This is a genomic window from Desulfocastanea catecholica (assembly GCF_054657295.1).
On the sequence record NZ_BAAHYZ010000010.1, the window covers coordinates 56,968 to 114,638 of the forward strand.

Sequence of the window (57,671 nt, forward strand, 5' to 3'; positions counted from 1 at the left end):
CTTGTCGAGAAAAATATCGGCAATGCTCACCGCCTGCTGGAGGAGTCCTCCGGGGTTATTGCGCAAATCGACAATGAGCCCGTTCAGCCGGTGGACACGTTGCAATTCCCGCAATCTGGCCTTGAAATCGCCGGTGGTATGGCTTTGGAAATTGGTAATTCTGGCGTAGGCAAAGCCGGGCGAAAGGAATTCCGCCTTAACCGACTGGATTGGAATCATTTCTCGCTTGAAGGTTATTTTCTTGAGATCTTCCCAGCCTTCCCGGTGAATGGCAATCGTCACCTCGGTACCCGGGGGACCACGAAGTTTTTTTATTGCCTCGTAGGGGCCCATGTTCTTTGTACTCACACCATCAATTTCAATAATAATATCATTGGCCTTGAGTCCTGCCTGATCGGCTGGAGTGTCGGCTATCGGACTGACCACGGTCAGCATGTCATTTTTAATGGTCACCTCGATACCAATCCCCGAGAATGATCCCCGTGTTTCTTCCTGCAGATCTTCGAAGCTCTCCGGCGGCATATAGGAAGAGTGCGGATCAAGGGAGAAAAGGAGACCGCGGATTGCACCGTTCAGCACTTCTTTCGTATCGATCTCTTCAACATAGTTCTCCTGGAGGATGCTTAACACATTGGAAAAAATCTCCAGCTGTTTATACGTTGTAATTCTATCCTCTTCCGATATTTCGGCAAAAACCGGAGAACAGGGGAAAAGAAGGAGAAAAAACAGGGTCCAGACCAGCCGGCGCAAGAGATAGGTAGATGAAAACATATAATTCCTCAACTCTATAAGATTATAGTACGTTACAGCTTGTCAGGTTTCAGCCATAGCAAGGGGTCCAGTGAATCATCACCGTGACGAATTTCAAAATAGAGTCCCTCGTCAAAAAGAGTCGCGGTGTCACCCATGATGCCAATGGTATCTTTTTTTCTGACCTTCTGGCCTTTTTTAACCAAAATTTTTTCGATCCTCGACGTTACCGTATAATATTGAAAACCATGATGCACTATAACTGTATTGCCGTAGCCGCGCAAATATCCTGAAAAAATTACTTCTCCATCGCTTACCGAGACGATTTTTGTGCCGTTGGCAGCCTGGATATCAATGCCTGCGGATGGACGTGATATACCGAGCTTGTCGGTTTTTTCCTGCTGAAAAAGGGTGATGATTCGGCCGGCAACCGGCGGAGGCAGGCGACCCTTGTCGATCAAAAACCGCTGTTCGCGTACAACATTTTTATTTTTCACCGAGACGATTGACTGGGCAAGACTCTCCGATGCCTCCTGCATTTCGATTACCGCCTGTTTATGCAGTTTCTCCTGGGTGCGCACCTGGCTGAGGAGGGTTTTCTTGTCGGCTTTGGTCTTTTGCAGCGCTTCTTTTTCCTGGACCGCCTGCTCGATAAAGTCGGCTAATACCGCCTTCTCCAGACCAAGAGCCGTCGTTACCCTGACCAGATCTTCTATGGTGGTCCGGTAGGCTTTGATAACATCCTGATCGTACTTGATCAGCACATCAAATGCATCCTGGAAGGTGAGCAGTTCGGAAAGTGTTCGGGTGGAAAAAGTGACATTGAGCAGACCGATGTCGCCCATGGTATAGTATGCGGTGATTCTTTTTTTCAGGTGCTCTTCCACCGTATTTTTTTCCAGACGGATGGTGTCGAGTGCAATTTGCTTCACGTCGATCATCACCTGCTGCTCGCGCATTTTTTTTTCCAGCGTATCCAGTTTTTCCTGCTGGGCAACAACCTTTTTGTCGAGAATTTCCAGTTCGCTAAAGATATTACGTTCGGTGGTCTGCGCTTCGGTGATCTTGTTTTCCTGCTGGAGAATGCCCTGCTGCAGGCGGTTGATCGACCCCCGGAATTTTGACAGTTTTGTCTCCGGGGTGTCGGTTGTCCGCTTATCCTGCCCAAAAAGCGGGGTGCTCAAGGTGACCATCAGGGCAGTGACCAGGATAAAAATAACGGGCAGAGAGAAGAGGTGCTTTGGTCCGGGTGATGAGATGCTTGCACGTATCCTCATAATCTGTCTTGTGTGGAAAGGAGACAAGGGGCTCAAATGCGCAAAAATTTCTGCATGGTTGAATAACTCCCCATGGTACACAGGAGTATGGAGACGCCGACAATGGTGAGACTGACGCTTGGCGGGAAAAAAGACAGTTCAAAGGCATTGAGAAATCCCGGCCCGGAAAATCGCAGTTTAATCCATTGGTACAGGAGATACAGCTGCGCGATACCAAAAGAGGATCCGAGGAGACCCTGGAGCAGACCTTCCAGTAAAAAAGGCGTTCGTATGTAATTATTGGTGGCTCCGACCAGCTTGAGCAGTTCGAGTTCCGCCTGTCTGCCGAGAATGGTCAGTCGAATGGTATAGGCGACCATGAAAATGGTGGTCATTATGAGCAGGGTGCCGCTGAGCAGGACGATGATCGACAGGAGTTTGGTGAAGTAATAAAATCTCTCAACCCAGTCCTGGCCATACTGTACTTTGATGGTGCCGGGAAGGCGGGCGAGATAGGCGGAAAACAGTTTTACCTGATTGAGGCTTCTCAGGTTTTTCATCGGCAGCACCTCGATGGAGGGCGGCAGAAAGTCCTGCGGCATTTCCTTTAAAACATCCTGATTTTTACCCAGCTGGTCGGCAAACCGCTGAAAGGCCTCGGCGCGAGAGACGAAGCGCACTTCTTCCACCTCATCAAAGGTGTTTATTTTATTGATCAATTGCTGCTGGAGTTCCGGGCCGGGTTCCTCTTCCAGGTAGACAATGAGGCTCAGGTCGTCGCCAAGCTTGTGGCCGAGGTTGAGCATATTGGTGTAAATAAGATAAAAGAAGGCGAAAATCAGTACGGAAAGACTGACAGTCAGCAGGGTCATCAGCTGTGACCCCCAGGTCATACGCAGATTTCTCCCCACCTGGCGGATGACGGTAAACCAGAAGCTCATGTGCTTGGCCCTCGTGTCACGCTGTGCAGTTGACCTTTCCGGAGTTCCATTACCCGGTGGGTGGTATGGCGATATATCGACTGGTCATGGGTGGCAATAACAATTGTTGCCCCGGCCTTGTTGCAATTGGTTAACAGTCGCATCACTCTTTCAGTCGTCGTCGCGTCTAGATTTCCGGTGGGTTCATCGACCAGGATCATTGTCGGGGAATTGGCGATGGCCCGTGCCAGGGTGATTCTTTGCTGTTCGCCGCGGGAAAGTTCCCCGGTGATGCTATCATGTTTGTCGGCAAGGTCGAGTTGCTCCAGCAAATTTCGCACCCGGTTTTTAATGATCTGCGGCTTTTTATAGGAGACCTCCATGGAAATGGCAATATTTTCGGCGGCCGTTCGGTCGGTCAGCAGCTTGAAGTCCTGGTAGGCTACGCCGATTTTTTGACGTAGTCTGGCTAGCTTAAAGCCTTTCAGGGTATGAATGGCCTGGCCGCCTATCTCGATCAGGCCATTGCTCGGCAATTCCATACTGCAGAGGAGTTTCAGTAAGGTGGTCTTACCGGCCCCACTCATGCCGATGATAAAAAACATCTCGCCGGTGTCTATGGAAACGGAGACATCCTTCAAGGCGACCACGTCGGGAGGATAATTTTTTGAAACTTTGATCATTTCGATCATCGTTGCGGTAGTGTCATGCAGAGGCTTGTTCATCGATTAGGCAATCGTAATAGTTGGCAATCTATTGAAAAAACTACATATGTACAGCACGGGGAAAAATTCTTACGGAGTTCCGGTAAACGGTCACGTCAAAGTTTTTCTCCATATCGGCCGGTTGTCAAACAAAGATAAATACTGCAAAAATATATAATATTCCATGGGTAAACGCAATGTCTCTCATGAAATGAGACTGTTTTAAGCACTTTGACGGGTTCCTGCGGTTTCAATTGCCATGCAGAATGTTTTCGATCCGCCTGGTCCGGCCTGAACAGTCAATTTACTCTTGCAACTTCCCCTGCAGTTGTTATTGTTGTCAGTTTCGCTATTGGAAGCGTCATTGGCATTACTGCAAACAAATCGCCTGAACATCGGCTGAACATTCGCCGAAAAGTCGATATCTTGGCGGCATTCGGACCAATTATCAAGGCCATCAGAAATATATGAAGGAGACGAACATGGATTACAGGGATACCCTTAATCTGCCTACCACCGGGTTCAAGATGAAGGCAAATCTCGCCCAGAAGGAACCGCTTATTCTCAAGCAATGGGAAAAAGAACAGCTGTACTTCAGGGTTCAGGAAAATGCCAAAGAGAAGCCGCTGTTTGTGCTCCATGATGGCCCGCCTTATGCCAATGGCAATATTCATCTAGGCACTGCCTTTAATAAAATCCTCAAAGATATCATTCTTCGCTCCAAGAGGATGGCCGGCTATAATGCACCATATATTCCCGGCTGGGACTGTCACGGGCTGCCCATTGAACATAATGTCGATCTGGAGCTCGGGGAAAAGAAAAAGACCATTCCCAAGTTGTCAAAGAGGAGTGCCTGCCGGAAATATGCCAGTAAATGGATTAAAATCCAGAAAGAGCAGTTCAAACGGTTGGGCGTGCTTGGTGACTGGGACAACCCGTACCTGACCATCAATTATGCCTATGAGGCGACCATCGCCAGGGAATTTAATACCTTTCTGCTCTCCGGTGCGGTCATTCGCAATCGTAAGCCGGTGTATTGGTGTTCAACCTGTACCACTGCCCTGGCCGAGGCCGAGGTTGAATACCATGACCACACCTCACCTTCTATCTATGTGAAATTCAAGGCAGGCAGTGCTCTAGGCGATATCGATCCTTCCCTTGCCGGCGACAAGGTGTATTTTGTCATCTGGACGACCACGCCCTGGACGCTGCCGGCGAACCTGGCCGTGGCGCTGCATCCCGAATTTGTCTATGCGGCGGTTGAGGTCGGCGGGGAGACGTGGGTTCTGGCTCGCGAGCTGGTCGATAAAGTAATGGCCGAGGTCGGCATTACTGATTTTACCATCAAGGGAACCTTTGGCGCGAAAGGTTTTGAAAACCGCACCTGCAGGCATCCTTTTATGGATCGCGATTCACTGCTGGTTCTGGCCGACTATGTCACGGCCGAGGCCGGTACCGGCTGCGTCCATACTGCTCCCGGCCATGGCGCCGATGATTTTCAAACCGGCTTGCGATACGGTCTGGACATTCTCTCTCCCGTCGATGGCGACGGCATGTATACAGCGGAAGCGGGTCCATATGCCGGGCAGCAGGTGCCGGCGGTGAACAAGGTGATAAATCGGGATATGGCCGATTCCGGTGCGCTGGTACATGAAGCGGCAATCAGACACAGTTATCCGCACTGCTGGCGATGTAAAAAGCCGGTTATGTACCGCGCCACCCCGCAATGGTTCATCTCCATGGAAAACAATGCGCTGCGTGAAAAGGCGCTCGAAGCTATCAAAACCGTCACCTGGACTCCCGCCTGGGGCATGCAGCGCATCTATTCGATGGTCGAAGGACGTCCGGATTGGTGTCTGTCCCGTCAGCGCAGCTGGGGTGTGCCGCTGACGGTTATCAGCTGTAAATCCTGTGGCGAGATCGTTAAAACCAAAGAACTTGTTGCAAGAATTGACGAACTTTTTCTAAAAGAAGGCGCCGACGCCTGGTTCAGCCACGAGGTGCAGGATTTCCTCGCCAAAGGGACGACCTGTGCGCAGTGCGGTTTAAGCGAATTTGTCAAAGAGGAAGATATTCTTGATGTCTGGTTCGACTCAGGGGTGAGCCACGCGGCGGTCTGTGAACAGCGGGAAGAGCTCACCTCACCCGCCGATCTCTATCTTGAGGGGAGTGATCAGCATCGCGGCTGGTTTCAGAGTTCTCTGCTCACCTCAGTAGGGACCAGGGGACGGGCGCCCTTTAAAGGTGTGTTGACCCATGGCTACGTCGTCGATGGCCAGGGCAAAAAAATGTCCAAATCGGTCGGCAATGTTGTCGTGCCCTCCGAGGTCATTGAAAAATATGGCGCGGAAATCCTTCGCCTCTGGGTCGCCAGTGAAGATTACCGCGATGATGTCAAGGTCTCCGATGAAATTCTGCGGCAGATCTCCGATTCCTATCGTAAAATCCGCAACACCATCCGGTATTTTCTTGGCAATCTGCATGATTTCCAACCGCAGCGGGATAGTGTCCCGGTAGCCGACCTGCCAGAGCTTGATCGCTGGGCCTTGGTTAAATTCGAGGAATTGAAGTCGAAGGTGACCAAGAGCTATGAGAAATATGAATTTCATGCCATTTATCATGGTTTGAATTATTTCTGCGGCACGACCATGAGTTCCTTTTATCTGGATATCTTGAAAGATCGTCTTTACACCGCAGGAACGAATTCCCCGCTCAGGCGCTCCGCACAGACGGTGCTCTATAAAATTCTTGACGGCATGCTTCGATTGATGAGCCCCATTCTTTGTTTTACGGCAGCGGAAGCCTGGGATGAACTGCACGGTATTGCAGAAAAGGACCAGCTGGGCCCTGACACCGTCTATTTTGCCGAATTTCCACCGGAAGAAAAAATAGAATCCGATAATCAGATGATGGATAAATGGGCAAAGCTTATCAGGGTACGCTCAGAAATAACCAAAGCCCTGGAAATAGCCCGCCGGGAAAAAGTTATCGGCCATCCCCTGGAGGCGGAGGTATTGGTCAAAACAGAGGGGGAGCTGACGGATTTTTTGAGGAGTGAATGGGAGACCGTCAAGGAGATCTCGATCATTTCCGAGCTGTCCAGCCTGGGCGATGATACCGCCGAGGCCGGGATACGCTTTGTCAGCGAAGAGATCCCGGGCTTTGTCATCCAGGTGCAGCCGGCACCTGGGGAAAAATGTCTGCGATGCTGGTTGCGATCAACTACAGTCGGTGAAAACAAGGAGCATCCGGAGATCTGCAACAGGTGTTCTGCTGTCCTGACCAGCATGGCCGCACAGGTTTAAGGCAGCTGAGGTGGTTTATTTTGCGGTAATACTCCTGGTCGTTGTCGCTGATCAGGTGACCAAGATGCTGGTTGTCGACTCGCTGCATCTCTATGAATCAAGAGAAGTCATTGCCGGCTTCTTCAATCTGGTCTATGTCACCAACAAGGGTGCAGCATTCAGTATGCTCGCCGATGTAAATGCACCATGGCGGCACTATTTTTTCCTTGGTATCGGCTCGGCAGCGCTGGTGGGACTGACTGTCGCTTATTGGAAACTGCGGAAAATAACCAGCCTGTACAGCTGGGCGCTGGCCTTGATTGCCGGAGGAGCCGTCGGCAATCTGATAGACAGGGTACGGTTCGGTGCCGTGGTAGACTTTCTCGACTTTTATGTGGGCAACTATCACTGGCCGGCATTTAATATCGCCGACTCGGCCATATGTTGTGGCGTCGGCCTGTTTTTACTAATAAACATCTTTGAGACAAGAATTAAAGAATTGAGGAAAAGTTAATGAAAATTGCAGTCCTGTTTCCCGGTCAGGGATCACAGTATCTCGGCATGGGACAAGAATTTATCACCACCGATCCCGCCTGCGCATCACTTATGGCCATGGCCGAAACGGCCTGTGAGCTCAACCTCGGGGCTTTATGTGCCGAGGGACCTATGGAAGAGTTGACCAGAGCGGTTCATCTGCAGCCAGCGCTTACCATTACCGATCTTATCTGCTGGCAGGCGTTTCAGAATGTGCTCGGCGACGAGGTGAAAGTGAGTTGTTTTGCCGGGCACAGTCTGGGCGAATATCCGGCCCTTTGTGCCGCCGGGGTGATCAGCGCCGAAGACACCATGCGGCTTGTCAGCAAGAGAGGGGCGCTGATGGAACGGGAGGGCAAGATATATCCCGGCGGGATGCGTGCGGTTCTTGGGCTGGACATAAAGGCAATCGAAAAGTTTATCGGCAACTACAACGGCCCAGGTCATATCACTGCCGCCAATCATAATACGCCCGAGCAGATCGTTATCTCCGGCTCCCTGCCTGCGCTGGACGCGGTTGGTAAGGCCGCTGAGGCACTTGGCGGCAAAGTCATTCCCTTAAATGTCAGTGTGGCCAATCACAGCCCGCTGGTGGCCAATGCCGTTCCGGATTTCGCTGCTTTTATGGCGGACATTGAATTCAGACCACCTCAGGTACCGGTCTATTTTAATGTTACGGCGGCGAAGGAGACCGACACCGGGAAAATAAAAGACATAATGGCCGGACAGATAGCCTCGCGGGTACGCTGGTGCGAGATAATTCAAGCTATGCTGGCCGAAGGGGTCGATACATTTATTGAAGCCGGACCGAAAGCCGTATTGCGAGGGATGATACGAAAAATTGCCCCTAAAGGAACGGACGTGCTCTCGCTGCAATTTGACACCCCGGCCTCTCTGGCAGAATGTGCGGAGAAGATCAGGGTAGGCTGATTAAAGGCAAAATATATGAACGACGTGAAGAAAATTTGTTTGACCTGTAAATATTTCCGCCTGGAAAATATCGCTGCCGGCGTCTGTCGTGTCGATAAGGACACCGGAAAAAATTATCCGCCGAAAGAAACGAACGACACTTGTGGCAAGTGGCAGAATTGCGGCCAGCAATATTTCATTCGACTGGGCTGGATTAAGGCGAAGACGACGCAAGCAGATTCCTGAAGCTGCTTGTGCTTTTCGGTCCGGCTATTCCCTTACTTCACGGTGCAAAAGTGTTGCAAATACGCTCATGGCAGAAGTACCTGCAAAAAAGATTTTGTCCTCAGTTCCTGCTTCTCCTGGTTATCTGCATTCCCGTTACTGCATTTTCTTCCACCGGGGGGCCTGCCGCGTCCTGTTTTGCCACGGCCTGGCCTGCCGATGTCAGTGATCTTGCTCCAGATCCATCATTACATCGTGGAACATTGAAGAATGGCTTTCGATATGTCCTGAAGCGAAATAATGAGCCGGCGGAACGGGTGGCCGTCTACCTCGACGTGCAGGCCGGGTCTCTGCATGAAAAGGACAATCAGCGGGGGGTGGCCCATTTCCTCGAACATATGCTGTTCAACGGGTCGACACATTTTCCGCCGGGCAGTCTGGTTGAATATTTCCAGTCTCTTGGTATGAGTTTTGGCGGTGATACCAACGCCTTTACCTCGCATACCGAGACGGTCTACAATATTATTCTGCCGAGCGGGACCGAAAAAGATCTTGATTCCGCCCTGCTCGTCATGGCGGATTATGCCCGGGGCGCTTTACTCCTTGATTCTGAAATAGACAAGGAGCGGGGAGTGATCCTCGCTGAAAAACGGGCACGGGATTCCGCGGAATATCGATCTCAGGTCGCCACCAGTCGCTTTGCCTTTCGCGGAACGAGGTACCCTGAGAGGATGCCTATAGGTACCGAAGAAACAATCAAGAGTGCCGACCACGAACTGCTCAAGTCCTACTATGATGCATGGTACCGGCCGGAAAATATGATTCTGATCCTCGTCGGTGACATCGACCTGGAGTTGACAACCGGCCTTATCAAAAAACATTTTGCCGCGCTCACCGCCGCAGGTCCCAAACCGCCATGTCCAGATTTTGGTAAGCTGGAACTCAAAGGAGTAGAGACCTTTTACCACTATGAGCCGGAGCTCGGTAAAACCAATATCGCCATTCAGAACTTTTCCGATCTACCGCTGGAAAATGATTCGCTGTTGCTGGAAAAAAGCGAACTGCTTAAAATGATCGGCTCCATGGCCTTTAACTACCGGCTGCAACGGCTGCAGGAAGAAGCGAAGGTACCATTTGCAGAGGCAGGCTATTCTTCCGGAGATATTGCCCGGCGCATAGGTTACAGCTCTCTTTCCGCCCAGGTGGATGCACCTAACTGGAAGCAGACCTTGACCTCACTCGAACAGATTTTGCGCCAGGTGATAGAGTATGGGTTTACCGAAAGCGAACTCGAACGGGCCAAAAAAGAGCTTCTTGCCCAACTCGAGGCCAGAGTCCTGAAGGCGCCTTCGGAAGATTCCCGAACCATTGGTCGCAGGATTATCGATCATCTGAATCGAAATCGCGTTTACCAGTCGGCGACAGAGGAAAAGGACCTCTATGGACCTCTGGTCAACGCCGTCTCCCTGGCTGATGTGCAGGAGGATTTCAGAAAGAGATGGAGTCATGACAACCGCTTGATCTCTGTCACAGGAGATGTGCAGCTGGGTGAAAAAGGCACCGCGGACATTGCTGCAATATACCACAGCTCGACCCAGGTGGCGGTGGAAGCATCGGTCAGTGGCAGCGCACATGTCTTTCCCTATCTTCACCCACCTTCTGCCGCGAATACTCTTGTGCAACAGACCACTTTACCAGATATCGATGTGGAACAACTGGTCTTTGCCAACGGCCTGATCGTCAACCTGAAAAAAACACAATTTGAAGAGAGTACAATACGGCTCCGCGCCGATTTCGGTGGTGGCAAACAGCAGGAAAATATGCCGGGAATGGCCATGCTGGCCGAAGAGGTCGTCAACGAATCCGGCAGTGGCACGCTGCCGCAATCGGCGATCAATGCCTTGGTTGCCGGGAGCTCTATCACCCTGTCTTTTAGGATAGGGGAGTCGGCTTTCACCTGGGCGGGGACGACACTGAGCAAAGATTTTGAGCTGTTCAGCCAGCTTTTGTACACCCTGCTTGCCGATCCTGGGCTTCGGGAAAACGCTTATAATAAAGGAAAAGAAAACCTTGAGCTGATGTACCAGAAAATGAACCGACAGATAGAGGGTGCCGTACCGCTGCAGGTTCAGCCGTTTTTAGCGAACTATAACGCCCATATCGGATTACCGGCCTGGGAAGATGTGACCAAGGTCAACTTTGATGCCCTGGCGCGGTGGTCAAAGTCCTTTATCAGGCCAAAAGATCTGGAAATATCCGTGGTCGGGGATTTTAACAGGGACGAAGTGGTTGCCGTGCTGACGAAATATTTTTCAGGCATTGAGCTTACGCCTCCACCCATCCCGGTTTCGCCGGCAGTGCATTTTCCTGTTGGTGAAAAACTGGCCGTAACTGTCAATACCTCCGATGATAAATCGCTTATAACAGTTGCCTGGCCAACAGACGATTTCTGGGATATTCACAAAACAAGACGCCTGCAGCTGCTGTCCAGTATCTTCGGTGATCGGTTAAGGAAGATCATCAGAGAAAAATTGGCTGCCAGCTATTCTCCGCGGGTTTCAAGTTTTAACAGTAGAATCCATCAGGGCTTTGGCTATATAATTTCACAAATGGTGGTGGAACCGGGTGCGGAAGATATGGTCATCAAGGAAATATTCAAAATCAGTGATCAGTTAGCCAGAAAAGGCATAACCACGGAGGAACTCAATCGAGCTCGAGGGCCGCTGGTCACCTCGCTCATGGAACATACCCGGAGCAATCAGTACTGGTTGAATACCGTGCTCGCACTTGCGGCCAGATATCCTCAGCAACTGGACTGGGCGAGGACAATTATCAGCGACTATTCCACTATCAGTGAAGCTGAAATAAACGAACTGGCGAAAGAATACCTCAAGAACGACAAAGCTGCCGTGGCCAGGGTTGCCTCGGAAATTACCAGGTCACCCTGAGCAGACACTGCGCATAAACGCCGCGAGGATCATGGAGCAGCGGCAGCTCCTCCAGGTGGTTGCGAAAGGTCTTCTGGACGCGGATGACCATTGGATTGTGCGCAACCGAGGTGTCGGCTAAAAAAGCCAGACCCGTGGTGAAAAAGTTTAAGAAATGGGCTTTCATTGACACCGGCGGCTGTATATATTCCGTTGTGAACTCCTTCAGACCGGCATGTTCGGCGGCAGCGCCGATGGCATCCTCCAGGGATCCCAGTTTATCAACCAGACCGAGGGTCTGGGCGGTCTGGCCGTCATACACTCGCCCCTGGGCGAGTTCGGCAACCCTCGATTTTTCAAGATTTCTACCGCTAGCGACAATGTGCAGAAACTGCTCGTAATTGTAGACAATTGTCTGCTGGATGGCGCTTTTCAGCTGTTCCGGCAGCGGCTGGGTGACATCCAGGCCGGCGGCCAGAGGGGTGGTGCCGATGCCATCGCGATAGATCCCGAGCGAGGCCAGGGTCTTCTCAAAAGTGGGTATGGCCCCAAAGATGCCGATCGACCCGGTGATAGTCGCAGGGGATGCCCATATTTCGTCGGCGTCGGCGGCAATCCAGTAGCCACCGGATGCAGTGACACTGCCCATGGACACGACAATCGGTTTGCCGCTTTTTTTCAGTTCAAGGATTTCCTGGCGTATCACTTCGGAGGCAAAGGCCGAGCCGCCTCCTGAATTAATACGCAATACCAGTGCCTTCACCGCGCTGTCTTCACGCGCTTTTTTGATCAGATTTGCCAGCGAGTCGCCACCTATCATGCCGGGGGGCTGTTTGCCCGGCAGAATGATTCCTTCGGCAATGATCAGCCCGACTTTTGATGCCGGCGAGGTTTCTGGTGTATAGGAGGGGGTGATGGAATGCAGATACTCCGTGGAGGAGAGTAATTCCCGCGCCCCGGTCAGGGTCGGGGAGAGTGACGCGAGATAGGTGGTGATTTCCTGCCTGGTGGCAATCTGGTCCACCAGACCCGTCTCAAGCGCTAATTGCGCGGTGTTTCCTTGTGTGGCATACAGAGCTTTGTCGATATTGTCCGTGTAGTTCTGCACCGCCTGTACGGGAATATTGCGCTGTTTGGCTATTTCGTCGGTATAGACCTGCCAGAGCGCCGAGAGCCACAGTTCATTCTGCTGTTTATCGGCCGGGGACATGGAGTTGCGGGTAAACGGCTCAAGGGCTGATTTATAGGAGCCGATTTTAAAGACATTGTAATTAATTTTCAGCTTTTCAACAGCGTCGTTAAAGTAGAGTCGATAGGCGCCGATACCGTGAATATCCACTCCGCCCATTGGATTGACCAGGACCTTATCGGCATATGATGCGAGAAAGTACTGGGACTGGGTATAGTAGTCTTCCGCGGCAACCACTGTCTTGCCGGTCTTTTTGAAAGCATCGAGAGCTTGCCCAATGGTCTGCAGCTGATTCATGCCGCCACGGCCCATATCCTTGACATTAAGGACCAGTGCCACGATACGGGGGTCGCCAGTCGCCCCGTGTATGATATCCAGAATGTCCTGCAGTGCGGTCTCGGGCGCAGGGGCATCAATGGTCAAGGACTCTTGCAGGAGTTTTTCAAAGGTGCTCAACAGCTTTTTTTCTTCAACGATATCCCCGGCGATATCCAGCCTGAGGACGGTGCCGGAGGGGATTTTTGTTTCTCTATCCGGTAGAAGAGCAATAACTAAAATTATACCGACGAGCAACAACAAGAGATTGAAAATGAAATTTCTGATAAAGGTAAAAAATCTGCCGGCATATTTGAATATGTTCCAGACGGAGTGAAGGAGATCTTTCATGGTGTTTGGGATTTTTCGACGGTTAGAGGGAAAGGAGAAACACGAATTTCGCATAAGGATAACCATAACAGCGGCGAAGTACAACCGGTTATCCATGGTCTATTAGGTACCTCGGCTTATTTCCCATTCACCGCGGTTTGCATAAATGGCAGCATCAGCTGTCTGGGAACTTTTTTATCCCCGAGAAGCCTGGAGACGGAAAGACCAAGGAGGCGGACTTTTTGCCTGCCGGCATTGGTTGAGGCCAGCAGACCGGGCAGGAGAGGAAGAATATCATTGCTGGCATAGATTGGTGTGCGGACGGTCTGTGACCGTGTGATGGTGGTAAAATCGTGGTACCTGACTTTCAGGGTGAGGGTGTAGCCGCCGGTCTGTTTTTTCGACAGCGACTGTTCTACCTGTTCTGCCAGGTGGTGTAAAATATCGTTAATCTCTCTGCCGTCATCGGTGTCGAGAGACAGCGTTGTTTCACTGCCGATCGATTTACGCGTTCGAGCCGGTTCGACCGGGCGATCGTCAATACCACGCACAATATTGTAGAGAAAAGAGCCTGTTTTGCCAAAATGGAAGACGAGCTGTTCTTCGGCCTGTTGCCGGAGCTCATGACCGGTTCTGATGCCCAGGCTGAGCATCTTTTTTTCCGTGACTTTACCGACCCCGAAAAATTTTCGAATCGGCAGGGATGCGAGAAAATCGAGTGCTTGGGCCGGAGGAATTGTCGTCAGGCCATTTGGTTTATGGAAATCCGAGGCAACCTTGGCGAGAAATTTATTAAAAGATACCCCGGCGGAGGCAGTGAGCTGCAATTCCTGATAGATCTGCCCGCGAATCCTTTCCGCAAGGATGGTCGCTGAGGGATGATTGTGGCTGTTGGTTGTTACATCAAGAAAGGCCTCATCCAGGGACAACGGTTCGACAAGGTGGGTATAGCGATGAAAAATTGCCATCACCTGTGCGGAAATTTCGCGGTATCGGTCCATGCGCGGCCTCGTGAAAATAGCCTGTGGACAAAGTCGTGCCGCCTGCGAGCAGGGCATGGCGGAATGCACGCCAAAGCGGCGTGCTTCATAGGAGCAGGCCGCAACTACCCCTCTGCTTTGCGGCCTGCCGCCGACGATCACCGGCTTGCCTCTGAAGGCGGGCGTATCCTTTTGCTCAATAGAGGCAAAAAATGCATCCATGTCGATATGGACAATTTTTCTTTTACTGTACATAGTTTAATGATTTGAAAACATTGTCATAACAAAGAAGTATTGGTAGAGTATCGATCGGCGGAACAACGCTTTCTTGACTCGTGACCCTACCGCATTTTTCCAATAATTTACTATGGGCCTGACCACAGATACCATGAATAAAAAAGAGATTATCGCCTCGAGTATACTTTTTGAGGGGCTTCCCGCGCAACAAGTTGACGAGCTTGCCGGCATCGCCGTTGAGAAAACCTTTCAAAAGGGTGAAAATATCTTTTTTGAAGGGGATAAATGTGTCGGCTTTTATATGGTTGGCGAAGGCCGGGTAAAGATTTTCAAGGTCGCTTTTTCCGGGAAAGAACACATTTTGCACATTTTTGGCAAGGGAGAACCTTTCGGAGAGGTGCCTGTTTTTCATGGACAGCCTTTTCCGGCGACCGCGGAAGCCTTGGAAAAAACCACAACCATTTTTTTCCCGCGCGATAAATTTGTCCTGCTGGTGGAGGCGAATCCATCCATTGCCTTGAACATGCTCGCCGTTTTATCTATGAGATTGCGGATATTTGCCAGACAGATTGAAAATCTTTCCCTGAAAGAGGTGCCGGCGCGACTCGCCGGTTACCTGGATTATCTCAGTCACGAACAGGGCGACAGCGACGTGGTTGAGCTCGATATTTCTAAAGGGCAGCTCGCCAGTCTGCTTGGCACCATTCCAGAAACCTTGTCGAGGATTTTTGCCAAGATGAGTGAGGAAGGTCTTATTCAGGTAAACGGCAAAAAAATAAGCTTACTCGATAGAGAACGGCTGATAATGGCCAAGGAGTAGGCGGTCTTTCATGGTCCCGGCAAAGAGAGACTCACCATCCTCTGAGAAGTGGGCATAGTCATCGACTGCAAGGGGCGCCTTTGGTCGAGGATTATTGTCGCAACGGAGGAAACTGGGCGAGTATTGCGCTTACCATTTCGTTTACTCTGCGGGTAAGCTGCTCCGGGCTGCTGTGGGTGAACACCTCCCGGGTACCGATGCCTTTCCAGAAAAGGTGTCCGGTCCTGCTGTCATGGACATTGATCACCAGTTTACCCTGGTCATATTGCTGGATAAAACTTCCGGTATCAAAGCCTACTGCGCCATACCTGCCGTATCGACCGTAGCCGTAGCCAAAGTGCGTATGCAGATCATCGACCTGGATTCGGCTGGATACTTCATACATGTAGGACACCAGGAAATCCGGCTGGGCAGCCTGTCGAAATCCTTGTCTGGTAAAGACATCCTCGATAGCTGTCTTGAAACGTGACGCCAGCAGCTCATCGATATGGAAGCGCTCATCGTTTTGCTGCTGCAGTTCTTCATTCCAGTTGAAGGTGGTTGCTGCAGCAAAAGGATAGTTCCTGTCAAAATCCTGGCTGACCTGCACAGGTGCGCAGGCCATGAACAGGGGAAGCAGTCCCAGCAGGATGAACAATCGCCTCACCCCGGCAAACGTCAAGCAGGTCGGGATTCTTTTCAGTCCTCTTTTAAGAAGGAGATATCCCGGCAACGCAGGGTGTATGAAGCTTTTTGTATTCATAGGCCCCCCAGGCAACGGAAAATAAGATTGGCCTCTACTGTTCGGATTTCAGCACCGCCAAGAAAGCAGTCTGTGGAATATCGACGTTGCCAATGGTTTTCATTCGCTTCTTGCCTGCCTTCTGTTTTTCGAGCAGTTTTCTCTTCCGAGAGATATCGCCGCCGTAACATTTGGCGGTGACATCCTTTCTCAGCGCGGATATGGTTGTCCTGGCGATAATCGTTCCGCCTATCGCCGCCTGTATAGCAATTTTAAACATTTGTCTGGGAATTTCCAGTTTCAGCATTTCGCAGGCATGGAGGCCTCTGGCTCGGGCACTGCTTTTATGGACCAGCTGTGACAAGGCATCGACAATTTCCCCATTGACGAGAATGTCGAGTTTGACAAGATCGCTTTTCCGGTAGTCAAGCATGGCATAATCAAAAGAGCCATATCCCTGTGTCACCGATTTCAGCCGGTCGTAAAAGTCATAAATGACCTCTGCCAGCGGCAGCTCACATTGTAATTCTATTCGCCCGGGGGTGGGATAATGAAAGGTGGTCTTTTCCCCCCGTCGTTCCATACACAGGGTCATCACCGTGCCCATATATTTTTCGGGCATTAAAATGCTCGCCTTGATAAACGGTTCTTCGATTTTCTGAATGTGCGCCGGATTTGGGAAATGTGCCGGGTTGTCGACATGTTTGATAGTGCCGTCAGTGAGGTAGAATATATACTGTACCGAGGGAACCGTCAGGATAAGGGATATATCGAATTCACGTTCGAGGCGCTCCTGGATCACCTCAAGATGGAGGAGCCCGAGAAAGCCGCAGCGAAAACCAAAGCCGAGCGCGGCGGACGAGTCTTTTTCGAAGGTGAGTGCCGCGTCGTTGAGTTTCAGTTTTTCAAGTGCCGCCGCCAGATCTTCGTAGTCGTCGGTGCTGATCGGGTAGATCGATGAAAAAACAACCTGCTGCACTTCTCTAAAGCCGGGCAGGGGGGCAGCTGCCGGGCGATCGCACAGAGTGATGGTGTCACCCGGCCTGGTATCCTCAACGGTCTTGATGCCGGCCAGGATATAGCCGACCTGACCAGCCGAAAGCTGCTTTTGCGCTTCGCGTTTGAGCTTGAACAGGCCGACCTCATCGACCTTATACTCCTTGCCGCTGGACATAAAGCGCATGATGTCGCCCGGTTTAATAGTCCCATTGATAATTCTGACGGAGATAAGCGTCCCGCGGAAGGGGTCATAGTTGGCGTCAAAGATCAGGGCCTGCAGGGGACTCGTTGGATCGCCTTGAGGTGGCGGCAATTTCGTGACGATAGTTTCAAAGATCTCCTCGATACCGATACCATTTTTGGCGGAACAGAACTGTATCAGGTCAACGTCGAGGCCGAGATCCTCTTCTATCTGCAAAGCAACGCGTTCCGGTTCCGCGGAGGGCAGGTCAATTTTGTTGATAACCGGGATAATTTCCAGATCATTTTCCATGGCCAGGTAAAGATTCGCCAGTGTCTGCGCTTCGACGCCCTGGGCGGCATCAATAAGAAGCAGTGCTCCTTCGCAGGAACTGAGCGCGCGTGAAACCTCGTAGCTGAAATCGACATGTCCCGGGGTGTCGACGAGATTAAGATAATACTGCTTGCCGTCTTTGGCGGTATAGGGCAGACAGATCGTCTGGCTTTTGATAGTGATGCCTCTTTCCCGCTCAATGTCCATGTTATCGAGGAGCTGATCCTTGAATTCCCTGTCGGTGACCAGACCGCAAAATTGAATCATACGGTCGGCGAGGGTTGATTTGCCGTGATCTATGTGTGCGATTATGCTGAAATTTCTAATGTTATCCATGTTTTTGTATTGAGGTGGGCCGTGAAGAAGATTGCTTCCAGTGACAGGGGCTTTGTGCCCGAGGATATGTTATTTAGCATATCCCGCTGACTAATAAAATAGAATTTTCTACTTGTTACATTCAACTTAAGGTAAAGTGATAGGCAGCTGTCGCAAGGTTTCACTTGCGGTTCGCCAATATATGATTGCACTTTAATCCTGGTAGAGTAATATCATAGTCTTTCCAAATTTTCTGGGTATATCTTTCCGGAGAGAAAAATAAATGAACAAAAAGACAAGAATAGACTCCGATACTACAATAGATTCCATGGATGATGACCTTGACTCTGACCTTGATCCAAAAGGCAGGGGCATCGATGAAGCCTACGAAAACCCTCTGGTTTCGGTATCAGACGAGGAACACCTGCCGGCCCTCAGTAATCCGGCCCTGCATCGCTATCTGCAGGAAATCAGCCAGTATGAACTCTTGACTAGAGAGGAGACCGATGAACTGGCTGTGCGTTTTCGCGAGGAAGGTGACCAGGATGCGGCATACCGCCTGGTCAGTTCCAATCTTCGTCTGGTCGTCAAGGTAGCCATGGATTTTCAGAAATACTGGATGCAGAATTTTATGGACCTTATCCAGGAAGGTAATGTCGGCCTGGTCCAGGCCACGAAAAAATTTGATCCCTATCGCGGCGTCAAGTTTTCCTATTATGCCGCCTACTGGATCAGGGCCTACGTTCTGAAATTCATCATGGATAACTGGCGCCTGGTAAAAATAGGTACGACCCAGGCACAGCGCAAACTGTTTTTCAGTCTCAACAAGGAACGAAAGCTCCTCGAAGGACAGGGCTTTCAGGCTGAACCGAAATTGCTGGCAGAGCGTCTCAATGTCAAGGAACGTGAAGTCATTGAAATGGGCCAGCGTATGGATAACTGGGATGTCTCACTGGAGAGCCCGGTCCGTTCCGATTCCGAAGATGAACAGAAAAATTTCCTGCCCAGTAATGGGCCCGGCATTGAGTCGACAGTTGCCGGCAAGGAGATCAAGCTGAAGCTCAATGAGCTCCTGGATACCCTGAAGGTCAAGCTCAACGACAAGGAAAAAATGATCCTTGAAAAGCGTCTGCTGACCGATGAGCCACTGACTCTGCAGAACATTGCCGACCGGTTTGATATTTCCAGAGAACGTGTGCGGCAGATAGAAGTCAATCTTTTAAAGAAAATGAAGAAATATCTCGAGGCCGAAATGCCGGATATCGTCGATTATTTCGATGGAGAGAAGATCGTTATCAATTCTTCCTCCTGATAGATCACCACGCCCCCTCCGCGGGGTGTTTGTCCCATCTCCTTTTATAAAAAATTCAATATAACTCACCAATATGAAAGTACCTTTGCTTGATCTCCAGGCACAACTGGAGTACCTCGAAGATGATCTTATCGCCGCTGTTACCCGTGTCGTCAAATCTACCCGCTATATTCAGGGGCCCGAGGTTGAGGAATTTGAAAGAGAAATAGCCGCATACAGCGGAACCGGCTATGGCGTCGGCGTTACCAGCGGTACCGATGCCTTGTTGATATCCCTGATGAGTCTTGGCATAGGACCGGGAGATCTCGTCCTGACCACACCATATTCATTTTTTGCGACCATGGGGGTCATTCTCCGGCTTGGTGCAATACCTGTTTTTGCCGATATCGATCCAGACAGCTTTAATATCGATCCGGCCCGGATGGAAGAGCTGCTTGTCGCGGATACCGAACGGAAGATAAAGGCGGTCATTCCTGTGCATCTGTACGGTCAATGCGCGGAGATGTCGGCTATTATGGCGTTGGCAAAGCGTTATGAGCTTCCCGTCGTAGAAGATGCAGCCCAGGCCATTGGGGCTGAATATCCCATGGCGACAGCAGAAGCCGGCGGCTACCACAAGGCTGGATCAATTGGTATTGCCGGGTGTTTTTCCTTTTTCCCCAGCAAAAATCTGGGGGGAATCGGCGATGCCGGGATGGTCGTCACTCAGGATAAAGATTTTGCTGAAAAGCTTATCCTGATGCGAAATCACGGTGCCCACCCGAAATATTATCACAAGGTCGTCGGCGGCAATTTCCGTCTCGATCCGATTCAGGCAGCGGCTCTGCGCGTAAAATTGCCGTATTTGGAGCGATGGCATGGTCAGCGAGCGGAAAATGCCGGCCGATATGATCATTTTCTTTCGGAAGCAGGGCTTGTTGATGCCGGACGGGTTGTTTTGCCGAAAGCAGTCTATGCAGATACCTCCGGGGCAAAAGATGCAAGTGCCAATGTGCACATTTATAACCAGTACGTGTTGCGTGTTGAACGTAGAAATGAGTTGCGAGAGTGGCTGGGCAAAAATGATATCGGCTGCGAAGTGTATTACCCCGTTCCGCTGCATAAGCAGGAATGTCTTGGCGCACTGGGAGCCGGGGTGCATTGCCCGGAAGCGGAAAAGGCCGCTGATACAACCATAGCTTTACCAATCTATCCGGAACTGACCGAAGCGATGCAGGCCTATGTCGTGGAGAAAATCGTGCAGTTTTATGACCGACAGGGTAGCATGAGGATATAACTTTTTTCGCATTTTTCTTCATTGCAGCTCCTGCCTTAAGGACGATTTTCGACAGACTCCTGGTATCGTAGAGGAGGCTGGGAGCTGCGCTACGACCCTTTGAAAAATGCCCTGTAGCAATCCGGGGTGGTTTTGATAAAAAAGCAGCCATCTCTTTGCATGGTACCTCATCTGCCAATGACGTTAGCCAGGTTGAAGACAGTCATTTCCCGCCAAATCTTCTTTTTTATCCTTTTTCTCGGCTTGTCTGCCTGCTGGTGTACAGCTGGAGACGGAATCGCTCCGGATAGAAATATCCCGCTGATTCAGAGCGAACCCGGAGCTCCTGAATGGAAGATTCTTTGGGACAGGGCAAGAAATTTTACCCGGGAGGAAGATTACCCAGGCGCAGTTCAGGCCTATGCTGATTTGTTCAGAATAAAACCGAATATTGAGGAAGCCAATTGGGAATACTGTAAGGTTCTTTTGCAGGTCGAGGATTTTGCAACAGCCGCAAAGATCACCGGCTGGTTGCTGGATCAGGATCCTGACAAGAGCGAATATCTCCTGGCCGGAGGCGCTATTGCCGCGCACGCGAGAAATCATGCAACCGCCGTTCGTTATTATGGACGGGTTTTCGAAAAGGACCCACTCGGGGAAAATTCCGATACCGCTCTTCTCGGACTGGCAACCAGTCTGCGGAATCAGGGTAAGAAAGAACTCTCCTTTGCCCTTCTTGAGCAATTCAGCTTACGCCATCCGCAAAATACGACCATAGTCCATTACCTGGCCTTGGATGCGGTTGATCTTGGCAAGGATGAAAAAGCCAGGAAGCTCTATGCCAGACTGCTCGAAACCGGCGAGATAGACGATCGGATACTCTTCCAGGCTGCCCAGGTTTTTGCTGTGCCGGGCTTCGAAGAAAAGAGAAAGACTCTTCTGGTGCAATATCTGCAGCACCATCCAGACTATATGCCGTTTCGTCAGGAATTGGCACAATTTTACCTGCAGCGTGATGCCTTTGAAGCCGCGCTGGCAGAGCTTAGTTATCTGGCTGATAACAATGCAGATAATGAGAATTTTCTGCTCCAGGCGGCGACCATCTGTCAGCGGGACCTGAACAGACCGGACAAGGCACTGTTTTTTTACGAGAGGTACAGACAAAAGCATCCTGGAGACCTGAGGATTGAGCAGGAAATACGTGCGCTCCAATCGACCTTGGCGCATGATTTTCTGGCGATTGTGGAAAATGACGGGGCGGAACAACTGTGGAAGGATCTTGCTGCAATCACCCCCAATCGTTCGGCAATTTATCTTGAAATGGCTGACCTTCTCGAAAACAATGGGCAGACCAGGGAGCTGATCGAGGTCCTGACGATTATTCATGAAAATACATCCTCAGCAGATGATGTAGCGTTACGACTTGCCGATCAGTATTTCCAGAGAGAGGAATATGCAGAGACCCTGAAATATCTGAACACAGTGCGTCGTGCGGAAAATAAAACAAAATCATTCTATCGGCAGAAAGGTGAGGCAGAACGTCACACAGGCATGGAACTGGCGGCCCTTGCTTCCTATCAACAGTGCCTATTGCGTGATCCGCTCGATATGCACCTCAGAACAAGCGTCCTTGACCTGGCTGGGAAGATCGGTAATGTGCAGGTGATGAACGCCCTGTTTACTGGAGGCCTGCACCAAAGCGATGCGGCTCCACCCGTTGATTTTGTCTTCACTTATCTGGATCTGCTTGCCTATAATTATCTGTTTCAGGAATATGAGAAGATCATTTCCTGGGCGAATTTTCATTTCGAAGGTAAGCGGGATATCCTCGCCGGACTAGCTCTGCGTCAGGCATCAGTCCTGCGAAAAGAAGGAAAAAAAAGGCGAGCGGAACAACAGCTCCGGCAACTTTTCCACCAGGACGTTCTCGTCGAAGAGGTACTCTTTCAGCTGGCTGAAAATGCTGTGATTGATAAAAATACCGCAGCTGCGGCGAGCTGGTATCTGGCACTGCAGGAGCGTACCGGCCAGGTGGGCCCCGATTTTTCCCTGGATCCATCCGGAGGCCGAATGCTTCTGCTGAAAACAGAGATATTGCAGGCCGAAGGAAAATATGAAGCTGCCCAGGAACTCCTTGACCGGTACCTGCGTGGAGTGGAAAAAAGTATCGTTTCCAGAGAATTGCAGCCTGTACTGCATCGTCTGGAGAAGCAAAGTTGCCGGCTCAGTTTCTCTAGGGGGAAATTACCGCAGGCATGTACGCAGTGTGGAAGGTTGTTCGCTACAGAAAAATTTGACCCTGAAGTGTTGACACTGCAGGGCATTCTTCATCGAAAAGGGCAAGAATGCGAGGAAGGTAGAGATTCTGACAGCATGGTCAATATTGCCGGAAACCCGGTAGTCAGCAGACTGCTCGCTCTGGCAGGCAAAGAAATCGAGTATCTGGAATATGGTGCGGCCAAAAAACACCTGCGAACAGTGCTGAACGAATATCCATCCTCGGTCGCCGGCAGGGTACTTTGGGCGGAGCTGATGTTGACTGACGGGCAAGGGGATACAGCTGCGGCATCTTTTGCGCAGCTGGTCGAACAATTTCCCGAGGAAGCGTATTTTCATCAAAAACGTATTGAGGTGGAAGCACGCAGAGGAATGTACGGGCAGGGACTCGCCCTGATGATGCACAGATCAGATGAGACGAAAAATGTCGAAGAATTGGCGGCTGAACTCTCAGCGGGTGATAATACCGAAGAACTTCTTACTCTTGCCAGACTCCTGTGGGGGGACAAGCAGCAGGAAAAGGCCCTGCAGATTTACAGACAGTTGTTGGCTGAACCTGTTCTCGACCAGTTGAATGACACTTTCAGGCAAAAAGAGATAGATTATCCTCATGTCAGCCGCGAAAGCACCTTCTGGAACAAAATGGTGCATATGCTGCAATCTGAGCCAAAGGTTCTTGCCGAGCTGATGGAGCCACCGTTTTTGCTGGAAAACCGAGGCAAGGAAGTTGGCAGGATTGTCTCTGAATTCTACGAAGATTATAGTTGGCAGAAACTGATCACCACTGAATATATGGCTCGAAAAGCAACCTTCGATCGTAATTATTATTATGCCGAACAAAGTTATAAGCGGCTTTTAAAAGAAGATTCCTCGGAGGGAATGAGTGATCTTGCGACGATTTATGGTAAAATCGGTAAGTATCGTAAAGAAGCACAGGTGTATGAAACCATGAAAGACCGGGGAACCACTGCTCCGGGCCTGGAGGAGTCGATTGAAAGGACGAGCCTGCAGATCAGTCCGCAGAATATTTTTGATGCGGCATATGAGGAAAAAACCGGCAGAGACGGCAATATAGACCTGGCGAAAACGAGTTTTGGCACATCTTTCTGGGTAACACCCGATCTTGATAAAGATATCCGCTTTCTCTATGCCAACAATCAATTTGCCTCTGTGGATACCGACGCATCGACCCGGAGTAATTTACTCTACGCCCTCGCAACCTACGAATTCACCAAGGCATATGAATTGGTACTTGGTGCCGGAGTAGAAGAATTCAATGACCTGGACGATACAGGAATTCAGTATGAAGTCGCGCTGAAAGGGCAGCTCGATGATTTTGTCAGTGCCTATGTGCTTTTTGAAAAAAGACAGGTCTACGATACCATTGCCGCCATAAATGAGCAGATAACCTTCCAGGCAATCGAAACGGGGCTGAGTATCGAGACCCCCCTGGGATTGTCTTTCGGTGGGGATGTGCATCATCGTTACTACAGTGACAGTAACTCGCAGAACAGGTTTCATGGCTTTTCGTCGTATAGTCTTTTCGGTGAATCTGTCCAGCTGGCATTGCGCTATGACTATCAGTATCTGGATAACGAGGACCGGATCGGTTCCGCAACGGAGAATGGTGCGTACGCGGCTTCCGATGAAGTGCAGTACTGGAGCCCTTCGTCGTTCACCGAGCACCGCATGAGTCTGCATTTTCAGCACGATTTTCTGGGGTATGAACTCGGGTCGAAGAAAAGTATGAGTTACTATGCAATCGACAATGCTGTTGGTCTGGAAGATAACGAAAATGTCTCCTTTACCACCAAAATCGATATTTTCCTTGAAATGAGCCCGCATTTTCTATTAAAAGGCAACTTTACATTATCAAAAAGCGATGACTATGAAGAGACAGGAATGTCAATGTCTCTGCATTATCGCTGGTGATATATCCACGTTATCTGTATCTCCTGTAGAGAACTCGCGCGGTTGAGTGTCCTACAGGATTTTTTTATGGAGGTTTACATGATTGTAAGAATACCAATGTCCAAAACCGGCAACAAGAAATTACGCGAAGAATTGCAGCATCTGGAAAGAGTTGAACGGGGTGTGGTGGTGAAGGCCATTGAGGTCGCCAGGGAGCATGGTGATCTGAAGGAGAATGCGGAATATCATGCGGCAAAAGACCGGCAAGGCCACATTGAAGGGCGCATCCTTGAGCTTAAAGACAAATTATCCCGTGCGGAAGTAATCGATTGCCTGCAGGTCAGCACGAAAAGTATAGTTTTCGGAACCGTCGTGCAGCTGCTTGATCTTGATACGGACGAGGAAATTATCTATCAGCTGTTGGGACCGGAGGAGGCCGATGTGAAAAAAGGTTCAATTTCCGTTCTCTCGCCGCTCGGGCGAAGTATGCTCGGCAAGGAAGTGGGCGATGAGGTCCTGGCCGTTACCCCAGGTGGAACAAGAGAATTTGAAGTGATGGCCATCAACCCTTCTTCTTTTCCATAAGGGTGGAGGCATTGCCTGCCTGCGTCGTGTCTTTATGGCGTGTTCTCGACAGCTTTCTGCAGAATACCTGTCAAAAACATGGTCAGCAGCTGATCGGCAATTTCTTCTACGGTGTAATGCGTTTCCAGAGATGCATTCCAGACCCGTGAGACCTCGTCCAATGCCCCAAAATATGCCCTTTTGGCAATATCCGGTTTAATATCGGCTTTATATATGCCGGTTTCTTGACCTTTTTTGATAATATTTGCTATGATTCCGGTATATTCGCTAAATTTATTGTTTCGGTAATCTTTGATGACCTTGTTTGTTTGTCGAAGCTCGATCTGAATCACTTCAGCAAGATTCCTGTTTTTTTTCATGGCCATGAGGTGCTGGATGGTGAAAATTTCCAGCATTTTCTTGGGATCGTCTTCATTGCTGAGGAGCTTATCGGTTTTTTCGACAATTTTGCTTACTTCTTCTTCAAATACGGAAAGCAGAATATCGTATTTGTTGTTGAAATAGAGATAAATTGTTCCGTCAGCAACCTTGGCTTCTTTGGCAATATCGGATATCCTGGCAGTGAAAAATCCTTTTTTTGCAAAGACTTTCGTTGCCGCCGAAATGATTTTTGTATGTTTATTTTCTGCTTTCATTGCAAAAATGAAAAGATCGAAAGTAACAAAATAATGAAAAGAATTTATGAATGACTATTCATTCATGTAATATTTAGCTTCCCTTTTGTCAACGATCAATCCAAAAGACAGGGATGAACGAACTATTTTCTCGTTGTACAAAGACGTGTTACAAGAGATTACAATACAAAACTGACTGGAGTAGCCTATGAAAATTCTTGTTGTTGGTTCAGGCGGGCGGGAACATGCGCTTGTGTGGAAAATCAAGCAAAGTAAAAAAACAGAAAAAATTTACTGCGCCCCAGGCAATGCAGGTATAAGCCGAATAGCTGATTGTGTGGATATTGCAGTGACCGATGTTAAAAAATTAGTCAAATTTGCCAAGAAAGAAAACATCGATTTAACGGTGGTTGGCCCGGAGTCCTCACTGGTAGCCGGTATTGTCGATGCCTTTGAAAACGAGGGACTGAGAATCTTCGGCCCTTCCATGAAGGCTGCGGAACTCGAAGGCAGCAAGGTCTTTTCCAAAGAGTTTTTGAAAAAATATAACATTCCCACCGCTTCGTTTGAGGTGTTTGATAACAGCGAGAAAGCAAAAAAATACATCGACTCCCAGGGGGCACCGATTGTTGTCAAAGCAGACGGTCTTGCGGCGGGAAAGGGAGTGATAGTTGCGAAAACCGTTGACGAAGCAAAACAGGCCGTCGATCTCATTATGGCCGACAAGGCTTTCGGCAGTGCCGGCGACAAGATCATCATTGAATTTTGCCTGAAAGGTGAAGAGGCCTCGTTTATTGCCTTTACCGATGGCAAGACCGTATTGCCTCTGCCTACATCACAGGATCACAAAGCGATATTTGACAAGGATGAGGGGCCGAATACCGGGGGAATGGGCGCATATTCTCCGGCCCCGGTGGTCACCGATGACATCGCCGATTTTGTCATGAACAAGGTCATGCTGCCGACTGTCAGAGGGCTGGAGGCCGAGGGGCGACCGTATAAGGGAATGCTCTATGCCGGGTTGATGATTGATGGAGAAACCATTAACGTACTGGAATTTAATTGCCGTTTTGGTGATCCTGAAGCGCAGCCGCTGCTGATGCGGCTCAAAAGCGATATCATCGATATCTTTGAAGCGGCGATCGACGGGAAATTGGATCGGGTTGAGATGAAAATTGATCCACGACCGACTGTCTGCGTTGTTATGGCCTCGGGCGGATATCCGGGACCATATGAAAATGGCAAGGTTATCAAAGGATTGACCAAGGCCTCAGAATGTCAAGATGTTGAGGTGTTTCATGCCGGCACCGCCAGGAAAGGCGGTCGGATAGTCACCAATGGTGGCCGTGTCCTGGGTGTCACTGCCGTGGGCAAGACCTTGAAGGATGCGATCGCCCGGGCCTACAGCGCCGTCGATGAAATCAGATGGACCGACTGTTATTATCGAAAGGATATCGGCGAGAAGGCCTTGCGACGCCATTCGATTAGCGCAAAGGAACCAGTCGTCGGCATTGTCATGGGCAGCGATTCTGATCTGCCGGTGATGAAAGCCGCTGCTGATTTTTTGAAAGCGATGGACATCTGCTGCGAAATCAGTGTTGCTTCCGCCCATCGCACTCCGGAGAAAGCGGTTGCCTATGCAAAAAATGCCCAGCAGAGAGGGCTAAAGGTCATTATTGCCGGGGCCGGCATGGCCGCCCACCTGGCAGGAGTCCTGGCCTCCCATACGGATCTGCCGGTTATCGGCGTACCTTTGGAGGCCTCTTCTCTTGGTGGCCTGGATGCCCTGCTGTCGACAGTACAGATGCCGCCGGGGATTCCGGTGGCGACCATGGGAATCGGCAAGGCGGGGGCCAAAAATGGTGCCGTGCTGGCGGTAAGAATTCTCGCCCTGTCGCAGCCGGATATTGGCAAAAAACTTATGAAATTTCGCCAGGATATGGTTATGGAAGTTGAAGATAAAAACAAAAAAATAAATGTCTGAACAAAACAGTCGTGTCTTGGTGGGAACCTCCCTGGATGTTGCGGTTAGCTTTCTGCGCCGGGGAGGAATTGTCGCTTTTCCGACCGAAACCACTTACGGCCTGGCCGTTGATCCCGACTGTGCCTTGGCTGTAGAAAGATTATTTGCCCTGAAAAGAAGGGCGGCAGATAAACCTTTGCTGCTGCTGATTGAAAAAAAGGAGCAGCTTGATGCGGTCGTGCAAAATGTTCCCCAGTTGTATTGGCCTTTGATAGAAAAATATTGGCCGGGACCTCTGACACTGATTTTTCCGGCCCTGGCTTCTCTTAGCCGGCGGATTACCGGAAATACCGGTACCGTAGGTATTCGAATCTCACCTCACCCGATAGCGCAGGAACTGGTCAAGCGAATGGGCAAGCCGATTACCGCGACCAGCGCCAACATATCCGGTTTTCCTCCAGCTCGGTCTGCACCGGAAATAGTAAGAATGTTTGGAGAATCGATTGATTACATTATCGATGGCGGTGTAGCTGAAGCGGAATTATGTTCGACGATACTCGGTCTACACAAGGGGCTACTGAGCATTATTCGCCATGGGCAGATAGATTTGTCGAAAGAAATCGGCGGGGGAAAATAAAATAGACAGGATTGCCCTATGAATGCACTGAAATGGGATAAAGACTTTGCCCTGGAGCAGGTTGCTGATGATGCCGAATTATTGAGGGAGCTGCTGGCAATTTTCAAGGATTCCCTACATTTGGATGTGCAGCGTATTCAGCAGGGTTTGGTAGAAAATTCCGCGGCGAAAGTCAGTGCGGCGGCACATGCAATAAAAGGTGCCGCCGCCAGTCTCGGCATAGGCGGCATCCATGAAATTGCTCTGCAGATTGAGCAGGACAGCCGTGCCGGCCGGCTCGATGTTGCCCGTGCAAAAATTGAGGAGTTGCAGTCTTTACTCGTTGAGCTCCAGGCCTTGTGATGTAACAGCTCAGCCACTTTTCAGCAATATCACTGCTGAAAAGTGGCCTCCGGATGCGGCGCGCTGTTACACTCTGGTCAAACTGCGGTATTTTAACCGGTGCGGTTGATCCGCTGCTGCACCGAGGCGGCTTTTGCGATCCTTTTCATAATCCGAATAGTTCCCTTCAAACCAGACAGTCTGTGAATTGCCTTCAAAGGCCAGGATATGGGTGGCAATCCTGTCTAAAAACCATCGGTCATGGCTTATTACCACCGCACAGCCGCCAAAGTTCTCCAGGGCTTCTTCCAGTGCCCGCAGGGTGTTCACGTCCAGATCGTTGGTCGGTTCATCGAGCAGCAGGACATTGCCGCCTTCTTTAAGGGTTCTGGCCAGGTGCACACGATTTCGTTGACCGCCGGAGAGCAGGCCGACCTTTTTCTGCTGGTCGGTGCCCGAAAAATTGAATTTGCCGACATAGGCGCGGCTGTTCACCTCTTTCGTGCCGAGCCAGACGGTGTCCTGCCCGCCGGAAATCGCCTGCCAGATAGTCTGCTCCGGATCGAGTTGATCACGACTTTGGTCGACATAGGCCAGCTTTACCGTATCCCCAACGCGGATGGTGCCGGAGTCCGGGTTCTCCTGGCCGATGATCATTTTGAACAGGGTACTTTTCCCTGCACCGTTTGGACCGATAACCCCGACGATCCCACCGGGCGGCAGGCTGAAATTCATGTTTTCCACGAGCAGGCGATCGTTAAAGCCCTTGCTGACATTTTCCGCTTCAATAACCACCTTGCCTAAACGTGGTCCGGGCGGAATGAAAATCTCCAGCTCTCTTGCCAATTTTTCCGTTTCCGTAGACAGCAGTTGCTCATAGGAGCTGATGCGCGCCTTGGACTTACTGCGCCGTCCCTTCGGACTCATCTTTATCCATTCAAGTTCCCGGCGCAGGGTCCGTTGTCGTTCGCTCTCCTTTTTCTCTTCCATGGCCAGCCGTTTCTCTTTCTGTTCCAGCCAGGATGAATAGTTGCCCTTCCAGGGGATGCCCAGGCCCCGGTCAAGTTCGAGGATCCAGCCGGCGACATTGTCGAGGAAATACCGGTCATGGGTTACGGCGATAACCGTGCCGGCATATGCCTGCAGATGCTGTTCGAGCCAGGCGACGGATTCGGCGTCAAGATGGTTGGTCGGTTCGTCGAGAAGCAAAATTTCCGGTTGCTTGAGGAGGATTCTGCATAAGGCGACCCGGCGTTTTTCACCTCCGGAAAGTATGCCGCATTTAGAGTCCGATGGCGGGCAGCGTAGGGCATCCATGGCCATTTCCAGGCGACTGTCGAGGTCCCAGGCCGAGAGAGCATCGAGTTTATCCTGGACGCCGGCCTGCCTGTCGATGAGGGCCTGCATTGCATCATCGGACATCGGTTCGGCAAATTTCTCATTGATTTCGTTGAATTCGTTGAGCAGATCGACTGTTTCCTGCACCCCTTCTTCGACAATCTGTTTCACGGTTTTTTCCGGATCAAGTTCCGGTTCCTGTGGCAGATAATCAACCCGGTGTCCTGGGGCGAGATGGGTTTCGCCGTTAAAATCCTTATCGATACCGGCAAGGATTCTTAACAGGGTACTCTTGCCTGAGCCGTTCAGCCCAAGGACGCCAATTTTGGCGCCGTAGAAATAAGACAGGGAAATATCTTTTAAGATCGGTTTATTATCATAATATTTGCTTACTTTAATCATCGAATAGATGATCTTCTTATCGTCTGTACTCATTGAGAAATCCTTTTGTCGAGATTGGCCGAATAAAAAAGCAGGAAACTTCTGCCGGGATGGGCGGATGTCGTGCAGGAAAAACAGTGTGTGTCGATGATAATACAAAAAAAAGCGCGATAATCAAACAGGAGATTATCGCGCTCAGCAGGATCTGATCTAAAAAAAGAGATCAGCTTGATGGCTCTGCTTTATTTTTATCTCCTTGTTCGAGGAGTTCTTTGGCCATAAGGCCGCCGACCACGCCAAGAAGGCCGAGGTTTCTCATCTTTTTCATGGCCGGTTTGACCATCGAAGCAAGCATGGCCCTTCTTCTGACTTGCTCGACATCGGCGAGTTCCGGGGTATGACTGTTAAAGAGCAAGGTCATATCCTTTTTCTTGCCATAGTACCTGCTGTTCGGACCAAGTTTTCCGCCCTTGGGTTCGATGCCCCTGGCGCCGTTCTTGACGTATTTGGCGACCTCCGAGTTCGGGTCATCCAGGTCGCCGAATATTCTCGCCCCGGTAATACAGGTCTGCACACAGGCTGGATCGAAACCAGCTTCAACCCGTGGTTTGCAGTAGGTACATTTATCCGCTTTGCCGTCTTCCGAGGTGTCATCGACCAGAGCAGGGTTGATGTACCTGGCGTTGTAGGGGCAGGCATCGGCACAGGCACCGCAACCGATACAGCGGTTCTTGTCGATCTGTACCGTCCCGTCAAACGGATCTTTCCAGGTGGCGGCAACCTCCATCGTGGTGGTTTTACCGGTTTTAAAATTGGTGAAGGTCATGTCCACCGGATCCGCCGGGCACTCGGGGACACAGACCGGTTCGCTGCAGTGGTTGCACAGCCCGGGGTAATAGGTTGACGCCATTTCATCGCCGACGAGGCTGGGACCCATGCGAAATACCCAGTTGCGATAAAATTCTACCGGGACCTCCCATTCTGCTTTGCAGGCGATGGTGCAGGCGTGGCAGCCGACACATCGTTCAAGGTCGATAATCATTCCGTATTGCATTGTATTCTCCTGAAATAATACCTTTAAAGCCGAATTTAGACGGTGGCCGGAATATCAATTATTTTGCCATCTCTGGTCAACTTGACAAAGTTGTTGCGCATTCCATGGGCGCCGGTCTCAGGGTCGACGGTAATTTTGGTTATAAGACTCGTATCATCAACACCGGCATCAACCCCGACACTCATGAGCGGATTGGAGGAACCGTAGCCATGGGCCATATAGACGGCATCATGGCGAATGCCCGGAGTGGTCTTGACCACCGTGGTGGTACGGGATTTTATGCCGTCCTGATTGATAAAACCGACCACGTCACCGTCCTTCAAGCCCATTTTTGCCGCAGCCTGATCGTTGAGCCACACGGGATTGTCGGGCATAGCCTTGTTCAGCCAGATATTATTCTGGGTTCTGTTGAAGGTGTGGACTGGCACCCGGCCATAGAGCAGTCTCGCGTAGCCGACGGGGGCCTGTTCTACCGGGATATAGGTTGGCACGCCGGGAAAGCCTGCATCGGCAATATCCTCATTGAAAAACAAAATTTCAAAATCTTCCGGCATCTGATAGGGGTTTTTCCCGTCTCGGAGGTGGATGCCACCTTCCTGCTTTAATTGCGCCAGGGTCAGATTGGCGACACTAAGGTCTTTTTCCACCAGTTCCTCAACACTCTGGACGGGAATATCTTTCTCATAACCCATCCGCCGGGCAATCTCATTGGTGATATAAACCTGGTCTTTGCGCTCAAACATCGGGGCTACCAGGGGCATTCTGGCGGTGATGTATTGCTGGTGTCTGTCGGCAAAATCCCACTGTGTTCCGGTCTTGACCAGGTCGTGGCGTTCCAGGTAGCTCACTTCCGGCAGGAGTATGTCAGCCCACATGGTTGCGTCGGTCGGCATGACGTCAACACACATGACAAAATCCATCTGCTGCAAGACCTCTTTCATTTTTTCCTGGCCGGGAATGGTCTGGATAGGGTTTTGGCCCCAGATAACGCAGCCCTTGATGGGGTACGGTTTTCCGGTTAAGGCCGCATCTCTGATCAGTTCCGTGGGGGTGCCGGGAGGAGAGTAGGGATGGATACTATCCTCATCGGCATTGAGATTGAGATTATGCTGGCCATCATGGTCCTTTTTGGCCCAGCTGGTTTTCCCGACCTTCGGTCCTTTGCCGGGGACCCAGCCGCCTTTGACAAAATAGGCGCCAAGGAGTCCGGTGAGGCAGGCCAGGGAACGCTGCCGCTGGAAATCGTTGCCGTACCAGGACACATGACGACCAGGGTGGATGGAAACATTCGGCGCATTGGCTGCGAGCATTTCCGCGACTTCCTTGATTTGAGCAGCAGGGATGTCGCACTCCTTGGCGGCTTTTTCCAGGCTCCACTCCTTAATACCCGCTTTGAACTCATCGAAACCTTGGCCGTATTCCTCGATAAATTCGGCATCATATTTATTCTTGCTGACAAGATAGTTCATGATGGCGAGCAGAAAAGCGGTATCGGTGCCCGGCTTGATTTTTACCCAGATATCGGATTTGGCCGCAGAGGCGGAGTAGCGTGGGTCGACGACGATCAGCTTGGCGCCGTTCTGCAGACCCTGTATATACTGTTTAATATGGCTGACATGAATGTTCTCGCCGAAATGGCCGCCAAGCAGGAAGATAACCTTGGCATTCGGCATATCGACAAATTCCCCCGGGGGCATGCCCATGGTGGCCATGTAGGCCATGTCACGAATGCCCCGGCACTGGAAAAATGAGGCCTCGCTGACATTATGCGTACCGAGTGTGCGCTCCATGAAATGCATGGGATATTTAGCCGTTGAACCATGGGGGAACATGCACAGACCCTGCGGGCCATATTTGTCCTGCACGGCTTTCAGTTTGCTGCCGCACTCATCGAGGGCCTCTTCCCAGCTGATTCTTTTCCATTTGGGCTTGCCGCGTTCGCCAACGTTTTTAAGCGGGTATTTCAGACGGTCCGGATCGTAGAGAAGTTGAATGCCGGCGTTACCACGGGCACATATTGCGCTGCCATTGTCGATCGATTTGGGATTCCCTTCCAGTTTGACCAGTCGGTCACCACGTGTTTTTCCGACGAGCTGACATCGCCAAAAACACATCTCACAGACCCCGCCGACCACAGTCTCATCCTGCAGTGATCCTTTGGCCTCCAGGGGGGAACGTGTGACACCGCTCTCTGATGCAATGGCACTGGAGAGTGGGAGTGCGACCGCTGCCAATGAGGCAGACTGCAAAAATTTACGCCTCGTGATGTTGAACGCCATATTCCATGTCCTCCTTTGTAAAAAAGTCAATAAAGCTTACGATAGTCCGATAAAAAGGATGCTGCGCCTCCTCTTTAACTTTTGATGCAAAAATTGAAAACCACGGCAGAAAAAAACGAGCGAGAAATTCCTCTTCACTTGCCTGGTTATTATCTTCCGCGAGAAAAGACAGAAACTCAAGCTGATGTATCAAGCTGTCGGGAAGGTCGGCATTTTCGGTAAGGGTGTAGCCGAGAGAGCGGTAATAGGTCAAGATCTGATCGGAATATTTGCCTCGCAGTGTTTTTTCCAGATAGACCGAGGCATATGGCGGGGCGGTAACATGGGGCACCCCGTTTATGAAGAGTCGGGTGTATTCAACCTGAAGATCCTCGAGCATATCTTTACTCCGGCTGAATTCGACCTGCAGAATGGTTTTTTCTTCCCTGCCGCCAAGTGCGTCAAGGAGGCTATAGAGGCAGGTCAGATAATTGTCGGTAAACCAATGACTATCGGGATATTGCATACTTTGGGCACAAAACCGATACAGCGTGGCAATGTGAGCGGTCGGGGAGCTCTTCTGCATGGGGTATTGAGTATAAATTGAGTGAGAGTTAGCGAGAAAATATAAAAATCTGTGAATGATTAGAGGTGGTAGCCGGATATACTACAATGTAATCCGCCGGACACTGTACCTTCCAGAAATGATTTTGTAAATACCTCAAAGGTGCTTTTTAGTAGAGGGTTGCCTTTGGGTAGATAAGTAGAGAGGCGCAAAGAGCGTCGGCGAAGGTGCGGTACGATATGACCGGAAAGGTGTATGTTAGAACACAGGCCGTCAGGTGACGCGGCGGTTGTCGCTGGGGCTCCTGCATCAACCTCGGTCCTGTTTATTGCGGCAGTTGTCTGTGCCGGTCACTGCTCAAAAAATGTCCAATCGACCGGGAAAGAAGAAAAGGATCACTGCTGCCGGTGAGTTCACGAATAGAATGCATTGCCAGACTCGGCGCGCCGACATCGATGGTTTTCACCCCGAGGCGAGCCGCAGTAATGGGACCTATTGTGCTGCCGCAGGGCATGTCGCTGCGCATGACAAATTCCTGGCAAGAAATGCCGGCCTCTCTGCACAGCAGTTTATAGATGGCTGCACTGAGACTGTTTGTCGCGTAGCGTTGATTGGCATTCAGTTTGATGACTGGACCTTTATTGAGGTGGATTTCATGGGTGGCATCAATCTTGTCCATAAAATTGGGATGGGCGGCATGGGCATTATCCATGGAAATGAGCAAAGAATTGCTCAGTGCGATACTTCTCGCCTCGGGGTTGGGGAGGATGCGTTCGATGACCGAATCAATAAAAGAACCGTGGGCACCTGTGGCTGAAGTGGATCCGTTTTCCTCGTGGTTGGCGCAGAAAAGTAAGCAGTTTCTTGCCCGGTCCGCTTGAGCAAGTGCAGTCATTCCGGCATGACAGCTGAGTAGGTTATCAAGCCGGGCCGAGCTGATGAACTCGTTATTCATGCCAAGATAGGTCGGTCCATGGAAATCGTAGCAAAAGAGATCGAATGCCAGAATTTCCTCAATCATCGCCTTGGGGTGCTCGAGCAGAATTTGCTTGAGAAGAAGTGATTTGAATTCGGGTAATTGGTTATCGATAGCCTGGGCGATAATCGGAGGAAGGTGTTTCTGCCGGTCGATGGTATTGTTCGTATTCGCCTCCCGGTTGAAATGGATGGCGATGCTGGGAATGGTGAGCAGGGGCCGGTGAAAATCAACCAGTCGTACCGCCAGAGTGCCGTCAGCCATTGCACCAGCTACCCGTCCCGCCAGGGAAAGATCGCGGTCAAACCACGTACCGAGCAGACCGCCGCCATATATCTCAACGCCAAGTTGCTGATACGTCGCTGTCTTTATATCGGGGCGGGGCTTGATCTGCAGGCAAGGACTGTCGGTGTGGGCAGCGAGCATCCTGAAACCATGTTCAGGCTCCTCCTTGCTGCCTAAGGTAAAGGCAATCGTCGCGCTTTTTTCCCTGGTAACAAAATAGGAAAAGCCTTTTTCAAGGTGCCATGGCACATTTTCCTGCAGCGCTATAAATCCATGGCCGCGCAGGAAGTCCTCCATAGCTGCAACTGCATGATAAGGGGTGGGCGAAGAGGAGAGAAAAGAGAACAGATCCGTATTATAATTCGATTGGTTCATAATTAATTATATTTCTCCTGAAGATCATATAGTACATCAAGGTACTGGTCCTTCTGCTGCAGCCGGTTCCCACCATTTTCTATCTCTTCGATGAGGGAAAGTATTGCCGGATTGAGATCAATGCCATGACCGCCGTTTCCCTGCTTGTTGGCACGGTCAATGGTGATGATGGCATAGTAGCTCACCAGCATTCTCAAGGCGGAGTCACGGCGAAAAAGATAGAGCCGCCCGCCCATGGTGTTGAGAAAAAATGCAGCGTAATCGGTGAGAGCTTGAGGAGGAATGGACAGGGCGTATTCTTGCTTAAGGTACGTCGGTTGATAGGTAAGTCCATAGAACGCCTTGACGACCTGTTCAAAAGAATTTTTTTCTTTGTCCAGTATCGATTTAATAACATGCATGTTCTCCTTGCCGAGAATGCGAAAGAAATGCGCGGTATTTTGCAGAAGGGTGAACATGTCGTCGGTTTCCCGGTGAATTACCGGAGGATTATCGACAAGTTTTTGTACAAGTTTTGAAAAATAGACGCCGCTTGCCTCCTGCAGAGCAAAGCTTTTCATGTACGGCTGCTGATCGAGGTGCGCATAAAATGCATTCACTTCGGCAACGAGACGCTGGTGATCGCCACCTGCGGACAGCTGTTGCTCGATCCGGTCAGATACATCCGTTACCGCAGGAAGACCGGCAAGATCTGCCGGAGTTTCCTCTGTTGCTCCAGGGAGTTCGCCATCTAAATACGGTGTTCCTGCTTCAGGTCGCAGCGTTTTTTGATCAGCCTGTCCAGACCCGGTCTCCCCATGCGAAGTTCCTGCAGTCGTTTTTTCGGCAAATGGTGCCTCGCCATCCACGGCTGTACTTCCCACCGGGGCGACGGAGGATGTAGGGGAGGTGGAGGAATCCTTGTACACGTAAAGATAAAAGCTGACGAAAAATAATACCACGATCGCAATGGCAATATAGGTAAAAGTGCTCGCGCCTCTTTTTACTCGGGACCGAGGAAGCTCCCTGTCGTTTTGTCCATCCATCGGTTATTCACATTATGAAAAGGTAGGGAAAATGATCCGCATCCAGGATGCAGCATTAACGGAAAAGATACCGCATACCACCAGCAAAGTCACGCAGGAAGAGGGAGTTTTAAGAGGAATCAGGGGAACAGAATCAGGGTATACACTGCTCTGGAAAGGGGTGGAGCCGACTATTGACCAGTCAATCTATGCAAGTTGTTTTTAATCCTTGACTGATACCGTTGAAAACACTATTTTGGGGAGTCTCATTTATACATGCAAAGTCATTTAAGTAAATAATATAATACAGTAAGAAGAAAAGATTTCGATTACTACTATTAATTTAAAATTGGAGGAACGTTAATGGCTATTTCTGTTGTTGGACATGCAAATCCTGATACTGATTCAGTAACATCTGCAATTGCCTATGCAGCTCTGCTCAACGCTCAAGGTATGGAAGCAAAGGCATGTATGCAAATTGCCGCTGCAGATCTCAATCCAGAGTCGACTACTGTGTTGAAACGCTTTGGTCTTGCTGCTCCCGAACTGCTCACTGATGCCGCCGGCAAACAAATCGCGCTCGTCGACTTTAGCGATCTCGCCCAGGGCCCTGCCAACCTGGCTTCTGCCGAATTGGTTGCAGTTGTCGATCACCACAAAATAGGTGATGTAACCACCAACACCCCGATCCTGTTCAGAGCAGAGCCTGTTGGATGTACCGGAACTGTCTTGAATAAGATGTTCAAGGATGCCGGAGTTGCCATACCTAAAGACATCGCCGGTGGAATGCTCGCCGCAATTTTGAGTGATACCGTTAATTTCAAATCCCCCACCTGTACCGAAGATGACAAGCTTGCTGTCAATGATCTGAAAGTTATTGCCGGGGTGACCGATACGGAAGAGCTTTTCATGGAAATGTTGAAAGCCAAGTCCGCGGTTGACGGGGTTCCCGCAAAAGACCTGCTGTTCCGCGATTATAAAGATTTTGACATGAAGGGCAATAAAGTTGGGGTTGGCCAACTTGAGCTTGCGACCCTTGATCAGGTTGCCAATGTTCGCGAAGAACTCGTCAAGGCAATGGAAGTCGTCAAAGCCGACGGTCGTCACTCCGTTCTGCTCATGCTCACCGATGTGGTAAAAGAAGGAACCGACCTGGTTGTTCTCTCCGACGATCCCGCTCTCATTGAAAAGGCCTTTGATACCAAGCTTACCGGCAATTCCATGTGGATTCCCGGCATGATGAGCCGTAAAAAGCAGACCGTTCCTAATCTGCAAAAAGTTTTTGGCTGTTAACAACAACTGATTGAAAGGGCGGTTTTCTCTCCGCCGTGGAAAATCCGCAGGGCAGTTACAGATTTTGTAACTGCCCTCTTTTTTTGCCCTCTTGGTTCAACTGGCTGGACAGGCAATTGCCGCGAGTTTTGCGGGGTAGTTGAAACCGCTGTCTCGCTCTGCAGTGTGGCATTGCAGACAGGTCTCTTCAGGAGGTAATCGTAGCGGAGCTGTTGTTTCCGGGGAAAGAAGATGATTGTTCCCGGGACCGTGGCACACCTCGCAACCAATCGTTTGACGATCACTATCGAGCGAAAGGAGAAACAGCAGTTCTGCGTCGACAGAGGACGCCACGACTCTCCCAGCCGTGACATGACAAGGGAGACATTGCAGATTAAAAGTCTGGCCCTGCTCGGCAAGGGTAGAAAAAGCGCCGGCATGCCTGGTCGTTTGCCAAAAATCAGTTTGTTTGTCGTGGCAATGCCGACAGGCGCTGCCACCGGCTATCTCATTTTTCTGCAGCGCGTAGAGAAGAGCGGGATCGTCTGCTTGAATGCCGGCATGGCGATATCTGTTCAAGGCAGTAATGCTCTTTTTGATGTCCTGGACAATGGCCTGGGTGCTCGCATTGGAAGATGTCGGCTTGACCGCCAGAGTAGAATATTTGAAGCTTTTCGCCGCTGCTATTGCACTGTCACTGTTTTCTGCCTTGTCCTGGGCGATTTGATCGGAAAGTCGTTGCCGGTACGATTGCAGCCGGGCAATTTTCTGGGTGAAATCCCTGTTTGTTTCACGCTGTTCTTTCTCGAGCTGGCCCAGTTGCCGGTCGATGGCGGTAAGTCTGGTTTGTCTTTCTCCCGGTGAAGGGGAGGGAACAGTGTACCAGTTCCCGGGACCATGCCTGGTGATATCCAGCTTGCCTATATATTTTCCTCGACTGCCGCTTTGCACAAGAAGGCTGTTGTGAAACACCTGCGGTTGAATATTTGCCCCTTTGTTATCTGCTGAAACAATGATGTCTATCTGTTGGTAATTTTGCTGTATTTCGTGGTTTTCAGCCGGCGTCAGGGTGGAGAGAACCAGTAATATGTCACAGCGTTTTTCAAGTGAGGTGATCTCTGTCTTGAGGGCGGTGCGCCAGTCATTGATAATAAAACCGTCAACATTATTTCCCGTTCCTCCCGTCAGGCCAATGATACCGATAGTCAGTCCACCAATTTGTTTAATGCTGTGTGCGGGAAAAACCGCCGTGGCGTTTTGGTCACTAATATTGGCGGCCACCCAGGGAAAAGATTGGTCAGTTGAATGTCGAAAAAAATCAGCTCCGGCGGAGAGGTCATTTACGCTGATGGCCACGGCATCATAGGCCATCGCCTGATACGCCCTGACGAGACCGTGAGCGATGATCAAAGAATTGGCATTGTTATCTTTTCCTGCAGCTATACCCTTGAGCGCTGTCTGGAAAAGAAGATTGCCGGCATCGACCACAAGCAGCGGCTGCCCTATTTCCGCCCTCAATTTTTCTAATAAACGCGCCTTGCCGGACAGTCCGCCCAGCTGATTTGAGCTTCAACCGCACGGTTCGTATTCCCCCCAAACATTGCCTGAGTAGAGAAGCGTAAAGGAGGCTGCTGTGCTCTGCCCGGCTGTTTGAGTGAAACCGACAGAAGCAAAAAAAAGAACGATAAAGAAAGTAAAACAGAGGGTTCTTGTGGCATTCATGGTGGCTTTCTTTGACCGGATTTATCCGCGATGCATAGAGCCGGCGACGGTATGCGGCGATTTATCTTCGTTATCTTCGTGAAGAGGCTGTTAAGGAGGTAATGTGGATGAGAAACTCGCGATTCCCTTTTGGGCCGAGTATCGGTGAGGCAACGGTCCCTCTGCTCATTAAACCGGCTAGCTCGACAAAGACCTTGATTTTGTCAATGGCCTTTTGGTGCAGGGACGACTCGCTCACTACGCCCCCCGGGCCGATATCCTCCCGAGGAAGCTCAAATTGCGGTTTTATGAGGGCGAGAATCGACACTTCTTCGGCAAAAAGTTTTGAAATCGGCGGCAATAGAGTGGTCAGGGAAATAAAGGAGACATCCATAACCGCTAGATCGATCGGTTCATTATTGACATCTTTTGCCGTGATATTTCTGGCGTTGAAACGTTCCAGTACCGTAACCCTTGGATCCTGCCTGATTTTCCAGGCAAGTTGTCCATAGGCTACATCCACCGCATGCACTTTCCGCGCATTGTTCTGCAGGAGGCAGTCGGTGAAACCACCGGAAGATGCACCAATATCCAGACAGATCCGACCTACCGGAGAGACGCGAAAATAGGCCAGAGCTTTTTCAAGCTTCAGGCCGCCCCTTGATACATAGGGGCATTTTTCCTTGACGCGGATGGGTGAATCAGTTGAACATAATCGCCCGGGTTTATCTGAAATCTGTTCCCCGAGGTAGACTTCTCCGGCGTAGATCATTGCCCTTGCCGTGTCTATGGTCGGGGCGATTTTTCTATCTAGTAAGATTTTGTCCAGGCGATCCTTCAAAACACTGTGTTCCGTTTACTAGATCTTACTGATTCTATCCTGAGCTGTTGCCGCCTCTGGAGATGAACCGTGCTTTTTCAGTAATTTTTTGTAGATAACCTTGGCCGTATCCTTATCGGACAGTTTTTCAAAGGCCATTCCCTGCTTCAGCATTGCAGCGGGAGATTTGGCGTGGTCGGCATGCTGGGAAATAATATTCTGATACTGCATGATGGCCTTATCGTATTCCTTCTGCTCAAAGAGGCACTCGCCAATCATAAATCGAGCGTCCACGCTTTTGCTCTCGGATGTATTACCGGCTACCTGTTCGAATAACTGTTGCGCCTCCTTATACTTCTCGCTTTGATAAAGCCGCTGTGCTTTGTCAAAATTGTCCGGCGACGGCCCGGAAGCGATCGGATCTGCAACGGGCACGGGAGAAGCTGGTTTTACCTGTGCAGCAGGCTGGACCTTTTGCTCAGCTTTTGGGGCTGTCGGCGGGTATGGTGCGGCAGCCGCAGCCTGCACTGCCGGGGTCAATTTGACCTTTTTCTGCTCCAAACGGATGTGACTGGGCGACGCTGTTGACTGCACATCAGTGTTGGCCGATTTTGAGCGGGTCTTTGCGAGTTCTGCGGCAATTGATGCCTCTTTGGCCCGGCGCTCTGCCTCCTTGATACGCGCTTGCTGAATAGCCTTGACACTTTCTTCCTGCATGCGCAATTTTTCGTTCAGAGCCTCTGTCAGTCTGAGCTCTTTTTCGCGTTGAGCCTCTTCGAATTGCTTTAACGCTTCCTCACGTTTGCTTGCTTCAGTCTGGACAACGTTGGTAATGGTCGCCTCAAGTTCTTTATTTTGCTCCTTGAGCTGTTGATTGAGGTGGTTAGTTTCCTCAAGCTGATTTTTCAGTTGAAGAATATCCTGTTCGACCTGGTCGACTTGACCGCTGGCCACAGCTTGACGTTTTTGCAGTTGGCCGACAGTGGTCGAGCGCATATCCTCAATTTTTTTATTAACGACAAGGAGTTGATATCGCAATTGATTAACATCAGCCTGCGTAGCACATTGCACAAGAAAAGGCGTTGCTGCCGCAAGAAGAAGAAAATTTAATACTGTTTTTTTCATGATAGAGTTATTTTGCTAAAATTATTCTCTGAATACCTTACCTTGACCATTGGGGATAATTCTGGCTGCCGGGAAGAGTGAAAAGCTTTCGTTGAAAGGAACCGTTTTTCATTATACCGTATATCTGGTTATTTTTGCCATCACGTTTTGCAAATATGATCTGGTTGCCGTCTGGTGACCAGGAGGGTGTTTCGTGATGACTAAAGTCATCGGTCACCTGCACCGGGGCGATGTTTTTGTATGGATTGAGGGTAAATAACTGATATACGCCATCCCGGAGGCTGGAATAGACAATGAGGTCCTCAGTCGGCGACCAGCAGGGTTCGGCATTCTCCGATCCTTCAAAGGTCAGTCTCTTAACTTTTCTTGTGCGCATCTCCATCAGGTAAAGTTGCGGCTTTCCGCTTCGATCAGAAACAAAAACCAGATGGCTGCCGTCGGGAGACCAGGCAGGAGAGACATTGATTCCTGCCCGATCAGTGAGTTGTTCGATTATTTCACCTTTGGCGTTTAACAGATAAAGGTCTGGATTACCGTTTGTGGAAAGGGTGAGCACCATCGATCGGCCATCGGCTGCCCAGGCTGGCGCAAGATTCAAACCCTTTCTTCTTGACAGTACCCGGGTGATTTTATTTTGCCGCAAATCGGTAATATACAAATTCTGATTACCGCTGTGATAGGAGGTGTAGGTCAGAAGATTTCCTCCCGGCACAAACCTTGGGCTGACGGTGAGATGTTGATGTCGAGTTATTTGTCTGTAGCTTTTCCCCAGGATGTCTGTCAGATAGACCTCTTTGGTATTTTTTTGTCCGTTGACAAAGGCGATCCGCGACATGGCAATTCCAGGTTTTCCTGTCAGGGTTTCGATAACGCTGTCGCAGAATTTAAAGAGCATTTGGTCTTTCTGAGTCATTGAACCTGAGTAGCTTTTGCCCATAATAATTTCGTTACCGGCGACATCCATCAGTTTCATTTCAAGCTTGATGGCGTCGGAGGTCATGGCATATTGCCCTAACACGGCAAAATCAAAGCCCAGCTTTTTCCACTCCCCAGGTTCATTGCCACCATAGCCGGAGCTTTCGATAATGGCAATAATTCCATGAAATTTTAATGCATTACTGAGAGTGTTCGCCAGTTCTTTGCCAGAAGTAGTTTGTTGACCGGAGAAATTACTGTTCTGAAATGACGGCACCGCAATGTTGATTTTTCTGGTCTCTGAAGCGGTAATATCCAGGTAGACGCGTTCTGCTCCAATTGCCTTCTGTGCAAAAATAAACAGCAGGATAAAAAAGAATACATTCCTGAAAGTAGTTGTTCTCATGGGTGATAGACCTTTTGCAACTCTGGGTTATGTTGTGTTATTGTATACTTCCCGGCCTGAAACGCAACCCTACTTCAAAACGTTGCTTTCTCAAGGCAGGTGGGATTGGCGGCATAGGGTTGGCAGCTTCTATGGTGCTGTTGACAAACTGATCAAACACCCTGTCTCCGGATTTGCTTTCAAAGACCATGTTGGCTATGTTACCGTCAAGGTTGATGGTAATCACCACGACAGCAGTTAAGTTTGGATCTTGCTGCAAGTATTCGGGCGGCGCCCAGAACTGATGCAATCTATTGAAGACCGATGCCAGATATTGGCTTTCAAGGAGATTGGTGCTGCCGCCGCTGGCAGCCGCTGCGGTTGAAGTCTGATTGTCCAAACTTGCTGACGACCTGGCAGACGAACTTGCCCGTGCCTTATTGACAGCACTGGCCGACTGTGACGTTTGGAGCAGATTACGTTCATCCTCAAGAGCCTCCTGAGCCAATTGGGCCTTTGCCGCCAAAAGCTCTTCTTCCCTGATTGCTTTTGCCAGTGTTTCTCTCCTGTTTCGTTCTATCTCTTGATTGCGAACCTGATTTTCTCTGGGCTTGATATTTTCCGGTGGTTTACTCTCTTCTGTCGGCTTGATATTTTGGATTTTTTTCTTTTTTATCGGTTTCAGGGAAATAGCCTTTTGTGGCGCGGGTACCGGATCTGCCTTTGCCTCGGGTTCAGCAATCGGAACGGGAGCCGGAGCGGGCTTTTCCGGGGTTTTGGCAATCGGAACGGCTGCTTTAACCACCTTTTCCTGGGGTTTAATAATCGGAGCAGGTTTTTCAGCCTTCTTCGGCGGACTGCTCACCGGAGGCGAACTCGCTTTCGGGCCAGCAGCAGGCGGCGTACTTGCCGCAGGTTCGGCAATATTGATAATACTTACCGTGTAAATGTCGGCAAATTTCGGCTTGGTCTTAAACATAGCCGGTAAATATAAAGCTCCTAAAAGGACCAGTACGTGAATGCCGATGGCCACATTCAGTGGCAGTTTCCATTCCTTGGACATCATCGCAGTAGATTGAAACACGCGAAACACGCTGTTACTCTTTCTCAGGTGGCACGGTAATCATACCAACCTTATTGAACCCAACCGATTTTATATCTTCCATAACCGTCATCACATGTCCATAGGTAACGTTCTTGTCGGCGTGAATATAGATAGGCTGGTCTTTATTTGCACTATAATTTTTTTCCAGCTCCTGAATCATCAGGGCACGGCTGGTTTGAATCTTGTTGATCCAGAGATCCCCTTCCTTGTTAATAGTAACGGTAACCGGGTGTTCTTCCTGACGAAGAGATTTTGACGTTGTTTCAGGGAGATCCACATCGATACCCTGCGTCATCATCGGCGCCGTTACCATGAATATTATCAGCAGTACCAACATGACATCGACGAGCGGTGTCACGTTGATATCGGAAACCAGTCTTTTTCTACCGTTACTTCTTGTTGGGCCCATTGTTCTATACTCTACTCAGCAGGTCGCGTTCCACGAGATTGAGAAAATCGGTGGAAAAGTTGGCTATTTCTGCGTCGATTTCGTCGAGTCTATTGGAATAGTAGTTGTAAAAGATGACCGCTGGAATAGCGACGGCAAGTCCTGCCGCGGTGGCGACCAATGCTTCTGATATACCCGGGGCGACAACCGCAAGAGACGCCGAGCCTCTTTGTCCGATATCGTGAAAAGAAGCCATGATACCCCAGACTGTGCCGAAGAGGCCGATAAAAGGGGTCGCGCTTCCGGTCGTGGCGAGAAAGGGAAGACTGCTTCCGAGTTGATTGATTTTCTGTGATTCCGCTTTTCTGATCGCCCGTTTAAGATTGTCCATGGTGGCCAGCTGCATGTCCAGGGTGTCCGTTCCTCTGCTTGCATCTTTTTTATTGCGGATTTTATTGATTTTTTCGAGTTCTCTGAATCCGGCGACAAAAACTGCCGCCTGGGGCGAATAGGCATATTCGGCAGCGGCAGTGAATGCCTCATTCAGGTTCGACGACCCCCAGAAGGTTTCAATAAAGTCTTCCGAGTCAAGACGGACTTTTTTGTATAAACGGGCCTTCATTACCACTATGGTCCAGGATACAATCGAAAAAATAAGCAGAGTGAACATCACCAGCTGGCCCATGGGGCCAGCATGTAAAATCATATCGGAAATGGATAGCTGCACGAAAAGATACCTGATAGAGAGAAAACACGAGCAATGATTTTTTTGTTTCGTGTCCCGGTTGCGGCGGTAATTTTTAAGAGATGGATTGTTGACGATGTATTGTGGTTTGAAGAGCGTACATATTACCTTTTTTTAATAAAATTTCAACAGGTCAATTGCGTGACAAGACTTTATACTGCAGGGGTGATGTTTTTTTCTTACAAGAATAAAACTAGGCGATTGAAGCGCTGATGGTACAGGCAAAATCTACCTGAACGGCGGTTTTTCCTCCGACAGTCATCTTGCCCTTGAAAAAGCTGACCGAGGATATGGTTTCCGACATTTTTACCTGCATGCGGACGGTATCCCCAGGGAGGACGCTTCTTTTGAATTTGGCATTGGTGATGCGGGTTAAAACAGGAAGGGCCGACTCATCTTCATTTTTCACCACGCCCATCTTCCCCATGAGCAGGGCGCCACTCTGGAAGATAGCTTCGCAGAGGAGTACTCCCGGCATAATTGGTTTTCCCGGATAATGGCCGGTGAAGATATCAAGGTCGGTCGGGATCGTTTTCTCGGTGACGATGGTGTCGTCGGCAAAGGAAAGGATTGTATCAACCCATAAAAAGGGGGCCCGGTGGGGGATAAGGGAGGTGATTTCCGCGAAAGAGTCCATTTTTACAGCCCGCCACTGACGTCCAGAACGGTGCCGGTTATATACGCCGCCCGGTGGCCCGCCAGAAAAAGAACCGCATCCGCCACCTCTTCGGCGGTGCCAAACCTGTTCATCGGCACCATTTTTTTATAGGCCGTCAGTTGTTCTTTACCCAGGTCGTTGATAAAGTCGGTTGCGATGAAACCGGGAGATACGCAATTCACGGTTATTTTTTTCCTGGCAACTTCTTTCGCCAGTGTCTTGGTCAGGGCGATCTGTCCGGCTTTGGAGGCGGCGTAGTTGGCCTGCCCCGGAAAACCGAGAGAGGCGACGGGCGAGGTAATATTGATGATTCGGCCGTATTTGTTCTGCAGCATAAGCAGCACCGCCTGTCTGGCCATATAGAAAGTACCGGTGAGGTTGGTGTCGATTACCTGCTGCCATTGCTCGCTGTGCATCAATGCGAGGAGAGCATCTTTACGGATGCCGGCGTTATTCACCAGGATATCCAGGCGCTGGTATTTTTCCTCGATCATGGCGAACAGGGCATTCACCTCGGCCTCTTTGGTAATATCACACCGTAAAAGTGACAGTTGCGAGGAATATTCTTTGCGTTCTTCGGCAAACGATGCGGCCGCAGCACTATTTCCGGCATAGATACCGATAACCTCGGCCCCTGCCTGTAGAAATTTCCCGGCGATTGCCCGGCCGATGCCTCTGGTTGCTCCGCTGACCAGCACGGTCTGACCCGCAAATTCTTTCATTTTACTCCTTATGCCCTGAGAAAGCCGTCGACATCGTTTGCAACGATAACGCCGTAGTTGATCGCTCCGAGCCAGCCGGACATAATAATTCCGACCGAGCCGACATGGAACAGCCCGGCTACCTCTTTGAATATTGATCGGGATATGTCCAATCCTTCAAACTTGGTGCCAAAGGAGGTACCCCGGGTGTGCAGGGTATAGCTGTTGAATGTCCGTGGTGTTGCTGCTTCCGCCCAGTCAATTTTTCCCTTTACACCGGGCAGGTATTTCTCTAAATCCGCAATCGTTCTGGAGACAAGGGACTGTTTTTCTCGCTGGTACGTTTCCTCGTCAAGTTCTGCCCAGTCTTCAAAGCGGCTGTTCATCGAGGCGACGACGGTATACTGGTCGGCCCCCGGTCTGGTCTTTGGATAGTATATGGAGAACGTCTTCGACTTGGTATTCATGTCGAGGAGTTCCTCTGAATCAAATTCCGGCGATTTGGAGGTAAAGAGAAGATCCCCAACGTCGTCGATGCTATCGCCCTGCCGTATGCCGAGATACACCTGGCAGCTCGAGGTGTTCACCCGAACTTTATCGGCTTTTTCGAGAAACGCATCGGAGTACACCTCACGATCAGTGAGATTTTGAATGGTATTGGTTATGCCGCTGTTGGAAACCACCGCTTTGGCGCAAATCGTCGTGCCATGCACCGAGACGCCTCTGACCTTGCCTTTCTCGGTGATAATTTTGTCAACCTTCGCCCTGGTGCAGATGGTCACACCGTTTTTTTCCAGTTCATCGGTCATCATCCCGATCAGTTTATCGGTACCGCCCTCAAAGGTAAACACGCCTTTATTCATGAAGTTGGAGAAGACAATGCCGTAAGTGATAGCCGGATCGTCCAGGGTCGATCCGTTGGCGTAGGTGATCGGCTCCATGAGCAATCTGTGCACATCACTTCTGCCGGGGAAAAAACGCTCGAACAGTTCCCTCGTCGTCATTGACTGGTCGTCATAAAAATTCATCCCGGCCACGGTGGCAAAGAAGCTGTTTATTCTCTCTTCGGGAACTTTGAAATGCGACCGCAGGAGCTCGGTAAAATCAGTTTTGTCAAAGGTGGTGCGCAAGGTAAACTGCGGATTGTCAAAAACAATATTCGGCAGTTGGACAATGGATTGCATGATCGCCTTATTCCAGTATTTCTTGCAGGTTTTGACCATGCCGTAGGGGAAGCCATGCAGGGAAATATCGAAAATATGGCCACGACGTTTAAACCAGGTGGACAGGCCGCCCAATCTATGGTGATGCTCGACAAGCAAAATCTTATGTCCGCAGTAGGCCAGGCGGTTGGCTGTCGTCAGGCCACCGAGACCGGAACCTATGACGATGACATCGTATTGATTATCCAATTGGGAAAATGAAACAGGCATAAATAACAACTTGGTGAAAGAGGATCGATTAAAAATTAACTTATAACCTGGGCAGGATATGCTGATTGACGATCGATACCCCGCTGAGCATCGAGCCGATAATGCCAAGAAATCCCTGATCGGTGCCGGCAAGAAAAAGATTGTTGAATCCGATATTTCCGTCTTTTGTCTTAGTCGGGTTACCGTAAATGGCCCCGCCTATTTTTGATGTGTAGCGCTCAATAGTTAGAGGAGTAAAGGAATTTTTATATACAATATTTGTCGTGAAATCGCCAATTATATTCTCCAGACATCGGCCGGAGCGGCGAGAAGCGCGCTCTTTTTCTGCCCTGTATTGTTCCGCATCCGCTGCGAGCGCCTTCCAGAGAGCGTAGTTTGCCAGATGGGTTGAACGAATTTCTCGTAAATCCTTGCGGTCCAGCCCCTGAAAATTTCCTGGAAAGCAGATCACCCCGCTGGCAAAGTCGACCAGCTCCTCGGGATTTTTGTAGAGGAACCGCTCACCGTCATTATAAAAAATAATTGTTTTATCACAAGCGAGATGCGTTGCCGTTTTTTCAGGCACCTGATAGATCGTCTCGACAAAACCGAGACGGCCACAAGCGGACATCGGCGTGGGTGGCGTCTTGTCAAGAAGGCGCATCGTCTCATCCCGGCCAATGGTTGAGAGGAGATAGTCACACTCGATCTCTTCCCCGGAAGCGAGCTGTACGCCGAGAGCCGTGCCCTGGTGATGAACAATCTTTTCTACCCCGCAGCTCGTTCTTATTTTTCCTCCCAGCGTCTGCAGATGGGCAACGAGAAGATCGAGAAAATCCTTTATCGTTCCCTGCGGGCGGAACATCCCCTCTTGATAAATCGCTCGAAACATGATGGCGAACTGGGACAGATCCATGTCATTTTCGTGACTGGAACCATAGTACATCAGCGGACAGAGAATCATGTCGACGAGGAGCTGATCACCGAGGATTTCCAGCAGAAACTTTTTTGCCGAGGTGAACGGCGTAGGGGGGAAGGGATCGTAATCACCAAGAAAGACCAGTAATTTCTGGAGCTTGTCGCCTGTTTCTGGAAACTTGCCGCTGATTTCACTTTGAAACAGGTCGAAATCGTTGGAAAACCTCAGGGAAGTGCACCCTCTGAAAACAACTTCACTTTGGTATTGTTCACAGAAGGTGAGCTCGTTTCTCTGCAGTTTGAGTTGCCGCAGCAGCCTGTTTAAGGGTGCTTTTTTATCTCTTGGCCCGGCATAATTGGTTATGGCATGCAGGCCGGTTTCGTAGAGAGTTTTATTCCGGTAAAAATAAGAATTGAGACCACCAAGTCGGGAGTGTTTTTCTAACAGGAGGACACTGGGGTTGAACCGTGCTACTCGAATGGCGGCAGCCAGACCGGAAAGGCCGCCTCCAATAACCAGAAAGGGAACTTTCACAACATCAGACGTCTTTTAATAGCGGTTCGAGGTAGGTTGCACAGCTGTTCAGCGTGGCGAGGTGGGGATAATCTTCCTCGGGAATCTGCAGTTTATGCCGTTTTCGCAGTTCCATGACGATATCAAGAAAATCCATGGAGTCGAGATCTAATTGGTCCCGCAACGGCTGATCGGCATCGAGACTTGCAAAGTCTGCCTCGTCATCAATATCTTCAATAATTTCCAGTATGAGATCTTTTATTTCTTCACTTGTCATGAAATTCTCCGGCTTCGACGTGGGGTAAAAATGTTTGAAATAGGAACACTCTCGAAAATTTCAGAGAGTATGTATTCGAGTATATATTCTATTGATGGCAAAACACTTCCTATAACACACCTGTGCGTTCTTTTTTATATTTATTTTCACCAAACAATCAAAAAATTAATCGGCAGTATATTTTTTGACGATCACTGTGGAGTTGATGCCGACCATGCCAAAGGAATTATTCAGTATGGTATCGATAGATTTTGCCTGAACCGCCTTGTTGATCACCAGGTTGTTGAGGTGACATTCGGGATCGAGATTTGCTATGTTAATGGTAGGGTGGACAATGCCGTCATCAAAAGACGGCAGGTTGCCGGCAAGCTCCAGTACGCCGGCGGCACCCATGGCATGGCCGATGATACTTTTCGTGTTGTTGATGTAGGTGGTCGGGCTGTCGGGAAATACTTCTCGTATGGCCTTGCATTCCTCAATGTCGCCCTGTTTTGTGCCGGTCGCATGGGTGTTGATGAGATGAATTTCTTCCGGCCGCAGTCCGGCTCTTTCCAGGGCCAGACGCATACATTGCGCCTGCCGCTTGCCATAGGGAAGAACAAAATCCCGGGCATCCGAATTCATTGCATAGCCGGCAATCTCACCGTAGATGTGCGCACCTCTTTCCTGGGCTTTCTCGAGATATTCCAAGGTGTACACACAGGCGCCTTCGGAGATGACGATGCCGTTTCTGTCCATGTCGAATGGCCGCGAGGCCAGCTTCGGGTCGTCCGCCTCAGCCAGTGCGCCCTGTGCCTTAAAACTGGCGAAAATGCCAAAAGAGCCGACAGATTCTGATATTCCGCCGGCAAGGGCCATATCGACCTCGCCGAGCCGCATCATCTGCACCGCCTGGATGAGCGACGCATTTCCTGCGGCACAGGCGGCACCAATAACGTAATGCGGACCGGTAATACCTAGATTCATGGTAATTTCGCCGGCGGGATTATTTAAAACCGTCCGCGGATTGTGGTGGTGGGTCCAGTAGTCGGTATTATAGCCGTATTTACTGATATTATAGACCTCATTTTCCGTCTCCACGGTTCCATGTTCGGTGAGGCCGATATACACGCCTATCCTGGCCGCATCATATAAGGCGATATCCAGATTGCCGTCTTTCAGTGCTTCATTGGCACAGTAGACGCCAAGACACCCGGCGCGGGTGCCTTTTTTGTTTTCTTTCTTTTTGCGATAGAGCGTCTCCGGAAAGGAACATATCCCGGCTGGAGCCTTGCCGAAGTATCTCAGTTCGATTTCCTGTATTTCGCTGATGCCGTTGACCAGCTTTTCTCTGTATTCTTGGAGTGTTACGCCATTTGGTGCGGCGAGTCCGATCCCGGTGATAACTATTCTTCGGTTGAGCATGGGTAATATGTCTTTTATCTACTGAGAGGTTTTGTATGGAATATCTATTAAATAGCTTCTCTTGGCTGACGATGTATCGCTCTTTGCAATCGAAAGTGGTAATGATGGAGCTTTTTACACCATGCGTCAAGATATAAGGCATGGACTCTAGAGTAATTGACTGGAAAATTCAACAATAATAGTCGTTGTGACAATTCAGATAGAGGTATGAGGGGATACCGATTATACAACACCTATGCTATTTTCAGCGTCCTATGTGCCACTGGCAGAATAGCATCCGCTAGATGACATATAAAAATTCAGAGTAGAGTTCTGTGCAAAAACAATTTTTCAACAAAAAACTCGTTGTGCGCGACTTGGAAATTTCCCCTCCCATAGTCCTGGCGCCGATGGTCGGTCTTTCCCATTCGGCCTTGCGCAGCCTGGTGCAGGCTGAGGGAGGAGTGGGACTGTTCTTTACCGAAATGCTCGCCGCGAAACGATTGCCCCACGACAACGCGTTCCGCTCTCCTCTGCTGATCAGAGATGAGTCGGAGAAACCGCTTATATATCAAATCATTACCGGTAATGTTGCAGATATCGAACCGGCGATAAAAAAACTGCACACACTCGGTGCCGATGGGGTGGATCTCAACCTTGGCTGCCCTGCGCCGATGCAAAGACGGCAGGGTGCGGGCGCGATGCTTGGAGAAAACCACCACCAGCTGCGCAAGATCCTTAACACGCTGAGAAAGAGTACCGAGTTACCGCTGAGTGTGAAAATTCGTCTCGGCCGTAGCCTGGACGTCGAGCAATTGCGTTCTTTCTGCCTTTTTCTCGAGACGGAAGGCGTAGACATGATTACTATTCATGCACGATTACATGGCGAGAAATTTTGTCGTAAGCCTCGCTGGGCGGCAATTGGTGCGATAAAAGACGCGGTCTCCGTGCCGGTCCTGGCCAATGGTGGGATCTTTTCTCCAGCCGATGCGAGACAATGTCTTGAACTTTCCCATGCGGACGGCGTGATGATAGGTCGCGGAGCAGTAGAACAGCCGTGGTTAGGTGCAGAAATTGCGAGAGAAATATACGGTGTCGCTACCGAGTGCAGAAAAATAGACAGAGCGCAGATGTACTCGCATTTTATAACTCTGTTGGAGAAGAGGTTTGCCCCGGAACGGCGTCTTGGCCGCCTGAAACAGTTTACGCGCTATTTTGCTGTTTCGTTTCCATTCGGCCATCACCTGGCCGCCGCCATCCAGAACAGCACGAGCATTGAGGAGGCACGCCGACGAGCGGATGATTTTTTCGCTGGGTCCAGGTGCTGATAAACCACCATACTACGGAGGATGAGATGATAGATGTTATAAAAAAAGCTGTTTTGACAGGAATAGGCATTGCTTCACTAACGAAGGATAAAATCGAAGATCTGGCGAAAGATTTGATAGACAAAGGCAAAATGTCTGAGCAGGAAGGAGAAAAACTGGTTCAGGAAATGCTCAGTCGCGCCGAGGAATCGCGGCAAACAATGAAAAATCAGACCGAGACCCTGGTGCAAAACACCATTGACAAAATGCATCTGGCTCGTATCGAGGATGTCGAGCTGTTGAAAAAAGAGATAGAGACATTACGTGCAGAAATTTCGTCTTTGCAGAAAAGCGCCGGGCAGACTGAGGTGCCGCGGCAGTAACAGAGGATTATGTAAAGAATTTCCTTCGAATCATGTCTGTGAGGATGTTCATCTCGGAAAGCTTGCAGGTGTGCAGGATAAAGCCATACAGAAGTGTCGCCGTGAGAATGAGCACAAACAGCGATAAGCCTTGGTGGATAACCGAACTGTGCAGCCAGCCGGTGAAATACGGTAAGGCGATCCACAGTAAACCGGCGAGGGCCACGGTGGCGAAAAGGATTTTCAGCAGGCCTTTGCCGAGGTAGCTAAGGGAAAAACCGTGCAGGTTCTTGTACAGGACAATCATAAGAAAAAGAAAATTGAGCAGCATGGTGCAGGAGGTAGAAAAGGCAATTGCCAGATGCTCAAACCGGTCAATGGTCAGATTGATTATTATGATATTAACAACAATCGCAATAAAACTGGCAATGACCGGATAGCGTGTTTTGTCGAGGGCATAGAATGCCGGCACCAGGACTTTATTTGCCGAATAAGCAAATAAGCCGATAGAGTACAGGGCCAGGGTATTCGCCGTTGCCACCGTATCCCGCGCGGTAAAAGCGCCGTGCTCGAAAATGAGTCGGATAATCGGCTCGGCAAGGACGATAAGACCGGCAGTGGCCGGGAGGGTCAAGGCAAAAACCATTGTCAGAGACGACACCATGGTACTCTTCATTGCCGCAATATCTTTTTTTGCTGCCTGTTTGGCCAATACCGGCAGCATGGCGATCGACAAGGCAACACCGAACACACCAATGGGTAACTGTACCAGTCTGAAGGAATAATAGAGCCAGGAAACAGAGCCTTCGGCGCAGGAAGAAGCAAAGTTGGTATTGACAAAGATATTTATCTGGGTGGCCGACAAGCCGATGGTGGCCGGTATCATCAGCTTGAAAATCCGGCGTAGGCCGGGATCGGTGAGGTCGAAGGTCGGTCTGTAGCGGAATCCGGTCCTGCCCAGGGAGGGGATTTGAATGGCCAGCTGCATCAGGCCGCCGATGAGTGTACCGATGGCCATGCCGACTATTGCCGGCTGGTTAAAATGCGGCAGGATAAACGCCAGACTGGTGCCGCCGATCAGCGAGCCGAGATTGAAAAAGCTGGACGCTATCGCCGGAACGAAAAAATGTCCTTTGGTATTCAAAATCCCCATCACTACCGCTGACAGTGAGATAAAAACCAGGAAGGGCAGCATTATCTGGGTCAGCGTTTTGGTGAGAGCGGTTTTTCCGGCGATTAAACTGAAGTCGGGCGCCAGAAGAGTGACAATTGAGCCGGCAAAAATGATCGCCAGTAAGGTAAGAATACTGAGCAGAATGAGCATAACGGTGAGAACGTTGCTCGCCAGCCGCCAGGTCTCCTCCCGGGTACGGTTTGTGTCGTATGCCGAGAAAACGGTGACGAATGCAGCAGACAGCGCTCCTTCCCCGAAAAGATCTCTCAGGAGGTTAGGTATGCGGAACGCCACGACGAAGGAGTCGTAGGTGTACCCGGCACCGAAAAGACCGGCGAACACCTGCTCCCTGACAAGGCCGAGGATTCGACTGCACATGACGGCAATGCCGACGGTGGCGGCCGATCCGGCCATTGTGCTTTTATTGGCTGTCTGGTTGGTCAACTGAAAATTATCCGGGAAAAATCTGAAAGAGTTATTCGCGTCGGCAGAATACCCCTATTGTAAAAAATATGCCAGAAAATCATGATATTGATTTGAATCAGCTGGTTCCATGGAAATATTTTTTTTGAAACAGTTTGCTGGGGCTGTTCTCTCTTGACTTTGTATTTTGAAATTGAATATATGAGTACTGTCTTTTGCGATGCAGGGAGACAAGCGAACGTGGAGTGTGTTGTCGTGATTTGGATAGAGCATTGATAAATCGTCGTTTTAGAGGAGATACGAATGCAGGAAACAAATATGGTCAGGAACGTTGCGATAATTGGTCATGGGAATTGTGGTAAAACTTCTCTTGCTGAGGCAATGCTTTTTACGGCTGGGAAAATCAACCGACTTGGCAAGGTTGATGACGGCAATGCAGCGATGGACTATGAAGAAGAAGAGATAGCCAGGAAGATATCGATCAATAACAGTTTTCATAATTATACCTGGAAAAAACACAGTGTCTTCCTCATTGATACCCCGGGTGACGACAATTTTCTCAATGAGACTATCTTCGCGTCGCACGTATGTGACAGCGCTCTGTTCACCATAGGCGCCGTACTTGGCGTGAAGGGCCAGACCATCAAATTCTCCAATATTATAAAAGAGAGAAAGCTGCCGACGATCATCGCCATCAACAAAATGGACCGGGAGCGAGCCGATTTTCAGAAAACGGTTGATGAAATAAATGAATCCCTGGCCTTTACTCCGGTTATCGTCCAGCTGCCGATCGGTGCCGAGGATAATTTTAAAGGCTATGTCGATATAATAACCGGGAAGGCATATCTGTTTGAGGGTGACAAGGGTGGGGTTCAGGCAACGGAAATTCCAGCCGATTTAGCTGACGAGGTCGCTTCACTTCGTGAGGCATTGATGGAAAATGTTGCCGAAACCGACGATGAGTTAATAGAAAAATTTCTCGAAGAAGGCGAACTGACCGAGGAAGAATTGTTGAGAGGCCTGCAGCAGGCCGTAGCCTCCGCAACTCTCGCCCCGATATGTGTCTGCGCGGCGACCCTGAATAAGGGAACCGCTCCTCTTCTTGATACTATCAATCTGCTGATGCCCTGTCCATTGGATCGTCAGCCTATTGTCGCCAGAAAAGTTGACAGTGATGAAACGGTAGAAATCAGTCCGACTGACGACAGCCCTTTTACCGCTCTGGTTTTCAAAACCATGGCCGATCCGTATGCCGGACGGCTGACTATTTTACGAATTTTCAGCGGCATCCTCAAAGGCGATACCTTCTACAATTCCACGAAAAAGACGGCAGAGCGTTTTGGACAGCTGTATGTGCTTGAGGGAAAAGAACAGAAACCAGTGGAAAGTGCCGGGCCGGGGGCGATTATTGCGTTGGCAAAACTTAAGGAAACCGCCACGGGAGATACGCTGTGTGATGCGTCCCATCCGGTCATTTTACCGGCACCCGAGCCATTAAAACCAGTTATTTCTTATGCGGTCAGTGCTAAAAAAGGTGACGAAGAAAAGGTCTTTTCCTCTATTACCAGAATGCTCGACGAGGACTTGACCTTAAGTCTTACCCGTCAACCGCAAACCAAACAGGTACTGTTGTCCGGTGTCGGCAAGGTGCATCTTGATGTCGTTGGTTCAAAGATCAAGAAAAAATTCGGCGTGCAGATGGAGCTGAGTACCCCGAAGATTCCTTATATGGAGACAATTCGCTCCACGGCCAGGGTGCAGGGAAAACACAAAAAACAGAGTGGCGGTCGCGGTCAATTTGGTGATTGCTGGATAGAGATTGCCCCGTTCCCGGGTGGCGGCTATGAATTCGTCGATAAAATCGTCGGCGGCGTCATTCCGCAGCAGTATCGTCCCGCAGTCGATAAAGGTATTCAGGAAGCCATGGAAAAAGGCGTTCTTGCCGGTTATCCGGTCATTGACGTGAAAATTGAGCTGGTGGACGGCTCTTTCCATAATGTTGACTCCTCGGAGATGGCCTTCAAAATTGCCGGATCTCTCGCCTTCAAAAAAGGCGCACAGGAAGCCGGTCTGGTTCTACTCGAGCCTTATATGAACATGGAAATCAAGGTGGGCAAAGAGAGTGTCGGTGATGTCATGGGAGATCTCAACTCCCGTCGCGGCAAGGTTATGGGCATGGACTCCGCTGATGGACTGGAGATAATTAATGCCCAGGTTCCTCAATCTGAAATTTTGACCTATGCGACGGACCTTACCTCCATGACCGGTGGGCTTGGCAGTTTCACCGTCTCTTTTTCGCATTATGAAGAAGTGCCGGCGCAAATTGCTGAAAAAATAGTTGCCGAGGCGAACGTAGAAAACAATTAACGGTTGATTTGAACTGACATGCACGAAAAGTATTCTTTTGCGGTCCTGACCATGAGTGACAAGGGTTCACGCGGAGAACGGCAAGATACCAGTGGACAGTATCTGCAGGAAAAACTGGCTGAACAAGGCTACAGCCTCCAGTCCTATAACGTCATTCCTGATAACAAACAGATCATCATCGACAGTCTCATCAGGCTTGTCGATGATGAGAAGATTGCCCTTATCGTTACCACTGGTGGCACTGGTGTCTCTCCATCGGATATTACCCCCGAGGCGATGGCCTCGGTTATTGAGCGGGAAATACCCGGGATGGCTGAGGCCATGCGCAGTGCCAGTCTGTTGAAAACTTCACGAGCCATGCTTTCTCGAGGGAAAGTCGGTATACGCAAAGAAAGTCTGATAATCAACCTGCCGGGCAGTCTCAAGGCGGTGAAGGAAAATCTGGCGGTTGTTTTGCCGGTTATTCCCCATGCTCTGGAAAAAATCAGGGGCGGAGAGAGTGACTGCGGGGTTGTGTAAATCAAATAAAGCCGGATGATGCAGGATGTTCCACATCATCTGGCTTTATCGCTTGGACTTCCGGGGACTATCGTCGTATCTCAACAGAGGCCGTTTCTCCTGCCGCCATTGGGGCGATTTCACCAATGATATAGGCATCTTCGCCAACTGCTTCAAAGTG

The 57,671-nt window shown here is 50.0% G+C and carries 48 protein-coding genes (2 of these 48 only partly in view); 18 read left to right on the top strand and 30 right to left on the bottom strand.

Going from position 1 to position 57,671, the window contains the following annotated elements; genetic code table 11:
* The 4 genes in view from ACYQ8U_RS10895 to ftsE are tightly spaced (at most 32 nt apart) and all read right to left on the bottom strand, a layout consistent with a single transcriptional unit that may run on beyond the window.
* A protein-coding gene (locus ACYQ8U_RS10895; RefSeq protein ID WP_459945572.1) for a S41 family peptidase crosses the window boundary here: on the bottom strand, positions 1 to 771 show its 5' portion. The gene continues 549 nt to the left of window position 1, outside the view; only the first 771 of its 1,320 coding nucleotides appear in the window; the start codon lies at positions 769 to 771; its stop codon lies off the left edge, out of view.
* Between the two features lie 32 nt (positions 772 to 803).
* Entirely contained in the window at positions 804 to 2,027 is a 1,224-nt protein-coding gene (locus ACYQ8U_RS10900; protein WP_459945573.1) for a murein hydrolase activator EnvC family protein, read from the bottom strand.
* A 32-nt stretch (positions 2,028 to 2,059) separates the two neighbouring features.
* Positions 2,060 to 2,947: a cell division protein FtsX gene (locus ACYQ8U_RS10905; protein WP_459945574.1), complete on the bottom strand. Its 888-nt coding sequence runs from the start codon at positions 2,945 to 2,947 to the stop codon at positions 2,060 to 2,062.
* Positions 2,944 to 3,651, bottom strand: coding sequence for a cell division ATP-binding protein FtsE (ftsE, locus tag ACYQ8U_RS10910; RefSeq protein WP_459945575.1), 708 nt, complete (start codon positions 3,649 to 3,651; stop codon positions 2,944 to 2,946). The genes ACYQ8U_RS10905 and ftsE overlap by 4 nt, the downstream gene beginning before the upstream one ends.
* Positions 3,652 to 4,112: 461 nt before the next feature.
* On the opposite strand from ftsE, the gene ileS reads away from it, so the two are divergent.
* The 5 genes from ileS to ACYQ8U_RS10935 are packed head-to-tail and all read left to right on the top strand — an operon-like array spanning position 4,113 to position 11,530.
* Positions 4,113 to 6,935 carry an isoleucine--tRNA ligase gene (gene ileS / locus ACYQ8U_RS10915; protein ID WP_459945576.1) on the top strand — a complete coding sequence of 941 codons (2,823 nt, stop codon included), beginning with the start codon at positions 4,113 to 4,115 and terminating at the stop codon, positions 6,933 to 6,935.
* 10 nt (positions 6,936 to 6,945) lie between these two features.
* Entirely contained in the window at positions 6,946 to 7,428 is a 483-nt protein-coding gene (gene lspA / locus ACYQ8U_RS10920; RefSeq protein WP_459945577.1) for a signal peptidase II, read from the top strand.
* Positions 7,428 to 8,378 carry an ACP S-malonyltransferase gene (locus ACYQ8U_RS10925; protein ID WP_459945578.1) on the top strand — a complete coding sequence of 317 codons (951 nt, stop codon included), beginning with the start codon at positions 7,428 to 7,430 and terminating at the stop codon, positions 8,376 to 8,378. Before lspA ends, ACYQ8U_RS10925 begins: the two co-directional genes overlap by 1 nt.
* A 15-nt stretch (positions 8,379 to 8,393) precedes the next feature.
* Positions 8,394 to 8,603: a hypothetical protein gene (locus ACYQ8U_RS10930; RefSeq protein WP_459945579.1), complete on the top strand. Its 210-nt coding sequence runs from the start codon at positions 8,394 to 8,396 to the stop codon at positions 8,601 to 8,603.
* A gap of 50 nt (positions 8,604 to 8,653) precedes the next feature.
* Entirely contained in the window at positions 8,654 to 11,530 is a 2,877-nt protein-coding gene (locus ACYQ8U_RS10935) for a M16 family metallopeptidase (RefSeq protein ID WP_459945580.1), read from the top strand.
* On the opposite strand, the gene sppA is transcribed toward ACYQ8U_RS10935, so the two are convergent.
* Both sppA and dinB read right to left on the bottom strand, forming a co-directional pair.
* Positions 11,514 to 13,364, bottom strand: a complete 1,851-nt coding sequence (gene sppA, locus ACYQ8U_RS10940; RefSeq protein ID WP_459945581.1) for a signal peptide peptidase SppA — start codon at positions 13,362 to 13,364, stop codon at positions 11,514 to 11,516. The genes ACYQ8U_RS10935 and sppA overlap by 17 nt on opposite strands.
* 116 nt (positions 13,365 to 13,480) lie before the next feature.
* The gene (gene dinB / locus ACYQ8U_RS10945) at positions 13,481 to 14,578 is read right to left on the bottom strand and encodes a DNA polymerase IV (RefSeq protein ID WP_459945582.1); all 1,098 of its coding nucleotides are present in this window, start codon (positions 14,576 to 14,578) and stop codon (positions 13,481 to 13,483) included.
* Positions 14,579 to 14,711: 133 nt separating this feature from the next.
* Between dinB and ACYQ8U_RS10950 the strand changes: the two genes are divergently transcribed.
* Positions 14,712 to 15,380 carry a Crp/Fnr family transcriptional regulator gene (locus ACYQ8U_RS10950; RefSeq protein WP_459945583.1) on the top strand — a complete coding sequence of 223 codons (669 nt, stop codon included), beginning with the start codon at positions 14,712 to 14,714 and terminating at the stop codon, positions 15,378 to 15,380.
* A 91-nt stretch (positions 15,381 to 15,471) separates the two neighbouring features.
* Here the strand turns inward: ACYQ8U_RS10950 and ACYQ8U_RS10955 are convergent, their stop codons facing one another.
* Both ACYQ8U_RS10955 and lepA read right to left on the bottom strand, forming a co-directional pair.
* Positions 15,472 to 16,122 carry a DUF4136 domain-containing protein gene (locus ACYQ8U_RS10955; RefSeq protein WP_459945584.1) on the bottom strand — a complete coding sequence of 217 codons (651 nt, stop codon included), beginning with the start codon at positions 16,120 to 16,122 and terminating at the stop codon, positions 15,472 to 15,474.
* Positions 16,123 to 16,156: 34 nt separating this feature from the next.
* Positions 16,157 to 17,950, bottom strand: coding sequence for a translation elongation factor 4 (lepA, locus tag ACYQ8U_RS10960; protein WP_459945585.1), 1,794 nt, complete (start codon positions 17,948 to 17,950; stop codon positions 16,157 to 16,159).
* A gap of 307 nt (positions 17,951 to 18,257) precedes the next feature.
* Here lepA and ACYQ8U_RS10965 point away from each other — a divergent pair, with 307 nt between their 5' ends.
* The 4 genes from ACYQ8U_RS10965 (at position 18,258) to greA (ending at position 25,269) form a co-directional block, all read left to right on the top strand.
* A complete protein-coding gene (locus tag ACYQ8U_RS10965; protein ID WP_459945669.1) occupies positions 18,258 to 19,241 on the top strand; it encodes a sigma-70 family RNA polymerase sigma factor in 984 nt (327 codons plus the stop codon).
* A 73-nt stretch (positions 19,242 to 19,314) separates the two neighbouring features.
* Entirely contained in the window at positions 19,315 to 20,517 is a 1,203-nt protein-coding gene (locus tag ACYQ8U_RS10970; RefSeq protein WP_459945586.1) for a DegT/DnrJ/EryC1/StrS family aminotransferase, read from the top strand.
* Positions 20,518 to 20,676: 159 nt separating this feature from the next.
* Positions 20,677 to 24,705, top strand: coding sequence for a tetratricopeptide repeat protein (locus tag ACYQ8U_RS10975; RefSeq protein WP_459945587.1), 4,029 nt, complete (start codon positions 20,677 to 20,679; stop codon positions 24,703 to 24,705).
* Between the two features lie 78 nt (positions 24,706 to 24,783).
* Entirely contained in the window at positions 24,784 to 25,269 is a 486-nt protein-coding gene (gene greA / locus ACYQ8U_RS10980; protein ID WP_459945588.1) for a transcription elongation factor GreA, read from the top strand.
* Positions 25,270 to 25,301: 32 nt separating this feature from the next.
* Here greA and ACYQ8U_RS10985 read toward each other — a convergent pair whose 3' ends face one another.
* A complete protein-coding gene (locus ACYQ8U_RS10985) occupies positions 25,302 to 25,904 on the bottom strand; it encodes a TetR/AcrR family transcriptional regulator (RefSeq protein WP_459945589.1) in 603 nt (200 codons plus the stop codon).
* A 187-nt stretch (positions 25,905 to 26,091) separates the two neighbouring features.
* Here ACYQ8U_RS10985 and purD point away from each other — a divergent pair, with 187 nt between their 5' ends.
* The 3 genes from purD to ACYQ8U_RS11000 are packed head-to-tail and all read left to right on the top strand — an operon-like array spanning position 26,092 to position 28,825.
* Positions 26,092 to 27,867 carry a phosphoribosylamine--glycine ligase gene (gene purD, locus ACYQ8U_RS10990; RefSeq protein ID WP_459945590.1) on the top strand — a complete coding sequence of 592 codons (1,776 nt, stop codon included), beginning with the start codon at positions 26,092 to 26,094 and terminating at the stop codon, positions 27,865 to 27,867.
* Complete coding sequence (locus ACYQ8U_RS10995) at positions 27,860 to 28,483, top strand: L-threonylcarbamoyladenylate synthase (protein ID WP_459945591.1); 624 nt, start codon at positions 27,860 to 27,862, stop codon at positions 28,481 to 28,483. Before purD ends, ACYQ8U_RS10995 begins: the two co-directional genes overlap by 8 nt.
* Positions 28,484 to 28,501: 18 nt before the next feature.
* Positions 28,502 to 28,825, top strand: a complete 324-nt coding sequence (locus tag ACYQ8U_RS11000; protein WP_459945592.1) for an Hpt domain-containing protein — start codon at positions 28,502 to 28,504, stop codon at positions 28,823 to 28,825.
* 66 nt (positions 28,826 to 28,891) lie between these two features.
* Here ACYQ8U_RS11000 and ettA read toward each other — a convergent pair whose 3' ends face one another.
* The 6 genes from ettA to ACYQ8U_RS11030 all read right to left on the bottom strand — a co-directional run bounded on the left by ettA (position 28,892) and on the right by ACYQ8U_RS11030 (position 37,061).
* Entirely contained in the window at positions 28,892 to 30,577 is a 1,686-nt protein-coding gene (gene ettA, locus ACYQ8U_RS11005) for an energy-dependent translational throttle protein EttA (RefSeq protein WP_459945593.1), read from the bottom strand.
* Positions 30,578 to 30,746: 169 nt separating this feature from the next.
* Complete coding sequence (locus ACYQ8U_RS11010; RefSeq protein WP_459945594.1) at positions 30,747 to 31,577, bottom strand: 4Fe-4S dicluster domain-containing protein; 831 nt, start codon at positions 31,575 to 31,577, stop codon at positions 30,747 to 30,749.
* A 35-nt stretch (positions 31,578 to 31,612) separates the two neighbouring features.
* Positions 31,613 to 33,856, bottom strand: coding sequence for a molybdopterin-containing oxidoreductase family protein (locus ACYQ8U_RS11015; protein ID WP_459945595.1), 2,244 nt, complete (start codon positions 33,854 to 33,856; stop codon positions 31,613 to 31,615).
* Entirely contained in the window at positions 33,831 to 34,361 is a 531-nt protein-coding gene (locus ACYQ8U_RS11020; RefSeq protein WP_459945596.1) for a TorD/DmsD family molecular chaperone, read from the bottom strand. Before ACYQ8U_RS11020 ends, ACYQ8U_RS11015 begins: the two co-directional genes overlap by 26 nt.
* 364 nt (positions 34,362 to 34,725) lie before the next feature.
* The gene (locus ACYQ8U_RS11025; RefSeq protein ID WP_459945597.1) at positions 34,726 to 36,036 is read right to left on the bottom strand and encodes a M18 family aminopeptidase; all 1,311 of its coding nucleotides are present in this window, start codon (positions 36,034 to 36,036) and stop codon (positions 34,726 to 34,728) included.
* Positions 36,037 to 36,038: 2 nt separating this feature from the next.
* Positions 36,039 to 37,061, bottom strand: a complete 1,023-nt coding sequence (locus tag ACYQ8U_RS11030) for a hypothetical protein (protein ID WP_459945598.1) — start codon at positions 37,059 to 37,061, stop codon at positions 36,039 to 36,041.
* A gap of 342 nt (positions 37,062 to 37,403) precedes the next feature.
* On the opposite strand from ACYQ8U_RS11030, the gene ACYQ8U_RS11035 reads away from it, so the two are divergent.
* On the top strand, positions 37,404 to 38,333 hold the full coding sequence (locus ACYQ8U_RS11035) for a manganese-dependent inorganic pyrophosphatase (protein WP_459945599.1): 930 nt from the start codon (positions 37,404 to 37,406) through the stop codon (positions 38,331 to 38,333).
* 96 nt (positions 38,334 to 38,429) lie between these two features.
* Here ACYQ8U_RS11035 and ACYQ8U_RS11040 read toward each other — a convergent pair whose 3' ends face one another.
* From ACYQ8U_RS11040 to ACYQ8U_RS11100, 13 genes are all read right to left on the bottom strand, one after another.
* Positions 38,430 to 39,869, bottom strand: a complete 1,440-nt coding sequence (locus ACYQ8U_RS11040) for a UshA-like (seleno)protein (protein WP_459945670.1) — start codon at positions 39,867 to 39,869, stop codon at positions 38,430 to 38,432.
* A gap of 235 nt (positions 39,870 to 40,104) precedes the next feature.
* Complete coding sequence (locus tag ACYQ8U_RS11045; protein WP_459945600.1) at positions 40,105 to 40,854, bottom strand: TlyA family RNA methyltransferase; 750 nt, start codon at positions 40,852 to 40,854, stop codon at positions 40,105 to 40,107.
* An 18-nt stretch (positions 40,855 to 40,872) separates the two neighbouring features.
* Positions 40,873 to 41,958 carry a tetratricopeptide repeat protein gene (locus ACYQ8U_RS11050; RefSeq protein ID WP_459945601.1) on the bottom strand — a complete coding sequence of 362 codons (1,086 nt, stop codon included), beginning with the start codon at positions 41,956 to 41,958 and terminating at the stop codon, positions 40,873 to 40,875.
* 37 nt (positions 41,959 to 41,995) lie between these two features.
* Positions 41,996 to 43,279, bottom strand: a complete 1,284-nt coding sequence (locus tag ACYQ8U_RS11055) for a protein TolB (RefSeq protein WP_459945602.1) — start codon at positions 43,277 to 43,279, stop codon at positions 41,996 to 41,998.
* A 37-nt stretch (positions 43,280 to 43,316) separates the two neighbouring features.
* Positions 43,317 to 44,342, bottom strand: coding sequence for a TonB family protein (locus ACYQ8U_RS11060; protein WP_459945603.1), 1,026 nt, complete (start codon positions 44,340 to 44,342; stop codon positions 43,317 to 43,319).
* Between the two features lie 13 nt (positions 44,343 to 44,355).
* Positions 44,356 to 44,772: a protein TolR gene (gene tolR / locus ACYQ8U_RS11065; protein WP_459945604.1), complete on the bottom strand. Its 417-nt coding sequence runs from the start codon at positions 44,770 to 44,772 to the stop codon at positions 44,356 to 44,358.
* Positions 44,773 to 44,776: 4 nt separating this feature from the next.
* Positions 44,777 to 45,457, bottom strand: coding sequence for a protein TolQ (gene tolQ, locus ACYQ8U_RS11070; protein ID WP_459945605.1), 681 nt, complete (start codon positions 45,455 to 45,457; stop codon positions 44,777 to 44,779).
* A 232-nt stretch (positions 45,458 to 45,689) separates the two neighbouring features.
* A complete protein-coding gene (gene fabZ, locus ACYQ8U_RS11075) occupies positions 45,690 to 46,133 on the bottom strand; it encodes a 3-hydroxyacyl-ACP dehydratase FabZ (RefSeq protein ID WP_459945606.1) in 444 nt (147 codons plus the stop codon).
* Between the two features lie 2 nt (positions 46,134 to 46,135).
* Positions 46,136 to 46,876, bottom strand: a complete 741-nt coding sequence (gene fabG, locus ACYQ8U_RS11080) for a 3-oxoacyl-ACP reductase FabG (protein WP_459945607.1) — start codon at positions 46,874 to 46,876, stop codon at positions 46,136 to 46,138.
* Positions 46,877 to 46,884: 8 nt separating this feature from the next.
* The gene (locus tag ACYQ8U_RS11085) at positions 46,885 to 48,288 is read right to left on the bottom strand and encodes a phytoene desaturase family protein (RefSeq protein WP_459945608.1); all 1,404 of its coding nucleotides are present in this window, start codon (positions 48,286 to 48,288) and stop codon (positions 46,885 to 46,887) included.
* 40 nt (positions 48,289 to 48,328) lie between these two features.
* Positions 48,329 to 49,720, bottom strand: coding sequence for a phytoene desaturase family protein (locus tag ACYQ8U_RS11090; protein WP_459945609.1), 1,392 nt, complete (start codon positions 49,718 to 49,720; stop codon positions 48,329 to 48,331).
* A 4-nt stretch (positions 49,721 to 49,724) separates the two neighbouring features.
* On the bottom strand, positions 49,725 to 49,976 hold the full coding sequence (locus ACYQ8U_RS11095; protein WP_459945610.1) for an acyl carrier protein: 252 nt from the start codon (positions 49,974 to 49,976) through the stop codon (positions 49,725 to 49,727).
* 165 nt (positions 49,977 to 50,141) lie between these two features.
* Entirely contained in the window at positions 50,142 to 51,380 is a 1,239-nt protein-coding gene (locus tag ACYQ8U_RS11100; RefSeq protein WP_459945611.1) for a beta-ketoacyl-[acyl-carrier-protein] synthase family protein, read from the bottom strand.
* Between the two features lie 314 nt (positions 51,381 to 51,694).
* Here ACYQ8U_RS11100 and ACYQ8U_RS11105 point away from each other — a divergent pair, with 314 nt between their 5' ends.
* Positions 51,695 to 52,687 carry a tRNA-dihydrouridine synthase family protein gene (locus ACYQ8U_RS11105; RefSeq protein ID WP_459945612.1) on the top strand — a complete coding sequence of 331 codons (993 nt, stop codon included), beginning with the start codon at positions 51,695 to 51,697 and terminating at the stop codon, positions 52,685 to 52,687.
* Positions 52,688 to 52,713: 26 nt separating this feature from the next.
* Positions 52,714 to 53,049 (top strand): phasin family protein, encoded by a 336-nt coding sequence (locus ACYQ8U_RS11110; protein WP_459945613.1) that lies wholly within the window; start codon positions 52,714 to 52,716, stop codon positions 53,047 to 53,049.
* A 7-nt stretch (positions 53,050 to 53,056) separates the two neighbouring features.
* Here ACYQ8U_RS11110 and murJ read toward each other — a convergent pair whose 3' ends face one another.
* Positions 53,057 to 54,646 carry a murein biosynthesis integral membrane protein MurJ gene (murJ, locus tag ACYQ8U_RS11115; RefSeq protein ID WP_459945614.1) on the bottom strand — a complete coding sequence of 530 codons (1,590 nt, stop codon included), beginning with the start codon at positions 54,644 to 54,646 and terminating at the stop codon, positions 53,057 to 53,059.
* Positions 54,647 to 54,928: 282 nt separating this feature from the next.
* Here murJ and fusA point away from each other — a divergent pair, with 282 nt between their 5' ends.
* Both fusA and ACYQ8U_RS11125 read left to right on the top strand, forming a co-directional pair.
* Positions 54,929 to 56,992 carry an elongation factor G gene (gene fusA / locus ACYQ8U_RS11120; RefSeq protein WP_459945615.1) on the top strand — a complete coding sequence of 688 codons (2,064 nt, stop codon included), beginning with the start codon at positions 54,929 to 54,931 and terminating at the stop codon, positions 56,990 to 56,992.
* 18 nt (positions 56,993 to 57,010) lie between these two features.
* Positions 57,011 to 57,511 carry a MogA/MoaB family molybdenum cofactor biosynthesis protein gene (locus ACYQ8U_RS11125; protein WP_459945616.1) on the top strand — a complete coding sequence of 167 codons (501 nt, stop codon included), beginning with the start codon at positions 57,011 to 57,013 and terminating at the stop codon, positions 57,509 to 57,511.
* Positions 57,512 to 57,578: 67 nt separating this feature from the next.
* Here ACYQ8U_RS11125 and purM read toward each other — a convergent pair whose 3' ends face one another.
* On the bottom strand, positions 57,579 to 57,671 hold the 3' end of the coding sequence (gene purM, locus ACYQ8U_RS11130; RefSeq protein WP_459945617.1) for a phosphoribosylformylglycinamidine cyclo-ligase. 963 nt of this gene lie beyond the right edge of the window; the window shows 93 of its 1,056 coding nt (coding positions 964-1,056); its start codon lies beyond the right edge, outside the window — the gene reads right to left on this strand; it ends in the stop codon at positions 57,579 to 57,581.

Coding starts and splice junctions, on each gene's coding strand:
- ACYQ8U_RS10925 (WP_459945578.1), top strand. CDS start 7,428: ATGAAAATTGCAGTCCTGTTTCCCGGTCAGGGATCACAGTATCTCGGC.
- tolR (WP_459945604.1), bottom strand. CDS start 44,772: ATGGGCCCAACAAGAAGTAACGGTAGAAAAAGACTGGTTTCCGATATC.
- ettA (WP_459945593.1), bottom strand. CDS start 30,577: ATGAGTACAGACGATAAGAAGATCATCTATTCGATGATTAAAGTAAGC.
- ACYQ8U_RS11110 (WP_459945613.1), top strand. CDS start 52,714: ATGATAGATGTTATAAAAAAAGCTGTTTTGACAGGAATAGGCATTGCT.
- ACYQ8U_RS10905 (WP_459945574.1), bottom strand. CDS start 2,947: ATGAGCTTCTGGTTTACCGTCATCCGCCAGGTGGGGAGAAATCTGCGT.
- ACYQ8U_RS11025 (WP_459945597.1), bottom strand. CDS start 36,036: ATGAACCAATCGAATTATAATACGGATCTGTTCTCTTTTCTCTCCTCT.
- ACYQ8U_RS11000 (WP_459945592.1), top strand. CDS start 28,502: ATGAATGCACTGAAATGGGATAAAGACTTTGCCCTGGAGCAGGTTGCT.
- ACYQ8U_RS10965 (WP_459945669.1), top strand. CDS start 18,258: ATGGATGATGACCTTGACTCTGACCTTGATCCAAAAGGCAGGGGCATC.
- ACYQ8U_RS10950 (WP_459945583.1), top strand. CDS start 14,712: ATGAATAAAAAAGAGATTATCGCCTCGAGTATACTTTTTGAGGGGCTT.
- purD (WP_459945590.1), top strand. CDS start 26,092: ATGAAAATTCTTGTTGTTGGTTCAGGCGGGCGGGAACATGCGCTTGTG.
- ACYQ8U_RS11030 (WP_459945598.1), bottom strand. CDS start 37,061: ATGGATGGACAAAACGACAGGGAGCTTCCTCGGTCCCGAGTAAAAAGA.
- ACYQ8U_RS10900 (WP_459945573.1), bottom strand. CDS start 2,027: ATGAGGATACGTGCAAGCATCTCATCACCCGGACCAAAGCACCTCTTC.
- ACYQ8U_RS11100 (WP_459945611.1), bottom strand. CDS start 51,380: ATGCTCAACCGAAGAATAGTTATCACCGGGATCGGACTCGCCGCACCA.
- ACYQ8U_RS11035 (WP_459945599.1), top strand. CDS start 37,404: ATGGCTATTTCTGTTGTTGGACATGCAAATCCTGATACTGATTCAGTA.
- lepA (WP_459945585.1), bottom strand. CDS start 17,950: ATGGATAACATTAGAAATTTCAGCATAATCGCACACATAGATCACGGC.
- fabG (WP_459945607.1), bottom strand. CDS start 46,876: ATGAAAGAATTTGCGGGTCAGACCGTGCTGGTCAGCGGAGCAACCAGA.
- dinB (WP_459945582.1), bottom strand. CDS start 14,578: ATGTACAGTAAAAGAAAAATTGTCCATATCGACATGGATGCATTTTTT.
- greA (WP_459945588.1), top strand. CDS start 24,784: ATGATTGTAAGAATACCAATGTCCAAAACCGGCAACAAGAAATTACGC.
- ftsE (WP_459945575.1), bottom strand. CDS start 3,651: ATGAACAAGCCTCTGCATGACACTACCGCAACGATGATCGAAATGATC.
- ACYQ8U_RS10995 (WP_459945591.1), top strand. CDS start 27,860: ATGTCTGAACAAAACAGTCGTGTCTTGGTGGGAACCTCCCTGGATGTT.
- ACYQ8U_RS11095 (WP_459945610.1), bottom strand. CDS start 49,976: ATGACAAGTGAAGAAATAAAAGATCTCATACTGGAAATTATTGAAGAT.
- ACYQ8U_RS11125 (WP_459945616.1), top strand. CDS start 57,011: ATGCACGAAAAGTATTCTTTTGCGGTCCTGACCATGAGTGACAAGGGT.
- fusA (WP_459945615.1), top strand. CDS start 54,929: ATGCAGGAAACAAATATGGTCAGGAACGTTGCGATAATTGGTCATGGG.
- ACYQ8U_RS11020 (WP_459945596.1), bottom strand. CDS start 34,361: ATGCAATATCCCGATAGTCATTGGTTTACCGACAATTATCTGACCTGC.
- ACYQ8U_RS11050 (WP_459945601.1), bottom strand. CDS start 41,958: ATGAAAAAAACAGTATTAAATTTTCTTCTTCTTGCGGCAGCAACGCCT.
- ACYQ8U_RS11055 (WP_459945602.1), bottom strand. CDS start 43,279: ATGAGAACAACTACTTTCAGGAATGTATTCTTTTTTATCCTGCTGTTT.
- ACYQ8U_RS10985 (WP_459945589.1), bottom strand. CDS start 25,904: ATGAAAGCAGAAAATAAACATACAAAAATCATTTCGGCGGCAACGAAA.
- ACYQ8U_RS11015 (WP_459945595.1), bottom strand. CDS start 33,856: ATGGCGTTCAACATCACGAGGCGTAAATTTTTGCAGTCTGCCTCATTG.
- ACYQ8U_RS10930 (WP_459945579.1), top strand. CDS start 8,394: ATGAACGACGTGAAGAAAATTTGTTTGACCTGTAAATATTTCCGCCTG.
- ACYQ8U_RS11085 (WP_459945608.1), bottom strand. CDS start 48,288: ATGCCTGTTTCATTTTCCCAATTGGATAATCAATACGATGTCATCGTC.
- tolQ (WP_459945605.1), bottom strand. CDS start 45,457: ATGATTTTACATGCTGGCCCCATGGGCCAGCTGGTGATGTTCACTCTG.
- ACYQ8U_RS10970 (WP_459945586.1), top strand. CDS start 19,315: ATGAAAGTACCTTTGCTTGATCTCCAGGCACAACTGGAGTACCTCGAA.
- ACYQ8U_RS11010 (WP_459945594.1), bottom strand. CDS start 31,577: ATGCAATACGGAATGATTATCGACCTTGAACGATGTGTCGGCTGCCAC.
- sppA (WP_459945581.1), bottom strand. CDS start 13,364: ATGAAAGATCTCCTTCACTCCGTCTGGAACATATTCAAATATGCCGGC.
- ACYQ8U_RS10955 (WP_459945584.1), bottom strand. CDS start 16,122: ATGAATACAAAAAGCTTCATACACCCTGCGTTGCCGGGATATCTCCTT.
- fabZ (WP_459945606.1), bottom strand. CDS start 46,133: ATGGACTCTTTCGCGGAAATCACCTCCCTTATCCCCCACCGGGCCCCC.
- ACYQ8U_RS10975 (WP_459945587.1), top strand. CDS start 20,677: ATGGTACCTCATCTGCCAATGACGTTAGCCAGGTTGAAGACAGTCATT.
- ileS (WP_459945576.1), top strand. CDS start 4,113: ATGGATTACAGGGATACCCTTAATCTGCCTACCACCGGGTTCAAGATG.